Origin of the sequence: Tahibacter harae (genome assembly GCF_024437735.1) — a bacterium.
Classification (GTDB): Bacteria; Pseudomonadota; Gammaproteobacteria; order Xanthomonadales; family Rhodanobacteraceae; genus Tahibacter; species Tahibacter harae.
On sequence record NZ_JANFQO010000001.1, the window covers coordinates 115,344 to 169,977 of the forward strand.

At 68.6% G+C, this 54,634-nt stretch carries 54 protein-coding genes, 4 tRNA genes and 1 other RNA gene (2 of these 59 only partly in view); 12 read left to right on the top strand and 47 right to left on the bottom strand.

Translation table 11 applies throughout. The annotated features are described in order from the left end of the window. The 6 genes from lepA to NM961_RS00545 form a co-directional block, all read right to left on the bottom strand. On the bottom strand, positions 1-811 hold the 5' portion of the coding sequence (gene lepA / locus NM961_RS00520) for a translation elongation factor 4 (RefSeq protein WP_255910214.1). The gene continues 980 nt to the left of window position 1, outside the view; the window shows 811 of its 1,791 coding nt (coding positions 1-811); it begins with the start codon at positions 809-811; its stop codon lies beyond the left edge, outside the window. A 156-nt stretch (positions 812-967) separates the two neighbouring features. Beyond that, positions 968-2,401, bottom strand: coding sequence for a DegQ family serine endoprotease (locus NM961_RS00525; protein WP_255910215.1), 1,434 nt, complete (start codon positions 2,399-2,401; stop codon positions 968-970). A 230-nt stretch (positions 2,402-2,631) separates the two neighbouring features. Continuing rightward, positions 2,632-3,276, bottom strand: coding sequence for a sigma-E factor negative regulatory protein (locus tag NM961_RS00530; protein WP_255910216.1), 645 nt, complete (start codon positions 3,274-3,276; stop codon positions 2,632-2,634). A gap of 5 nt (positions 3,277-3,281) precedes the next feature. Further along, a complete protein-coding gene (rpoE, locus tag NM961_RS00535) occupies positions 3,282-3,869 on the bottom strand; it encodes an RNA polymerase sigma factor RpoE (RefSeq protein ID WP_255910657.1) in 588 nt (195 codons plus the stop codon). Positions 3,870-4,157: 288 nt separating this feature from the next. Beyond that, a complete protein-coding gene (locus NM961_RS00540) occupies positions 4,158-6,758 on the bottom strand; it encodes an EAL domain-containing protein (RefSeq protein WP_255910217.1) in 2,601 nt (866 codons plus the stop codon). Further along, positions 6,758-7,246, bottom strand: a complete 489-nt coding sequence (locus NM961_RS00545; protein WP_255910219.1) for a Ycf46 family AAA ATPase — start codon at positions 7,244-7,246, stop codon at positions 6,758-6,760. Before NM961_RS00545 ends, NM961_RS00540 begins: the two co-directional genes overlap by 1 nt. 135 nt (positions 7,247-7,381) lie before the next feature. On the opposite strand from NM961_RS00545, the gene NM961_RS00550 reads away from it, so the two are divergent. Beyond that, complete coding sequence (locus NM961_RS00550) at positions 7,382-9,421, top strand: 3-hydroxyacyl-CoA dehydrogenase NAD-binding domain-containing protein (RefSeq protein WP_255910221.1); 2,040 nt, start codon at positions 7,382-7,384, stop codon at positions 9,419-9,421. 103 nt (positions 9,422-9,524) lie between these two features. On the opposite strand, the gene panE is transcribed toward NM961_RS00550, so the two are convergent. From panE to NM961_RS00620, 14 genes are all read right to left on the bottom strand, one after another. Continuing rightward, entirely contained in the window at positions 9,525-10,460 is a 936-nt protein-coding gene (panE, locus tag NM961_RS00555; protein ID WP_255910222.1) for a 2-dehydropantoate 2-reductase, read from the bottom strand. Further along, on the bottom strand, positions 10,460-10,810 hold the full coding sequence (locus tag NM961_RS00560) for a PilZ domain-containing protein (RefSeq protein ID WP_255910659.1): 351 nt from the start codon (positions 10,808-10,810) through the stop codon (positions 10,460-10,462). Before NM961_RS00560 ends, panE begins: the two co-directional genes overlap by 1 nt. Before the next feature lie 16 nt (positions 10,811-10,826). Continuing rightward, the gene (gene holB, locus NM961_RS00565; protein WP_255910224.1) at positions 10,827-11,795 is read right to left on the bottom strand and encodes a DNA polymerase III subunit delta'; all 969 of its coding nucleotides are present in this window, start codon (positions 11,793-11,795) and stop codon (positions 10,827-10,829) included. Next, positions 11,792-12,436: a dTMP kinase gene (gene tmk / locus NM961_RS00570; protein WP_255910225.1), complete on the bottom strand. Its 645-nt coding sequence runs from the start codon at positions 12,434-12,436 to the stop codon at positions 11,792-11,794. Before tmk ends, holB begins: the two co-directional genes overlap by 4 nt. Continuing rightward, a complete protein-coding gene (gene mltG / locus NM961_RS00575; protein ID WP_255910226.1) occupies positions 12,433-13,464 on the bottom strand; it encodes an endolytic transglycosylase MltG in 1,032 nt (343 codons plus the stop codon). Before mltG ends, tmk begins: the two co-directional genes overlap by 4 nt. Then, positions 13,454-14,284, bottom strand: a complete 831-nt coding sequence (pabC, locus tag NM961_RS00580; protein WP_255910227.1) for an aminodeoxychorismate lyase — start codon at positions 14,282-14,284, stop codon at positions 13,454-13,456. Before pabC ends, mltG begins: the two co-directional genes overlap by 11 nt. Next, on the bottom strand, positions 14,281-15,678 hold the full coding sequence (locus tag NM961_RS00585) for an aminodeoxychorismate synthase component I (protein ID WP_439334186.1): 1,398 nt from the start codon (positions 15,676-15,678) through the stop codon (positions 14,281-14,283). The genes pabC and NM961_RS00585 overlap by 4 nt, the downstream gene beginning before the upstream one ends. 67 nt (positions 15,679-15,745) lie before the next feature. Beyond that, positions 15,746-16,984 (bottom strand): beta-ketoacyl-ACP synthase II, encoded by a 1,239-nt coding sequence (gene fabF / locus NM961_RS00590; RefSeq protein ID WP_255910229.1) that lies wholly within the window; start codon positions 16,982-16,984, stop codon positions 15,746-15,748. Between the two features lie 188 nt (positions 16,985-17,172). After that, a complete protein-coding gene (acpP, locus tag NM961_RS00595) occupies positions 17,173-17,412 on the bottom strand; it encodes an acyl carrier protein (RefSeq protein WP_133820841.1) in 240 nt (79 codons plus the stop codon). Positions 17,413-17,690: 278 nt separating this feature from the next. Continuing rightward, complete coding sequence (gene fabG, locus NM961_RS00600; RefSeq protein ID WP_255910232.1) at positions 17,691-18,434, bottom strand: 3-oxoacyl-ACP reductase FabG; 744 nt, start codon at positions 18,432-18,434, stop codon at positions 17,691-17,693. A gap of 18 nt (positions 18,435-18,452) precedes the next feature. Beyond that, positions 18,453-19,415 (bottom strand): ACP S-malonyltransferase, encoded by a 963-nt coding sequence (fabD, locus tag NM961_RS00605; protein ID WP_255910234.1) that lies wholly within the window; start codon positions 19,413-19,415, stop codon positions 18,453-18,455. A 103-nt stretch (positions 19,416-19,518) separates the two neighbouring features. Continuing rightward, on the bottom strand, positions 19,519-20,574 hold the full coding sequence (locus NM961_RS00610; RefSeq protein ID WP_305118968.1) for a beta-ketoacyl-ACP synthase III: 1,056 nt from the start codon (positions 20,572-20,574) through the stop codon (positions 19,519-19,521). A gap of 185 nt (positions 20,575-20,759) precedes the next feature. Then, positions 20,760-20,954 (bottom strand): 50S ribosomal protein L32, encoded by a 195-nt coding sequence (rpmF, locus tag NM961_RS00615; protein WP_255910237.1) that lies wholly within the window; start codon positions 20,952-20,954, stop codon positions 20,760-20,762. An 84-nt stretch (positions 20,955-21,038) separates the two neighbouring features. Beyond that, positions 21,039-21,551: a YceD family protein gene (locus NM961_RS00620; RefSeq protein ID WP_255910239.1), complete on the bottom strand. Its 513-nt coding sequence runs from the start codon at positions 21,549-21,551 to the stop codon at positions 21,039-21,041. Positions 21,552-21,671: 120 nt separating this feature from the next. On the opposite strand from NM961_RS00620, the gene NM961_RS00625 reads away from it, so the two are divergent. Next, a complete protein-coding gene (locus NM961_RS00625; RefSeq protein ID WP_255910240.1) occupies positions 21,672-22,097 on the top strand; it encodes a hypothetical protein in 426 nt (141 codons plus the stop codon). Next, on the top strand, positions 22,094-22,699 hold the full coding sequence (locus tag NM961_RS00630; RefSeq protein ID WP_255910241.1) for a Maf family protein: 606 nt from the start codon (positions 22,094-22,096) through the stop codon (positions 22,697-22,699). Before NM961_RS00625 ends, NM961_RS00630 begins: the two co-directional genes overlap by 4 nt. Before the next feature lie 6 nt (positions 22,700-22,705). Here the strand turns inward: NM961_RS00630 and NM961_RS00635 are convergent, their stop codons facing one another. Further along, positions 22,706-24,211 carry an ArnT family glycosyltransferase gene (locus NM961_RS00635; protein ID WP_255910242.1) on the bottom strand — a complete coding sequence of 502 codons (1,506 nt, stop codon included), beginning with the start codon at positions 24,209-24,211 and terminating at the stop codon, positions 22,706-22,708. Between the two features lie 85 nt (positions 24,212-24,296). Here NM961_RS00635 and NM961_RS00640 point away from each other — a divergent pair, with 85 nt between their 5' ends. The 4 genes from NM961_RS00640 (at position 24,297) to NM961_RS00655 (ending at position 28,823) form a co-directional block, all read left to right on the top strand. Next, positions 24,297-25,256, top strand: coding sequence for an AAA family ATPase (locus NM961_RS00640; protein ID WP_255910243.1), 960 nt, complete (start codon positions 24,297-24,299; stop codon positions 25,254-25,256). Next, positions 25,253-26,224: a DUF58 domain-containing protein gene (locus tag NM961_RS00645; protein WP_255910244.1), complete on the top strand. Its 972-nt coding sequence runs from the start codon at positions 25,253-25,255 to the stop codon at positions 26,222-26,224. The genes NM961_RS00640 and NM961_RS00645 overlap by 4 nt, the downstream gene beginning before the upstream one ends. Next, positions 26,224-28,197, top strand: a complete 1,974-nt coding sequence (locus tag NM961_RS00650) for a transglutaminase TgpA family protein (protein ID WP_255910245.1) — start codon at positions 26,224-26,226, stop codon at positions 28,195-28,197. Before NM961_RS00645 ends, NM961_RS00650 begins: the two co-directional genes overlap by 1 nt. A gap of 83 nt (positions 28,198-28,280) precedes the next feature. Then, positions 28,281-28,823, top strand: a complete 543-nt coding sequence (locus tag NM961_RS00655; RefSeq protein ID WP_255910246.1) for a Slp family lipoprotein — start codon at positions 28,281-28,283, stop codon at positions 28,821-28,823. Between the two features lie 92 nt (positions 28,824-28,915). Here NM961_RS00655 and NM961_RS00660 read toward each other — a convergent pair whose 3' ends face one another. The 12 genes from NM961_RS00660 to NM961_RS00715 form a co-directional block, all read right to left on the bottom strand. Next, complete coding sequence (locus tag NM961_RS00660; RefSeq protein WP_255910247.1) at positions 28,916-29,260, bottom strand: histidine triad nucleotide-binding protein; 345 nt, start codon at positions 29,258-29,260, stop codon at positions 28,916-28,918. 10 nt (positions 29,261-29,270) lie between these two features. Continuing rightward, the gene (recR, locus tag NM961_RS00665; protein ID WP_255910249.1) at positions 29,271-29,873 is read right to left on the bottom strand and encodes a recombination mediator RecR; all 603 of its coding nucleotides are present in this window, start codon (positions 29,871-29,873) and stop codon (positions 29,271-29,273) included. A gap of 4 nt (positions 29,874-29,877) precedes the next feature. Further along, positions 29,878-30,201, bottom strand: coding sequence for a YbaB/EbfC family nucleoid-associated protein (locus NM961_RS00670; RefSeq protein WP_255910251.1), 324 nt, complete (start codon positions 30,199-30,201; stop codon positions 29,878-29,880). A 49-nt stretch (positions 30,202-30,250) separates the two neighbouring features. Beyond that, entirely contained in the window at positions 30,251-32,416 is a 2,166-nt protein-coding gene (dnaX, locus tag NM961_RS00675; RefSeq protein ID WP_255910253.1) for a DNA polymerase III subunit gamma/tau, read from the bottom strand. A gap of 278 nt (positions 32,417-32,694) precedes the next feature. Beyond that, positions 32,695-32,791: signal recognition particle sRNA small type (ffs, locus tag NM961_RS00680), an RNA gene on the bottom strand. A gap of 61 nt (positions 32,792-32,852) precedes the next feature. Continuing rightward, positions 32,853-32,945: transfer RNA gene (locus tag NM961_RS00685), tRNA-Ser, on the bottom strand. Between the two features lie 77 nt (positions 32,946-33,022). Further along, positions 33,023-33,457: a molybdenum cofactor biosynthesis protein MoaE gene (locus NM961_RS00690; protein ID WP_255910254.1), complete on the bottom strand. Its 435-nt coding sequence runs from the start codon at positions 33,455-33,457 to the stop codon at positions 33,023-33,025. Next, positions 33,454-33,693, bottom strand: coding sequence for a molybdopterin converting factor subunit 1 (gene moaD / locus NM961_RS00695; protein ID WP_255910255.1), 240 nt, complete (start codon positions 33,691-33,693; stop codon positions 33,454-33,456). Before moaD ends, NM961_RS00690 begins: the two co-directional genes overlap by 4 nt. After that, the gene (gene moaC / locus NM961_RS00700; RefSeq protein ID WP_439334181.1) at positions 33,690-34,196 is read right to left on the bottom strand and encodes a cyclic pyranopterin monophosphate synthase MoaC; all 507 of its coding nucleotides are present in this window, start codon (positions 34,194-34,196) and stop codon (positions 33,690-33,692) included. Before moaC ends, moaD begins: the two co-directional genes overlap by 4 nt. Then, positions 34,186-35,232 carry a GTP 3',8-cyclase MoaA gene (moaA, locus tag NM961_RS00705; protein WP_255910257.1) on the bottom strand — a complete coding sequence of 349 codons (1,047 nt, stop codon included), beginning with the start codon at positions 35,230-35,232 and terminating at the stop codon, positions 34,186-34,188. The genes moaC and moaA overlap by 11 nt, the downstream gene beginning before the upstream one ends. After that, entirely contained in the window at positions 35,229-36,005 is a 777-nt protein-coding gene (locus NM961_RS00710) for an MBL fold metallo-hydrolase (RefSeq protein WP_255910258.1), read from the bottom strand. The genes moaA and NM961_RS00710 overlap by 4 nt, the downstream gene beginning before the upstream one ends. Then, a complete protein-coding gene (locus NM961_RS00715) occupies positions 36,002-36,802 on the bottom strand; it encodes a 3-deoxy-D-manno-octulosonic acid kinase (protein ID WP_343231896.1) in 801 nt (266 codons plus the stop codon). The genes NM961_RS00710 and NM961_RS00715 overlap by 4 nt, the downstream gene beginning before the upstream one ends. Positions 36,803-36,831: 29 nt before the next feature. Between NM961_RS00715 and NM961_RS00720 the strand changes: the two genes are divergently transcribed. After that, complete coding sequence (locus NM961_RS00720) at positions 36,832-37,890, top strand: glycosyltransferase family 9 protein (RefSeq protein WP_255910259.1); 1,059 nt, start codon at positions 36,832-36,834, stop codon at positions 37,888-37,890. Positions 37,891-37,964: 74 nt separating this feature from the next. On the opposite strand, the gene NM961_RS00725 is transcribed toward NM961_RS00720, so the two are convergent. Both NM961_RS00725 and NM961_RS00730 read right to left on the bottom strand, forming a co-directional pair. Then, a complete protein-coding gene (locus NM961_RS00725; protein WP_255910260.1) occupies positions 37,965-38,360 on the bottom strand; it encodes a DUF6165 family protein in 396 nt (131 codons plus the stop codon). Positions 38,361-38,457: 97 nt separating this feature from the next. Next, positions 38,458-38,547 (bottom strand) — tRNA-Ser (locus NM961_RS00730). Between the two features lie 307 nt (positions 38,548-38,854). On the opposite strand from NM961_RS00730, the gene NM961_RS00735 reads away from it, so the two are divergent. Beyond that, complete coding sequence (locus tag NM961_RS00735; RefSeq protein ID WP_255910261.1) at positions 38,855-39,556, top strand: PP2C family protein-serine/threonine phosphatase; 702 nt, start codon at positions 38,855-38,857, stop codon at positions 39,554-39,556. Positions 39,557-39,764: 208 nt separating this feature from the next. Here NM961_RS00735 and NM961_RS00740 read toward each other — a convergent pair whose 3' ends face one another. The 4 genes from NM961_RS00740 to NM961_RS00755 all read right to left on the bottom strand — a co-directional run bounded on the left by NM961_RS00740 (position 39,765) and on the right by NM961_RS00755 (position 43,065). Next, positions 39,765-41,084: a cytochrome c family protein gene (locus NM961_RS00740; protein ID WP_255910263.1), complete on the bottom strand. Its 1,320-nt coding sequence runs from the start codon at positions 41,082-41,084 to the stop codon at positions 39,765-39,767. Between the two features lie 123 nt (positions 41,085-41,207). After that, positions 41,208-41,936: a DNA polymerase III subunit epsilon gene (gene dnaQ / locus NM961_RS00745; RefSeq protein WP_255910264.1), complete on the bottom strand. Its 729-nt coding sequence runs from the start codon at positions 41,934-41,936 to the stop codon at positions 41,208-41,210. Next, positions 41,936-42,388: a ribonuclease HI gene (rnhA, locus tag NM961_RS00750; protein WP_255910265.1), complete on the bottom strand. Its 453-nt coding sequence runs from the start codon at positions 42,386-42,388 to the stop codon at positions 41,936-41,938. Before rnhA ends, dnaQ begins: the two co-directional genes overlap by 1 nt. Next, positions 42,385-43,065 carry a methyltransferase domain-containing protein gene (locus NM961_RS00755; RefSeq protein WP_255910266.1) on the bottom strand — a complete coding sequence of 227 codons (681 nt, stop codon included), beginning with the start codon at positions 43,063-43,065 and terminating at the stop codon, positions 42,385-42,387. The genes rnhA and NM961_RS00755 overlap by 4 nt, the downstream gene beginning before the upstream one ends. 145 nt (positions 43,066-43,210) lie before the next feature. Here NM961_RS00755 and gloB point away from each other — a divergent pair, with 145 nt between their 5' ends. The 3 genes from gloB to NM961_RS00770 all read left to right on the top strand — a co-directional run bounded on the left by gloB (position 43,211) and on the right by NM961_RS00770 (position 46,293). Beyond that, positions 43,211-43,996, top strand: coding sequence for a hydroxyacylglutathione hydrolase (gene gloB, locus NM961_RS00760; RefSeq protein WP_343231897.1), 786 nt, complete (start codon positions 43,211-43,213; stop codon positions 43,994-43,996). Continuing rightward, positions 43,990-45,405 (top strand): transglycosylase SLT domain-containing protein, encoded by a 1,416-nt coding sequence (locus tag NM961_RS00765; protein ID WP_255910267.1) that lies wholly within the window; start codon positions 43,990-43,992, stop codon positions 45,403-45,405. The genes gloB and NM961_RS00765 overlap by 7 nt, the downstream gene beginning before the upstream one ends. Positions 45,406-45,510: 105 nt before the next feature. Continuing rightward, positions 45,511-46,293, top strand: coding sequence for an enoyl-ACP reductase FabI (locus tag NM961_RS00770; RefSeq protein WP_255910268.1), 783 nt, complete (start codon positions 45,511-45,513; stop codon positions 46,291-46,293). A 382-nt stretch (positions 46,294-46,675) separates the two neighbouring features. Here the strand turns inward: NM961_RS00770 and NM961_RS00775 are convergent, their stop codons facing one another. The 8 genes from NM961_RS00775 to tig all read right to left on the bottom strand — a co-directional run. Next, complete coding sequence (locus tag NM961_RS00775; protein WP_255910269.1) at positions 46,676-48,580, bottom strand: SurA N-terminal domain-containing protein; 1,905 nt, start codon at positions 48,578-48,580, stop codon at positions 46,676-46,678. 145 nt (positions 48,581-48,725) lie between these two features. After that, a tRNA-Asp gene (locus NM961_RS00780) sits at positions 48,726-48,802 on the bottom strand. Positions 48,803-48,809: 7 nt separating this feature from the next. Beyond that, positions 48,810-48,884 (bottom strand) — tRNA-Val (locus NM961_RS00785). Between the two features lie 14 nt (positions 48,885-48,898). After that, complete coding sequence (gene hbs, locus NM961_RS00790) at positions 48,899-49,171, bottom strand: non-specific DNA-binding protein Hbs (RefSeq protein WP_255910270.1); 273 nt, start codon at positions 49,169-49,171, stop codon at positions 48,899-48,901. Positions 49,172-49,500: 329 nt separating this feature from the next. Then, a complete protein-coding gene (gene lon, locus NM961_RS00795; RefSeq protein WP_255910271.1) occupies positions 49,501-51,999 on the bottom strand; it encodes an endopeptidase La in 2,499 nt (832 codons plus the stop codon). A 256-nt stretch (positions 52,000-52,255) separates the two neighbouring features. Continuing rightward, complete coding sequence (gene clpX / locus NM961_RS00800; RefSeq protein ID WP_255910272.1) at positions 52,256-53,533, bottom strand: ATP-dependent Clp protease ATP-binding subunit ClpX; 1,278 nt, start codon at positions 53,531-53,533, stop codon at positions 52,256-52,258. A 114-nt stretch (positions 53,534-53,647) separates the two neighbouring features. Then, complete coding sequence (clpP, locus tag NM961_RS00805; RefSeq protein WP_255910273.1) at positions 53,648-54,280, bottom strand: ATP-dependent Clp endopeptidase proteolytic subunit ClpP; 633 nt, start codon at positions 54,278-54,280, stop codon at positions 53,648-53,650. 128 nt (positions 54,281-54,408) lie between these two features. Next, positions 54,409-54,634: the end of a trigger factor gene (tig, locus tag NM961_RS00810; protein WP_255910274.1), read on the bottom strand. The gene runs 1,073 nt beyond the window's last position; only the last 226 of its 1,299 coding nucleotides appear in the window; its start codon lies beyond the right edge, outside the window; its stop codon occupies positions 54,409-54,411.

The following is a 54,634-nucleotide window of genomic DNA, read 5'->3' on the forward strand; positions in this document are numbered from 1 at the left end:
CGACCGGCGCGCCGTGCACGTCCTTGATCGAGGCGGTGATCCAGCCCACCTCGCCGGCAGACAGGCGTTCCTTGACCTTGCGCTTGGGCGTGAACACGCCGACCGAGTCGACTTCGTGCCAGCGCCCGGTGGACATGACCAGTATCTTGTCGCGCGGCTTGATCTCGCCCTGCATCACGCGCACCAGCGAGACCACGCCCAGGTAGTTGTCGAACCAGGAGTCGATGATCAGCGCCTGCAGCTTGTCGGTGTCGCGCGGCCTGGGCGGCGGGATGCGCGCGACGATGGCCTCAAGCACGGCCTCGATGTTCTGGCCGGTCTTGGCGCTGATCGGAATGGCATCGTCGGCGTGGATGCCGATGACGGCCTCGATCTCGTTCTTGGCGCGCTCGATGTCGGCGGTGGGCAAGTCGATCTTGTTGAGCACCGGAATCACTTCCAGGCCCTGCTCGACCGCGGTATAGCAGTTGGCCACGGACTGGGCCTCGACGCCCTGGGCGGCGTCCACCACCAGCAGCGCGCCTTCGCAGGCGGCGAGCGAGCGGCTCACCTCGTAGCTGAAGTCGACGTGGCCGGGGGTGTCGATGAAATTGAGCTGGTAGGTCTTGCCGTCGCGCGCCTTGTACGGCAGCGACACGGACTGGGCCTTGATGGTGATGCCGCGCTCGCGCTCGATCGGGTTGGAGTCCAGAACCTGGGCTTCCATTTCACGGGCTTCCAGCCCGCCGCAGAGCTGGATGATTCGGTCGGCCAGGGTGGATTTGCCGTGGTCGACATGGGCAATGATCGAGAAATTTCGGATATGGTCCATCGGGGTGCCGCAGAGCGAGGGCCGTCCGCCCCGGTGGGCGGCGGCAAAGCGGCCATTATCGCACGAAGCGGCCGGCCACGCAGGAACCTGGTCCCGTAAACGCCAGCGGCGGGGCCACTGGCCCCGCCGCTGCGGAAAAACCCGGTACTGGCCGCCTCAGCCGGTCTTCTTGGGCACGCTGACCGCGACAAACAGGCTGACATCCTGGCGCCGCACCAGCAGCATCACCGATTCGCCGGGCTGCACGTTCTTGACCGCACCGTTGAATTCGGCCGCATTCTTCACCTTCTGCTTGCCCACCATCAGCACGATGTCGCCCGGCTGCAGCGCGGCGCGGCGGGCCGGCAGGCCGTTGATGCGGGTGACCACCACGCCCTCGTCCTTGAGACCGAGCTGCTGGCGCTGCTCGGCGGTCAGGTCGTCGACCACCAGGCCCAGCGGGTTGCCGGCGGCCGCCTCGCCGCCGCCGGCCGCGGCCTGGGCGGCGGCATCGCGGGACAGTTCGCCGACGGTGACCGGCAGGTTCAGGGTCTTGCCGTCGCGGAATACGCTGAGATCGACCTTGCTGCCCGGCGCGCTGGCGCCAACCATGGGCGGCAGATCGGAGGAATGCACCACGTCGGTACCGCCGAAGGCGAGGATCACGTCGCCGACCTTGACCCCAGCCTTCTCCGCCGCGCTGCCCGCGGTGATCGCATTGACCAGGGCGCCGCCGGTGCGCGGCAGGCCCAGGCTCTGCGCCAGTTCGCGGTTCACGTCCTGGATCTGCACGCCGATCATGCCGCGCGAGACGAAACCCTTGTCCTTGATCTGCTTGACCGCGCTCATGGCCGTGTCGATGGGGATGGCGAAGGACACACCCATGAAGCCGCCGGTGTTGGACAGGATCTGCGAATTGATGCCGACCACCTCACCATTGAGATTGAACAGCGGGCCGCCGGAATTGCCGCGGTTGATCGCGACGTCGGTCTGGATGAAGGGAACGTACTGCTGGTCGCGGCCGCCGAAGGTGCGGCTGACGGCGCTGACGATGCCGGCGGTGACGGAGTGATCGAAGCCGAACGGCGAACCGATGGCCAGCACCCACTGTCCGGGCTTGAGCTTGCGCGAATCGCCGATGGTGACCGCCGGCAGGTCGCTGGCGGTGACCTTGAGCAGGGCGATGTCGTACTGGGCGTCGGTGCCGACGACCTTGGCATCCAGCTCGCGCCGGTCGGACAGGCGCACGGTCACGCTGTCGGCGCCGTCGACGACGTGGTTGTTGGTCAGGATGTAGCCGTCGTTGGAAATGATGAAGCCCGAACCCAGCGAGACGCCGCCGGGCCGCGCGCCACGCGGCGCGCCGGGGCCGCCCGGGCCAAAGAAGCGGCGGAAGATCTCGGGCACCTGCTCGTCGTCGGCCTCGTCATCGGCGGCGTTGCGGTCGCCGTCGCTGCCGTTCTGGCGCGCCTGCACATTGACCACGGCCGCGCCGTTCTTCTCCACCAGCGGAGTGAAATCCGGCAGGTCGTAGGCCTGGGCGGAAGCCGCCGCGAAAAACACCAGTCCGGCCAGCGACAGGGCCAGGGACTTCATTATGCTCCGTTGCATAAGGTTCGCCTTTGCTGATTTTCTTGGGGATTGCTGGGCGCCGCCGCAGGGTTCGGCGAGCCCGGTCGCCGCTTTGAGAACGCCGCAGCGGCAAAGTTCCTATCCTGAACGTGCTGTTGCAAGCAGTTCATGTTGCCGCGGCCGGCAGATCGGCCGGGGCGCAAATGCGGACGGCGTCGCGGTGGCCCGCGGCGCCGTCGCAAAAAGCCAGAAGTAAAGGATGGTACGGATTACTGCAGCCGCGGCTGCTGTGCCTTCTCCGCCGGCGGCGCCGGCTGTACCGGCACGATCAGCAGCACATACGGCGCATTGGGCCGCTCGGCCAGGTTGGCCGCCGGACGCCAGCCGTTGGACGGCTGCGAGCGCAGGTCGTAGGCCGGCGCGAACAGGGTTTCGCCGCCTATCGTGGCCGAGGCCGGCTGGGCCAGCAGCGGCGCGCGGGACTGCAGCACGCTGTCGTTGAAGGCCGGCGCCCGGGCGGGCGGGCTGACCGCGGCGGCACCGCCGCTGTTGGCGATCACGCCGCGATTGGCGGGAGCCAGGTTGTCCTGGCGCGGCGCCGAGGCCATCAGCGCGACCACCGCCACCGCCGCGGCAACCGCGCCGCCGGAGAGGTAGCGCAGCCAGCGGCTGCCGCCGGCGGCCTGGGCCGCGGCCGTCTCGGCTTCCAGCTGTTGCATCACCGCGGCGGCGAAGCCGGCGTCGGCCAGCAGCACGGGCTGGCGCTGCAGCACGTCGCGGGCGATGTGGTAGCGCGACCAGCTGGCCGCCAGCGCCTTTTCGGAGCCGACCGAGCGCAGTACGAAGCGGGCCGCATCGGAGCGGACTTCGCCGTCCATCAGCGCCGACAGCTGTTCCTTGGTTTCAGTGCTCATGACGTTCAAACCTCGCTGTCCGCCAGCAGCGGACGCAACTGCGTGTCTATGGCCTCGCGGGCGCGGAAGATGCGCGAACGCACCGTGCCTATGGGGCACTGCATCTGCTCGGCGATCTCCTCGTAGGAAAGGCCATCCACTTCGCGCAGGGTGATGGCGGTGCGGAGTTCGTCGGGCAACTGTTCGACCGTGGCGAACACGGTTCGTTCAATCTCCTGGCGCAGCAGCTCGCGCTCGGGCGTGGCGCTGTCCTTGAGGCGGACGCCCGCATCGAGCTGGACCGCGTCGTCCACGGCGATGTCGTCGGTGGGCGGACGGCGCCCCTGCGACACCAGGTAGTTCTTGGCGGTGTTGATGGCGATGCGGTAGACCCAGGTATAGAACGCGCTGTCGCCGCGGAACGCGCCGATGGCGCGGAACGCACGGATGAACGCTTCCTGCGCCACGTCCTGGCATTCGGACCAGTCCGATATGTAGCGCGAGATCACGCTCACCACTTTGTGCTGGTAGCGCCGCACGAGCAGATCGAAGGCGGCCTTGTCGCCCTTCTGCACCCGCTCCACCAGCATGTTGTCGGAAACTTCGTCGCCCATCCGGGCCGTACTCCCTGCACTCGCCTGCATCGCGTCCTGCGCAGGCCGCGGCGCTTCGCGCCGCGTGGCGGCCTCGCGCTCGCGTCCCCACATCAACAATCCGGACCCCATTTCCATCACTGCTTCCACGTAAGTCAACTCCGCGTCGGGCTGCACCGTGATCCCCGGCGCTCGCGCCAGGCGGTCTCAAGACCCGCACGGCCGTGCGGAAGTTCCGTACTGCGTAAAAATCGTTGCGTTTCAAGCCGCTGTGGCGGGCGCGGCCGGCCCGCCCGGGCCGCGCCGGCCTCAGCGCGAGGCGATCTCGCCGCCGCCGGCGCCGAACAGCTTCTCGCGCTCCACCAGCATGTTCTCGAAACTGACCGGCGCCAGCGGCCGGCAGAACAGGTAGCCCTGCAGTTCCTCGCAGCCGTGGTCGCGCAGGAAGTTGAAATGTTCCTCGATCTCCACGCCTTCGGCCACCACCCCCAGCTTGAGGCTGTGCGCCATGTTGATGGTGGCGCGCACGATGGCCTCGTCGTCCGGGTCCACGCCGATGTTGCGCACGAAGACCTGGTCTATCTTGATCTTGTCCGCCGGGAAGCGGCGGATGTAGTCCAGCGAGGACTGGCCGGTGCCGAAGTCGTCGATGGAGATGCGGCAGCCCAGGTCGCGCAGCGACTGCAGCGTCTCCATCAGGTTGGGAATCGACTTCACGCTGATGCTTTCGGTGACTTCCAGGTCGAGCAGGGTGGGATCTATGCCGGTCTCGTCGATGACGTTGCGCACGATCTCCACCAGGTTGGGCTGCTTGATCTGCAGCGCCGACAGATTGACGCTGACCCGCAGCGGCAGGTTGAAGCGGGTCTGCCAGCGCTTGGTGTCGGCGCAGGCCACGCGCAACACCCACTCGCCTATGGACACGATCAGGCCGGTTTCCTCGGCCAGCGGGATGAAGAAGCCCGGGCTGATCATGCCGAGTTCCGGATGCTCCCAGCGGATCAGCGCCTCCATGCCGACGATGTCCTCGCTGAGCGAATCCACCTGCGGCTGGTAGTAGACGCGCAGCTCGTTGTTGCGCTCGGCCACACGCAGCTTGGTTTCCAGGGCGATGCGCTGCTGGTGCGATTCTTCCGGCACCGCGACATAGGTCTGGTAGTTGTTGCGCCCCATGCCCTTGGCGCTGTACATGGCCACGTCGGCGTGCTTGAGCAGGCGCTCGGCCGTGGTCGCGTCGTCCGGGTAGAAGCTGATGCCGATGGAGGCGGTGATATGCAGCTCCGAGCCGTCCTCCAGGGTCAGCGGCACCTCCATCACGCGCACGATCTTCTCGGCGATGCGCATGACGTCGTCGCGCTGCACGATATGGCGCAGGATCAGGGTGAATTCGTCGCCGGCATAGCGCGCGACGGTATCGGAGGCACGCACGCTGGCGCGCAGGCGGCGCGAGACTGCGTCCAGCACCTGGTCGCCGACGCCGTGGCCCAGCGAGTCGTTGATGTTCTTGAAACGGTCCAGGTCGACGAACAGCACGGCGAACATCTCGCCGGTGCGGTGGGCTTCGTTGATCGTGGTTTCCAGGCGGTCGTTGAACAGCAGCCGGTTGGGCAGGCCGGTCAGCGCGTCCTGCAGCGCCTTGGCCTTGCCCTGGTCGCGCGAACGGCGCAGCTCCAGCTCCAGCGCCAGGCGGCCGGCGGCGACGCGCAGGGTGTCGACGATGGTGGTGGATTCGGGCAGCGCCTGGCGCCGGCCCAGCAGCAGCGCGCCGAGCACGGTGCGGCGCTCATCGCGCAGGGGCAGGCCGACGAAGGCCTCGAAGCGGGTGAAGCCGAGGAAGGAATCCTGCTCGACCCGCTTCCAGGCTTCGGCCAGGTAGACCACGCTGCCGCCGTCCAGCACCTGGCGCAGGGTCGGCTGCTTGAGCGGGTCGGGCGCGTCGCCGGGCATGCTGACGCGCTGGTACAAGGTGATGGGCTGCACCTCGGAAGGCTGGTCGTGGCGGGCCGACACCAGGGTGACGTAGTCCAGTTCCAGCCAGTCCACCAGCAGGCGCACGATCTGCTTGACGCCTTCGTCGCCGGCACCGACCTCGATCGCCTCGGCCAGCAGGCCCAGCGACTGCTGCAGCCGGCCCAGCTCGCCCAGGTCGCGCAGGATGGTGAAATGCACCAGCTTGCCGGTGCGCACGGCCAGGCGCGAGATCACTTCCACCGGATAGCTGCCGCCGTCGGCGCGCGGCTTCTGGCAACGGTAGCGCACGCTGCCTTCGCGGGTGAGGCGGGCGTTGAGTTCCACCCGCTGTTCGCGCGTGTGGCTCTTGCTGATGATGTCCAGCGGCTGGCCCACGACCTGGGCCGCCTGGAAGCCCGAACGCTGCACGAAGACCGGGTTCACCTCGATGATGCGCCCGGTCTTGGGATCGGAAATGACCAGCTCGTCCAGGCTGCCTTCAAAGGCGAACTGGTAGCGGTCGCCGGTGGCGCTGGGCCGCGCCGCGGCGTCGGCGCCGCGGCCCTGGTTCAGCGCCTGGCGTATGCGCGCCAGCGCCTCGCCGCCGTCCACCGGCGAGCGCAGCCAGTCGATCACGCCCGGCGGCATGCGCGACCAGTCCCAGTGGCGCTCGCCCGCCTCGTTGGGCAGCAGGCCGATGATGGGCACGCGCGCCAGGCGCTCGTCGCCCTTCATCTGGGTGCAGAAAGCCACCGCCTCGCGCGCCGGTCCGGCGAACTCCATCAGGACCACATCGATATCCGGATCCTGGTTGAGGAAGGCCAGCGCCTGCTGCAGGTCCTTGGCGGTATAGATTGCGTCGAAATTCTGTCCGTCGAGGATGTCGAACAGCACGCGCCGGTCGTCGCGGTTGGTGGCGACGATGAGGACCGAGCCCTGCCCCTTGTCATCGCGCGCCATCAGATCACCCAGCGTCCGTCGCGCAGCCGCGGCCGCTGCGGCGCCACCCGCGCGTAGCTGAGGTGTTCGGTCACTTCCTCCAGGCTGTCGGGCAGGGTCAGGCCCTCGCCGATGAACACCACCTTGCGCTCGTTGCCGCCCTTGGCGCGGCCGATCTGGCGCAGCAGGCCGATATTGGGCGGGCGCAGGTGGCCTTCGGCCTCGGTGAACAGGTAGATGCCGAAATGCATGCTCTGCAGGATGTAGCGCAGCGCATCGGCCATGCGCTTGGAACCGGGCACGCGCACCTCGCCTTCGCGCAGGGAGCTGATGCCCAGGTCGTCCTGCCATTGATAGATGGACTGGCCGCTGCGCAGGGCCAGCTGGCGGAAATGCACGAGCAGCTCGGCCTTGTCGTCGGTCTCCACGACGATGAGGTTCTGCTTCGACGCAATCACGCGGTCGAACAGGCGGGAACTCAGATTGCTGTCGCTGCTGTCCACGTTCACGCGCCGCTATCGCCCCTTGCCTGCCGCCGCCGGACCCCGCGCCCCGGACCGGACATTATCCCTACACTCGCGGATTGACCAGAGGCGCGGGCTGCCCGGATCATAGCCCGCCTCCTACTCCACGCCGGCTGCGCCATGTTTGAAGGACTCCGTTTTTCCCATTGGAAGACCGAACGCGGCAACGACGGCATCGTCGTGCTGAGCTTTGACCGAGCCGGCGCCAGCGTCAATACGTTCTCCCGCGCGGTGCTGGACGAGCTGGGCGAGATCATCGAACGCCTGGCGATAGAGCCGCCCAAGGGCGTGATCGTGCGATCAGCCAAGAGCGCCGGCTTCATCGCCGGGGCCGACATCCGCGAGTTCGAGCAGTACGAGAAGACCGGCTCGGTGCTGGAATCGATACAGAACGGCCAGCGCATCTTCGAGCGCTTCGCCCGCCTGCCCTGCCGCACCGTCGCCGCCATTCACGGCCACTGCATGGGCGGCGGCACCGAACTGGCCCTGGCCTGCCGCTACCGCGTCGCCAGCCGCGACCCGTCCACCCGCATCGGCCTGCCCGAGGTCAAGCTGGGCATCTTCCCGGGCTGGGGCGGCAGCGCGCGCCTGCCCTACCTGATCGGCGCGCCGGCGGCGCTGGAATTCATGGTCAGCGGACGCAACGCCTCGGCCGAGAACGCCCGCGCTATGGGCCTGGTCGACGCGCTGGCCTCGCCCGAGCTGCTGGTGGAAAAGGCGCGCGAACTGATCCTGCACCCGGCTCCGCGTCCGCTGAAGCAGCGCGCCCTGGCCTGGGCGACCAACCTCTGGCCGGTGCGCCAGGTGCTGGCGCGGATGGTACGCAAGCGGGCCGCGGCCAAGGCCAATCCCGCGCACTACCCCGCGCCGTTCGCGCTGATCGAGACCTGGCGCCGCGGCGGCGGTCTCGGCAGCCGCCTGAACAATGAAGCCCGCGCCGTGGCCAAGCTGGCGCAGACCTCGACCGCGCGCAACCTGATCCGCGTGTTCCTGCTGCAGGAACAGCTCAAGAGCCTGGGCAGCGGCGAGCACGGCATCGACCACGTGCATGTGGTCGGCGCCGGCGTCATGGGCGGCGACATCGCCGCCTGGTGCGCCCTGCGCGGTTTCCAGGTGACCCTGCAGGACCGCGAGATGAAGTTCATACAGCCGGCGCTGGAACGCGCGCGCGAGCTGTACGCCAAGCGCCTGAAGACGCCCGAGCGCATCACCCCCGCACTGGACCGCCTGCGCGCCGATGTGGACGGCGCCGGCGTGGCCGCGGCCGATCTGGTCATCGAGGCCATCTACGAGAACCTCGAAGCCAAGCAGGCCCTGTACGCCAAGGTGGAGTCGCAGTTCCACGAAGGCGAGCTGCTGGCGACCAACACCTCCAGCATTCCGCTGGACCAGCTCAGCAGCGGCCTGCAGCGGCCGCAGCTTTTTCTCGGATTGCACTTTTTCAACCCGGTCGCATCGATGCCGCTGGTCGAGGTGGTCACCCACGATGCGCTGGACGCGGAAGCCACGCGCCGCGCCCTGGCCTTCTGCAAGGCCATCGACAAGCTGCCGGTGCCGGTGAAGAGTTCGCCGGGCTTCCTGGTCAACCGCATCCTCATGCCCTACCTGCTCGAAGCCATGACCCTGTACAGCGAAGGCGTACCCGGGCCGGTGCTGGACAAGGCGGCGAAGCGGTTCGGCATGCCCATGGGGCCGATCGAGCTGGCCGATACGGTCGGACTGGACGTATGCGCCTCGGTCGGCAAGATCCTCGCCGAATTCCTCGGCCTGGACCTGCCCAAGGGCATGGAATCGCTGCTGGAATCGGGCAAGCGCGGCAAGAAGGACGGCCAGGGCTTCTACATCTGGCAGGACGGCACGCCGGTCAAGCCCGAGGTGGATCCGAGCTACCAGGCGCCGGCCGACATCACCGAGCGCATGATCCTGCCCATGCTCAACGAATCGGTGGCCTGCCTGGCCGAAGGCGTGGTCGCCAATGCCGACCTGCTCGACGCCGGCGTGATCTTCGGCACCGGCTTTGCCCCGTTCCGCGGCGGTCCGATCGCGCATATCCGCAGCGAAGGGGCGGCCGCGGTCAAGGCGCGGCTGGAAACCCTGGCCAGCCGCTACGGCAAGCGCTTCGCCCCCAAGGACGGCTGGGACCGCGCCGACCTGGCCTGAGCCGGCGCAGCAATACGGCGGATGCCGTCGGTGCGCGGCGTCCGCGGCAGCAAGCCTGCTCACAGAGTTGAAGCCCCGGCGCGGTGAAAACCGCGCCCATTCCTCACCGCGCCGGCGTTCCGTCCGGCATGCGCCGCGCCAGCTCGTACACGCGCAGATGCGCCGCCGCCGCGCGCAGCAGCGGCATGTCCACCTCCAGCGCCGCGCCGCGCGCGATCAGGTCGCCGACGATGTGCTCGCATTCGGTGACGGCGCCGCGCTGCAGGTCGCGCAGCATCGATGCCTTCAGCGGCGAACCCGGCGTAGTCAGGATGGTGTCGGCCTCGGCGCGGGCCTCCTCGCCCACCGCATGGCCGGCGCGGCGCGCCACTTCGCACGCTTCGGCATAGCAGCGCCGCAGCAGGCCGGCGCCGTCGGGCGTGGCGACGATCTCGCCTATGGAGCCGCGCAGCAGGCAGGTCATGCCGGCCAGGGTGGAGAGGAAGGCGAATTTTTCCCACATCGCGTCGATGATGCGCTCGCTGTGGCGGATCTCGGCCGGCGCGGCCAGCAGCTGCGGCGCCAGTTCGTCCAGGCGCGCATCGGCACCGCGGGCACCGAAGGTGAGCCGGTGCAGGTTGCCCAGGTGCAGCACGCTGCCGTCGGGCTGCAGGGTCACCGAAATATGGCAAAGGCCGCCGAGCACGCGGGCGGCGCCGAAGGCCAGGTCCAGTACTTCCAGATGGCGCAGACCGTTGAGCAGCGGCAGCACGCGCGTGGTCGCGCCCACGGCCGGCGCGATCGCGGCCAGGGCCGTGTCCAGGTCGTAGGCCTTGCAGCTGAGCAGCACCAAATCGAACGCGGCGTTGGCCGGCACGCTGGTCAGCAGGGGAACCGGGGCGGCGAAATCGCCCTGGGCGCTGCGGATGCGCAGGCCGTCGCGGCGCAGCAGCTCGGCCCGCGCCGGGCGCACCAGGAAGGAAACCTCATGCCCGGCCTGGATCAGGCGGGCGCCGAAATACGCGCCGGTGGCTCCGGCGCCGAGCACGAGTACGCGCATCACATCGTATGCGTGGGCCGGTCCGAACCCAGGATGCCGGCGAGGATGGATTCGATCTTGGTGCGCGCGGTCTCACCGTCGGCGGATTCGTTGAACTGCACGCCGATGCCGGCGGTGCGGTTGCCCTGGGCGCCGGCCGGGGTGATCCAGACCACCTTGCCGGCGACCGGCAGGCGGTCCTTTTCTTCCATCAGGGTCAGCAGGATGAAGACTTCGTCGCCGAGGGCGTAGCGCTTGGCCGTGGGCACGAACAGCCCGCCGTTCTTCACGAACGGCATGTAGGCGTTGTACAGCGCGCCCCTGTCCTTGATCGCCAGCGACAGAATGCCTTGCCGGGGCATGCCGCCCATTGCCGGGGTTGCCATATCACGCTCTCCTCGCGACCGGCGCAAGGGCGCGCCAGGCCAGCAACAGTTCCAGTAACAGCAATTCGCTACGCACCGGGGTACGCAATTGTTCGCGCACCCGGCCGGCTTCGCGGAACCACAGCGCAAGCTTGTTGAAATCGCCGATGGCGGTCAAGGCAAGCGGTCCGCGCTGGCCGCGGGCCTGGGCCGCTGCCTCGGCCTCGGCCAGTTGCGCGGCGAACCAGGTGCGGCGCTCGCCCTCGGCCTTGGCCCAGCGGTTGGCCACTTCCGCTGGCGCCGCCTTGCGCTGCCACAAATTGAGCAGGTCGCTGGCTACTTCGGTGCGCAGGGCAAGACCGCCGCCGCGGGCCAGTTCCAGCGCCAGGCCGGGATTGCCGGCGGCGGCCTCCAGCGCTTGCGCCGCGCCGTCCACACCCTGGCGCTTGAGCCAGGCGATGGCCTCGGCCGCGTTCGGCAGCAGGAAATCCAGGCGCTGGCAGCGCGACCGTATCGTCGCCGGCAGGCGCGCGGACTGGTCGCTGATCAGGATCATGACCGTGCCGGCGCCGGGTTCTTCCAGGGTCTTGAGCAGAGCGTTGGCCGCGGCCGTGTTCATCAGGTCGGCCGGATCGATCAGGGCCACCTGGTGGCCGCCAAACTGCGCCGTCATGGACAGACGCTGCGACAGCACGCGGATCTGCTCGACCACGATCTCGCTGCGCAGGGTCTTGCCGTCGTCGCGCAGCTCAAGGTTGACCTCGACCCGGTCCGGGTGGCTGCCGGCGGCGACCAGCACGCAGCCGCGGCACTGGCCGCAGGCGGCTTCGCCGGGGCGCTCGCACAGCAGCAGCGCGGCCAGGGCCTTGCCGAACTCGCGCTTGCCCAGGCCGGCCGGGCCGGACAGCAGCAGCGCATGCGGCATCACGCCGCGGCGCCGGCGCTCCAGCACATTGTTCCAGAGGGATCGGTTCCAGTCCGCAGCGGTCATGGCGCGCGCACTCCTGCAGCGGCGAGAAATTCGTCCAGCACCGCGCCGACCTGAACCAGCACCTCGGGCAGCGGCCGGCTGGCGTCGATCAGGCGGAAACGCTGCGGCTCGGCCGCGGCGCGGGCACGGTAGGCGGCGCGCACGCGCTCGAAGAATTCGGCCTGTTCCTGTTCGATGCGGTCAGCCGCACCGCCGCGGGCGGCGGCACGGGCCAGGCCCTGGGCCACGGGCAGGTCCAGCAGCAGCGTGAGATCCGGACGCAGGCCGCCGGTGGCCCAGCCTTCCAGTCCGGCGATGCGCTCGGCCGGCTGGCCGCGGCCGCCGCCCTGGTAGGCGTAGCTGGCGTCGGTATAGCGGTCGCTGAGCACCCAGCGCCCGGCGGCGAGCGCCGGCTGTATCACCTCGCGCACATGCTGGGCGCGCGCGGCGAACATCAGCAGCAGCTCGGCCTCGGCGCAGAGGCCGCGATAGGCCGGATCGAGCAGGATTGCGCGCACCGCCTCGCCCACCGCGGTACCGCCGGGCTCGCGCGTATGCAGCACATCGACGCCGGCCGCGGCCAGCTGTTCGCGCAGCTGCTCCAGCACGGTGCTCTTGCCCGCGCCCTCGCCTCCTTCCAGGCTGATGAAACGCGCGCTCACTGGCCGCCCTTGAGCTGGTAGCGCGCGACAGCGCGGTTGTGTGCGTCGAGACTGGCGCTGAACTCGTGCGAGCCGTCGCCGCGGGCGACGAAATACAGCGCCGCGCCAGGCGCGGGCTGGGTCGCGGCCTTCAGCGCGGCCAGGCCGGGCAGCGCGATCGGCGTCGGCGGCAGGCCGGTGCGGGTATAGGTGTTGTACGGCGTGTCGGTTTCCAGATCGCGCCGGCGCAGATTGCCGTCAAAGCCGCTGCCCAGGCCGTAGATCACGGTGGGATCGGTCTGCAGCTTCATGCCCAGACGCAGGCGGCGCGCGAACACGCCGGCTATGGCCGGGCGCTCGTCGGCCTTGCCGGTCTCGCGCTCGACGATGGAGGCCAGGATCAGGGCCTGGTAGGGCGAATCCAGCGGCAGGTCCGGCGCGCGCGCGGCCCAGACCTGTTCCAGCGCCTTGGTCATGGCGGCATGGGCGCGGCGCAGCAGGTCCAGATCGCTGTTGCCCCGGGTCCAGGTATAGGTTTCCGGCAGGAAGCGGCCTTCCGCATGATCGGCGCCGGCGCCGAGTTCGCGCATGATTTCGGCATCCGACAGCGTCGCCAGCGTCTGGCGCAGGCCGGACTCCCTGGCCAGCTCCGCGCGCAGCTGGCGAAAAGTCCATCCTTCCACAATGGTGAAGCGATGCTGGATCACGTCGCCGGCGGCCATGCGCTGCAGCAGCTGGCGCGGCGTGCTGCCGGCCGGCACGGCGTATTCGCCCGCGTGCAGGCGGCTGGCCACGCCCAGGCGCTGGGCCAGCGCGCGCCAGTACAGGTCAGGCGCGTCGGACAGGCCGGCCTGGCGGATCTGGCGCCGGATCGCGGCAAACGACGAGCCGGGCGGCACGTCGAGCACGCTTTCCTGGCTTGCACGCAACGGCGCGTCGACGAAGCGGCTCCAGTCCTGCCACAGGAAATAACCGCCGGCACCCAGGGCCAGCAGCAACAGCAGGAACAGGGTGCCAAGTACGCTGCGGCCGGCGGCATCAGCCTTCATGCGCGTCCCCGAAACCCAGCGCGCGCCATTCGCGCTGCAGCCCGCGTGCGGCGGCGCCCGGCGCAAACACGCTGTCGTCGACCTGGCGCAGGGGCACTATGCCGCGCAAACTCGATGTCAGAAAAATTTCCTCGGCCTGCATCACTTCTTCCCATGACAGCCGCCGCACCACGACGTCGCGCCGTGCCAGCACTTCGGCCCGCGCCACGCCGGCCACGCCGCATTCGTCCAGCGCCGGCGTGACCAGCAACCCGCCGACCACTGCGAACAGATTGGCCGCGGTCGCACTGACCACGTATCCGGCGCGGTCGCGCAGCAGGCCTTCGGCGATCTGTGCATCGTCCCACTCCGCCCGCGCCAGCACCTGTTCCAGGCGGTTGGCGTGTTTGATCCCCGCCAGCGCCGGCTGCGCGGCCAGGCGCAAAGCGCAGCAGCGTACCCGGATTCCCCGCGCATACCAATCCGCCGGCAATACCGGTGCCGGTGCGGCGGAGACCACCCAGTTCGGCTGCGCCGCACGCGGCGGCGCATAGCCGCGCTCGCCGACGCCGCGGCTGACGCTCAGCCGCACCGCGGCGCGCGGCAGCTCCGCCCCGGCGGTGCGTGCCGCCGCGAGCAGTTGCGCTTCATCCGGCAGCGCAAAGCCCAGGCGCGCCGCGCCCAGGCGCAGCCGCGCCATATGCCGCGGCCACAGCGGCGCGTCTGCACCGACAAACAGAATGGTTTCAAACAGGCCGTCGCCGTACAGCGCGCCGCGGTCCAGCGCCGGCAGGCTGTCGCCGGGCTGGCCGTTGACCAGCAGGCGCGGCGGCGTGCTCACGCATCCAGCCCCAGCGCGCGCAGCAGGCCGCGCGCCTTGGCGCGGGTTTCCTGCAGTTCGCGCGGCGCGTCGGAATCCACCACGATGCCGGCGCCGGCGCGCCAGCGCAGCTGCGTGCCGCACTGGCTGATGGTGCGGATCAGGATGTTGAGGTCCATGTCACCGTCGCGGTTGAGATAGCCGAAGGCGCCGGTATAGGCGCCGCGGCCGCAGCCTTCCAGCTCGGCGATGATCTGCATGCAGCGCACCTTGGGACAGCCGGTGATGGTGCCGCCCGGGAACACCGCGCGTATCACCTCGCCCGGGCTGACCCCGGCACGCAGACGCGCGCTGACATTGGAGACGATGTGATGGACGTGGGTATACGTTTCCACCGTCATCAGTTCATCGACCACGACCGAGCCGGCCTCGGCGACGCGGCCCAGGTCGTTGCGTTCCAGGTCAATCAGCATGACGTGCTCGGCGCGCTCCTTGGGGTTGCCCACCAGTTCGCGGATGCGCGCCGCATCGTCATCGCCGGCGAAGCGCGGCCGCGTGCCGGCGATGGGCCGGGTCTGCACGCGGCCGTCCTGCACCTGCACCAGACGTTCCGGCGAGGAAGAGATCACGCCCCAGCCGCGCCCCTGGAACAGGCCGGCGAACGGCGCCGGATTGGCCTGGCGCAGATTCGCATAGACCTGCGCTGGCGCAACGCCCGGCGCCAGTCCGGCGCGCCATTCGCGCGAGAGATTGACCTGGAAGATGTCGCCGGCACGCAGGTAGTCGTGGATGCGCGCGACGCCATCGAGGAAGCGCTGCGGGTCGTCTTCTTCCAGCGAGGTAAGGGCCAGCGGCTGCGGCGGCGGCGCGGCGGCGCGCTGCAGATCCGCAGCCATGGTGTCGAGCAGCGCCGTATGGGTGGACTCGGCCAGCAGCACGGTGCGTCCGGCCGCATGATCGACCAGCACCGCGGCCGGACAGCGCAACGCCAGTGCACGCGGCAGGCCGGCGTCCGGCGCCGGCGGCAGGCGCAGCACCGGCTCCACCGTCGCGGCCAGTTCATAGCCCAGGAACAGCACCCAGCCGCCGCGGAACGGCAGGTTCTGCGCCGCGGCGGGCGGCTGTTCGGCGCGCCAGCGCGCATCCAGCGCGGCGAGGAAATCAGTGCCGCAGTCCGCACCGTTTTCGTCGCGCACGCGACCGTCCGCATCCAGTTGCAACGAGGCCTGCGGAAACGCCGCCAGCACGTCCCAGCAGGCGCGCGCGCCGCCAACGGCGACGCTCTGCAGCAGGCAGGGATAGCGCTGCGGATCCAGCGCCGCCAGGCCGAGCAGGTCGTGGCGCTGCGCCAGTTCGCGCAGCGCCAGGCCCGGCGCCGCGGCGTCCCGTTCTAGCGTATCGCCCGCTGCCGGCATGGCCGTCTTGCCATCGGAGGTATCCATGCACGCGAGGCCGGGCGCACAGGCGCCCCGGCCCTGCGCATCAGACGCGGCGGAACACCAGGGTGCCGTTGGTGCCGCCAAAGCCGAAGGAATTGGACAGCACCACGTCCAGCGCGACCTGGCGCGCGGTATGCGGCACGTAGTCCAGATCGCAGCCTTCGCCGGGTTCGTCCAGGTTGATGGTCGGCGGCACCACGCCGTCACGCAGGGCCAGTACCGAGAAGATCGCTTCCACGCCGCCGGCGGCGCCGAGCAGGTGGCCGGTCATGGACTTGGTCGAGGACACCAGCACCTTGCCGGCGTGGGCGCCGAGCACGGCCTTCATTCCCTGGGTTTCGGCCAGGTCGCCGGCCGGGGTCGAGGTGCCGTGGGCGTTGATGTAATCGACATCGGTGGCGTTGAGACCCGCGTCCTTGAGCGCATTGGCTATGCAGCGCGCCGCGCCCTCGCCGTTCTCGCTGGGCGAAGTCATGTGGTAGGCATCGCCGCTCATGCCGAAACCGACCAGCTCCGCGTAGATGCGCGCGCCGCGGGCCTTGGCATGTTCGTACTCTTCCAGGATCAGCACGCCGGCGCCGTCGGACAGCACGAAGCCGTCTCGGTCCTTGTCCCAGGGACGGCTGGCCTTGGCTGGCTCGTCATTGCGCGTGGACAGTGCCCGCGCCGAGCAGAAGCCGCCGATGGCCGTACCGGTGGTGGAGTATTCCGCGCCGCCGGCGATCATCACGTCGGCATCGCCGTAGGCGATCATGCGCGCGGCCACGCCGATGTTGTGCGCGGCCGTGGTGCAGGCAGTGACTACCGAGATGTTGGGGCCCTTCACGCCGGTCATGATCGAGACATTGCCCGAGATCATGTTGATGATGGTCGAGGGCACGAAGAACGGGGAAATCTTGCGCGGACCGCCGTCGGCCAGGGCCTGGCTGGTGCGCTCTATGGTGGTGATGCCGCCGATGCCGGCACCGACGCTGACGCCGACGCGCTCGGCATTGGCCTCGGTGATCTCCAGGCCGGAGTCCTTCAGCGCTTCCAGCGAGGCGGCGACGCCGTAGTGGATGAACGCGTCCATCTTCTTCACGTCCTTGGGCGCGATCCAGCGCGAAGGATCGAAGCCGCGCACTTCGCCGGCGATGCGCGTGGAGAATGCGCTGGCGTCGAAATGCGTGATCGGGCCTATGCCGCTGACACCGTTGACGATGTTGTTCCAGGCCGTGGTGAGATCGTTGCCTACCGGGCTGAGGATGCCCATGCCGGTGATGACGACGCGACGCTTGCTCATGCGAATACTTCCAGACTGATTGGCCGGCTGGCCCGGCGTCCAGGCGCCCGGCCGGCCGCGTCAGTGCCGCGGCCTGCGCACGGCGGCCCAGGATTTTGACTGCGTGGTGGCGCCGCCCGCGGGCGCGCCGCTCCCAAAACGCGAACTGCGCCATGCGGCGCAGCTCGGATGCAGATTGGGGCCTGGGATCAGGCCTTGACGTGGGCCTTGATGTAGTCGACGGCCTGCTGCACGGTGGTGATCTTTTCTGCTTCCTCGTCGGGGATTTCGCACTCGAATTCTTCTTCGAGCGCCATGACCAGTTCCACAGTGTCGAGCGAGTCGGCGCCGAGATCGTCCACGAAGGAAGCGTTCTGGGTGACTTCGTCTTCCTTCACGCCGAGTTGTTCGACGACGATCTTCTTGACGCGTTCTTCGATGCTGCTCATTGTGCAAATTCCTCCCGAAGGGAATAGTTCAAAACCGAATACATGCTTGCTGACGTCCGCAGCGCCAGCCGGGCCACCCGCTCTGGGCGCGGTGACTGCACGGCCGGCTGGGGCCGTGCAGGCTTGATACCGTGGCAATGCAAAGCTGGCGGATTGTAGAGGAATCGGAAGGCACCAACCAGATACGGGCGTTTGATCGCTCTGGAGCTGTCAAACCAGACCCGCAACGCGGGCGGAACCGCCTTAAACCGTTGATTCTGCTGGCACCACCGCCGTCCTCACGGCATGTACATGCCACCGTTGACGTGCAGGGTTTCGCCGGTGATCCAGGCCGCGCCGGGCGAAGCCAGGAAGGCGACGGCCTCGGCAATGTCGGCCGGCTGGCCCAGACGGCCCAGGGCAATCTGGTCGAGCATGGCCTTTTTCTGCTCCTCCGGCAGCGCGGCGGTCATATCCGTCTGCACGAAACCCGGCGCAACCACGTTGACCGTGATGCCGCGCGAGCCGATCTCGCGCGCCAGCGACTTGGAGAAGGCGATGATGCCGGCCTTGGCCGCGGCGTAGTTGGCCTGGCCCGGATTGCCGGTCAGGCCGATGACCGAGGCGATGGAGATGATGCGGCCCTTGCGCGCCTTCATCATGCCGCGCATCACCGCCTTGGAGGTGCGGAATACCGAGCTGAGGTTGGTGTCGAGGATGGCCTGCCAGTCCTCGTCCTTCATGCGCAGCAGCAACTGGTCGCGGGTGATGCCGGCGTTGTTGACCAGGATGGAGACGCCGCCGAATTCCTTGCCCAGCGCCTCGACCAGGGCCTCGACGGCGGCGCCGTCGGTCACGTCCAGCACGCGGCCGTGGCCGCCCTGGGCGGCGAGCGCGGCAGCTATCGCTTCCGCGCCGGCGGCGCTGGTCGCCGTGCCGATGACAGTGGCGCCGGCCTGGGCCAGACGCTGGGCGATGGCCGCGCCTATGCCGCGGCTGGCACCGGTGACGAGGGCGACTTCACCTTGCAGATTTCCACTCATGTTTTTTTCCCAGGTTGCTCAGGCCGGATCGGTGTCGGCCAGGGCCGCTTCCAGCTCGGCCGGAACGGCGATGGCGCGCGTGGCGATGTTCTTGTCGATGCGCTTGATCAGGCCCGCGAGCACCTTGCCCGGGCCACATTCGTAGATGCGCGCGGCGCCGCCGGCGGCCAGCGCCTGCACGCAGCCGGTCCAGCGTACCGGCTGGTACAGCTGGCGCTGCAGCGCGTCGCGGATCGCCGGCAGCGAGTCGTGCGCGCGGGCGTCGGCGTTATGGATCACCGGAATCGTCGGCGGGTTCCAGGCGATGGCATCCATGCGTCCGGCCAGACGCACGGCCGCGTCGCGCATCAGGTCGCAGTGGGAAGGCACGCTGACGGCAAGCTTGACCGCCCGCTTCACGCCCAGCTCGGCCAGACGCGCCAGAGCGCGGTCTACCGCCGCCGCATGGCCGGCGATGACCAGCTGGCCAGGCGAGTTGTAATTGGCCGGAGCGACCACGTCGCCGGCGGCGACCTCGGCGCAGACCTGGGCGATCTGCTCGTCCTCGCCGCCGATGATCGCGGCCATGGCGCCGACACCGGCCGGCACCGCGGCCTGCATCAGCCGGCCGCGCTCGGCGACCAGGGCGGCCGCGTCATGCAGCGACAGCACACCGGCGGCGACCAGGGCGGAATATTCGCCCAGGCTGTGGCCGGCCAGCTGCGCCGGCAGCCGGCCGCCACGCTCGCGCCACACGCGCCAGACGGCGATGGAGGCCGCCAGCAGCGCAGGCTGGGTGTTCTCGGTACGGTTGAGTTCTTCTTCGGGCCCCGCCTGGGACAGGGCCCAGAGGTCCACGCCCGCGCCGGCCGAGGCCTCGTCGAACGTCTGCCGCACCAGCGGCGAGAGCGCGGCCAGCTCGGCCAGCATGCCGACGGATTGCGAGCCCTGGCCGGGGAAGACGAAGGCGAGGGACGCGGAAATCGCGGCGGAGTCGTTCATGGCAATCATTCTGGAATGACGGGAAAGATAGTCCGGTGCCGCGCGCGCGCCTGCCTACGCCAGAACAGGGGCGCCGGCCGCAACGCGCGCAGGCGCCCGTGGTTCAGTAGCGCACCAGGGCCGAGCCCCAGGTGAAGCCGCCGCCGAAGGCTTCCATCAGCAGCAGCTGGCCGCGCTGCACGCGGCCGGAACGCACCGCATAGTCCAGCGCCAGCGGCACCGAGCCCGACGACGTGTTGCCGTGGCGGTCGACCGTGACGATAACCCGGTCCATCGGCATTTCCAGGCGCTTGGCCGTGGCCTGGATGATGCGCAGGTTGGCCTGGTGCGGGATCAGCCAGTCGATGGCGGACTTGTCCAGGCCATTCGTGGCCAGGGTTTCCTCGACCACGGCGTCCAGGGTCTTGACCGCGACCTTGAACACCTCGTTGCCGGTCATCAGCACGCGCACGCCGGCGTTGTGTTCCTCCGGCTTGAAGCCGGCGGACACCCCGACCGGATTCCACAGCAGTTCCTTGTAGGCGCCGTCGGCATGCAGGTGGGTGGAAATCACGCCCGGCTCGCTGTCGGCGGTCAGCACCACCGCGCCGGCACCATCGCCGAACAGCACGCAGGTGGAACGGTCGCTCCAGTCCAGCATGCGGGTAAGGGTTTCCGCGCCGACCACCAGGGCCTTCTTCACCGCGCCCGAACGCACGAACTTGTCGGCGACGCTGAGCGCATAGAGAAAGCCCGAGCAGGCCGCGTTGACATCGAACGCGGCGCAGCCGTTGGCGCCGAGCCGGTGCTGCAGCAGGCAGGCGGTGGACGGGAAGATGAGGTCGGGAGTGGTGGTGCCCACGACGATGAGTTCGATCTCGCGCACATCGACGCCGGCGGCCTCAAGCGCGGCGCGGGCGGCGCGCTCGGCCAGATCGGATGTGGTCTGGCCTTCCGCGGCGACATGGCGCTGGCGGATGCCGGTGCGGCTGTGGATCCATTCGTCGCTGGTATCGACGATTTTTTCCAGGTCCGCGTTGGTCAGGACTTTCTCCGGCAGATAGCTGCCGGTGCCTGCGATACGTGAGTGGATCAGAGCGGCTTCCCCCTGCGTCAGGCGACGGCAACGGCGCGGCCTGCGCCCGGCGGCGGATGGCCTGGCACTCCGGCTCAGCCGCATCCCCGCTTCGCACAAACACCGATAGTAGCAACTAGCGGCGGCGGCGGAAGTGGCGGATCGGACGATGACGCGGCGCGCCGGCTCCGGACCGGCGCAGGCGGCCGGGGCCTCCTGCAAACGAATTCCGGCGCCTGCGCGCCGGAATGCGGTGAACCTGTGTCGTGGCCGGCTGGCGGCCGCGGGGCTCAGTCTTCGGTGTGGACCGGGGTCTTGCTCGGGATCACCTGGCGGCCGCGGTAGTAGCCGTCCTTGGTGATGTGGTGACGCACGTGGACCTCGCCGGTGGTCGGGTCGGTGGCCAGCTGCTTGGCCGTCAGCGCATCGTGGGAACGGCGCATGCCGCGGGTCGACGGGGTCTTGCGGGATTTCTGAACTGCCATGGCACTCTCCAGGAAACGCTTGCGGACGCTGGCGCGTACGCGGTGACTAGCTTGAATGGGGACGGCTCGCGCCGCGGCTACTGCTCAACCTTTCTTCAGACCGCCCAGCGCGGCGAACGGGCTGACCCGCACGGGCTGTTCGGCCTGTTCCGGATCGGTCGACCAGGTGTGGTCCGACTCCTCCAGGCCCGGTTTCACCGGAATCAAGGGCAAAGCCAGCAGCAGCTCGTCCTCGATCACATCCGCAGGCCTGATTTCGGCGGATTCGAGCAAAAGCGGCTCGTAACCCGGCGACAGGCCGGCTTCATCCTCTTCCCGCGTTATCAGGCCCAGGCGGGCATCGACAGCGACGGGCAAAACAAACGGTTCCAGCGTACGCTGGCAGGTCAACGTCAATTCGGTCTGCAGGTGCAGCGCCATGAAGGCGATGCCCAGGTCGTCGCGACCGAATTCGATATCGTACGCGACCTTGCCATCCGGCGCAGCCAGCGCACTGCACAGGCGCTGCAGCTGGGCTACAGGCAGGCTGTCGTTGAAGGATCGCCGCGCCGAAACCATGCGCCAAGCGTCCACTATCTCGGGGAAAGGCGCAGACATGGGCGCGCGATAGTAGTTACGCGGGCGTTCCAAGTCAACCGAAACTTGCGCCGGCTCCGCTACTTAAGCCGGCCGCGGCTTGATTTACGCCCGCCCGGCCTTGCGGCAGACTCGCGCCCGATGAGCTACCTGATCGCCTTCATACTAGTGGTATTGTCGGGCCTGGTCTTCCTGCTGCTGCGCGAACGGCGCTGGCGCCGCCGCGAACAGGCCATCCGCGACCTGCTGGACCGCGCCGACGCCCTGGAAAGCCACCTGCACAGCTGCCGCGAGCGCATGCAGACCCTGCGCGGCATGCTGGTCGACCTGCCCGAGGAAATGACCGGCGACGCCGACGAGGCACTGGCCGCCGACCACAAGGTCCAGGCCGCCCTGCGCGACCTGCTGCAGCACCGCCTGTGGATTCAGCAGAAAGCCGCCGAGGCCGGCCAGGACGAACTGGACACCGCCGTAGCCGCCCTGCGCCAGTCGCAGTCCTCGATGCAGCAGCAATTGCACCGGCTGGACGAGATCACCGCGGCCCTGCGCGAGGCCCAGGCCCGATGAGCACGACGCCACTGGCCGGCATCGACCTGGTGCTGGGATCGACCTCGCGCTACCGCGCCGAACTGCTAGCGCGGCTGACCCCGCGCTTCCGCCAGCAGGCGCCCGGCGTGGACGAGACCCGTGTTCCAGGCGAAGCCCCTGCCACCCTGGCCGCACGCCTGGCGCGGGCCAAGGCCCGGGCCGTGGCGGCGCGCAATCCGGGCAGCGTCGTGATCGGCTCGGACCAAGTCGCCGCGCTGGACGACCAAGTGCTGGGCAAGCCTGGCGAAGCGGCCCGCGCCGAGGCTCAGCTCGCCGCCTGCAGCGGCCGCCGGGTGGTCTTCCACACGGCGCTGTGCCTGGCCGATGCGCGCGGCGCCGAAGTGCGGCTGCACGAGGCTGCCGATACCACCGAAGTTCTGTTCCGCCGGCTCGATGCGGGGGAAATCCGCCGCTATGTCGAGCGCGAGCAGCCGCTGGACTGCGCCGGCAGCTTCAAGTCCGAAGGGCTGGGCATCACTTTGTTCGAGCGCATAGACAATGCCGATCCCAGCGCCCTGGTCGGCCTGCCGCTGATCGCGCTGTGCCGGCTGCTGCGCGCGGCTGGCATCGTCCCACTCTGAACCGGCTCAGGGCGCCGGCACGCAGTCGGGCTGTTCGCCGATAGCCGGCACCCGGCCCAGGTACCACGCGAACTTCTTGCGGCCGCCGAACAGCTCCAGCCGGTCCAGCGGCTGCAGGGCGTGCAGGCGCCGGCACAGGCCCTGCTGCCATTGCAGGCGCTCGCGTTCGCTGCCAGTGGTTTCCTCCACGATCAACAGCACCTGGGCGCCGCCCTGTGCCGCGCGCAGGCCGGCTTCGTCGCGCCGCCACAGCGCCAGCTGCGGCGCACGGCCGTGCTTGATGTTGCGCGGATGGTCCAGCGAGTACACCGGCAAAGCCGCGTCGAACTGGAAATCCAGCTCGGCGCCGAGCAGGAAATTGTCCGCCAGCAGCAGGCGCGCCGCCTCCGGCTGCTGCGCCAGCAGTTCCCGCGTACGCGCGGCGACCTCGTTCCAGCCGACGAAGTTGTAGGGAAAGGCCTTGTAGCGCGCGAGCAGCAGGGCCTGATCCGGCCGCGCCGCCATACCCAAGTAAACAAGTGCACAAGTCAGCCCCGCACCAGCCAATACCCATGCGGCGCAGAGCCAGGCGCGGCGCAGCCGGCCCGCGCTCGCCAGCAAGCCCAGCGCCAGCAGTGCCGGCGCATAGGCCGGCAGCGGCCAGTGCAGGCGGAAGCGCAGGTCATCGCCGAACAGGCCGAACAGGAAATAGCCCAGCACCACGCTGCCGCCGGCCCAGGCCAGTACCGCGTACGCGGCCTCTGCGTGGCGGCGCAGGCATTGCCACAGCGCGTACAGCATCAGCCCGTACAGCAGCGGCGTGCACACCAGCAGTTGCTCCAGCGGCTGCAGCAAGCCGTCGGCGTGGAACTGCCAGGGATGGCGCTCGACCAGCTGGAAGCTCAGTCCACTCCAGTCATGTGCGCGGTTGAACAGCAGCAGCGGCAGCAGGCCGCAGAAACCCAGCGCCAGCGCGCCCCATAACCCAGGCCGCGACCACAGCGCGCGGCCCTGGCGGCTGCACAGCAGGAAGCCCAGTCCGCCCGGCAGCAGCATGGCCGCGCGGTAATGCGACAGCCAGGCCAGCAGCAGGCCCAGGCCCAGCCACAGCCAGCCGTTGCGCCGCTGCGCCGTGGCCAGCAGCAGGCCGTGCAGCATCAGCAGGGCGGCGAAGGTCAGCGGGACATCCGGCAGCGCCATCACGCCCAGGCTTCCGGCCAGCGGCAGCAGCTGCCAGCCTATGCCGGCGATCAACCCGGCGCGGCGGTCGCCGAAATGCCGGCCCAGCCCGGCCACCAGCAGCGGCAGCGCGCTGCCCAGCAGCAGGAACAGGCTGCGCATGCCCAGCGGCGAATGGCCGAACAGGGTTTCGCCCAGACGGATCAGCAAGGCCGTCGCCGGCGGCACATCCGTGTACGACCAGGCCAGGGCGCGGCTTTCCTGCCAGTAGAAGGCTTCGTCGCCGAACGGTGCCAGCGTCGCGGCGAGTTGAAGCTTGATCGCGAACAGCAGCACCCCAATTGCCCAGAACACGTGCGCCAGGTATCGCGCAGTCGCGCCGCTGCTGGCTACACTCGTTTCACGCCGCACTGCGCATCCTCAACTCCGGTGATCCCTGATGACTTCGACCATGCCCGACACGCCTGTCGCACTGCCTGCGGAACTGCGCACCAATCTCGATCGCGCGGTGGCGCAGGTGAACAGCGTGGTGCTGGGCAAGGCGAGCCAGGTCAACCTCGCCTTCGTCAGCCTGCTCGCCGGCGGCCACCTGCTGATCGAGGATCTGCCCGGCGTGGGCAAGACCACGCTGGCCCATGCCCTGGCCGCGACGCTGGACCTGAGCTTCCAACGCATCCAGTTCACCAGCGACCTGCTGCCCTCGGACATTATCGGCGTCAGCATCTTCGAGCGCGACCACAATCGCTTTGAATTCCATCCCGGCCCGCTGTTCGCGCAGCTGGTGCTGGCCGACGAGATCAACCGCGCCACGCCCAAGACCCAGAGCGCGCTGCTGGAAGCCATGGCCGAACAGCAGGTCACGGTCGACGGCCGCAGCCACGCGCTGCCGGCGCCATTCTTCGTGGTGGCAACGCAGAACCCGCTGGATCTGGCCGGCACCTATCCCCTGCCCGATTCGCAGCTCGACCGCTTCCTGCTGCGCATCAGCCTGGACTATCCCAGCCGCGAGGCCGAGCGCGAGCTGCTCACGTCCGCCAACCGCCAGCAGATCATCGCCAAGCTCGCGCCGTGCATGAGCGCGGCGGAGATCCAGACCCTGCGCGAGCATGTCGGCGCGGTGGTCACCAGTCCCGCGCTGATCGACTACGTGCAGGGGCTGATCAGCATTACGCGCGCGCATGCGGAAATCCGCATCGGCCTGTCGCCGCGCGCCGGCCTGGCGCTGCTGATGGCGGCGCGCTCGCACGCCCTGGTCGCCGGCCGCGGCTACTGCCTGCCGGAAGACGTGCAGGCCGTGTTCGTGCCGGTGGCGGCGCATCGCCTCACGCTTTCCGGCGCCGGCACCCGCGACCGTCTGCAGCTGGCGCGCGCGCTGCTCAACGAAGTGCCGGTGCGTTGAACGCCGGCGCCGCCCTGCGCCGCCGCTGGCAGGAAGTGCTGGCCCTGGCCGAGCGCCGCCTGCCCGCGCTGACCCGGCTGCGCCGCGCCGAACCGCTGCCGATACGGCTGGACCGGCGCCGCATCTACGTGCTGCCGACGCTGTTCGGACTGGTGTTCGGCTCCATGCTGGTGGTGATGGCGCTGGGCGCGCTGAACTACAACAACAATCCGGCCCTGCTGCTGACCTGCCTGATGACGGCGACGGCCTTCCTCAGCGTGCTGATCGGCTTCCGCAACCTCGACGGCCTGAGCCTGCGCGCGGTACAGGCCGAACCCTGCTACGCCGGCGACCTGCTCGACGTGGCGCTGGTATTCGATCCCGCCGGCCGCCGCCGCGAGACGCTGTGCATCAACATGGGCGCGGCCGCCAGCGTGATCCGCGGCGATGCCGACAGCCTGCCGCGCGCGCAATTGCAGGTGCCGACGCAGCGCCGCGGCTACATGACCCTGCCGCGCATCAAGGTCTTCACCACCTGGCCCTACGGCCTGTTCCGCTGCTGGAGCTGGCTCAATCCGCAGCAGCAGGTACTGGTGTTCCCGCGTCCGGAGGCCGCCGTCAGTGCGCTGCCGCCGCAGCCGCAGGCGGCCGACACCGGCAGCGTGCGCATGCGCGGCGACGAGTTCGGCGCGCTGCGCGAATACCGCGTCAGCGATCCGCTGCGCCTGATCGCCTGGAAGGCCAGCGCGCGCCACGACCGCCTGCTGGTGCGCGATCCGGAACTGCCGCAGAACCCGGAGCGCATCCTGGATTTCGACAGCCTGCCGCAGCTGGACCTGGAAGCCCGCATCGCGCGCCTGGCGCGCTGGGTGCTGCTGGCCGAGGAACAGCGCGTGCGCTACACCCTGCGCCTGCCGCGGCAGCAGCTGGGGCCGGACCTGGGCAGCGCCCACGCCTACCGCTGCCTGCGCGAGCTGGCCCTGCTCTGATGCGCCTGGACCGCCGCCAGTTCGATCTGCTGACCCTCACCATCGTGCTGGTGCTGAGCACGCATGTGGGCCATCTGCCGCTATGGGCCAACCTCGCCGCGGGGCTGCTGGTCGGCGGCCGCTGGCTGCAGCGCAGCTACCGGCCCGGCCTGGGCGCCATGCCGGTCTGGCTGCGCCTGCCGCTGACTCTGGGCCTGCCGGTGGCGGTGATCGCCCAGTTCGGTACGGTGCTGGGGCTGGAGCCGGGCAGCGTGCTGGCCATCGGCATGCTGGTGCTGAAATTGGGAGAAAGCGAAAAAGTGCGCGATGCGCGCGCCGCGCTGACCTTCGCCGGCTTTATCCTGATGGCCGCGCTGCTGTTCGACCAGGGCCTGCTCGGCGCGCTGCACGTGGCGGTCGCGGTGGGACTGGTCTTCCTCTGCCTGCGCGAACTGGAAATCCCGCCCGGCGAACGACGCGGCCCGCTGTTCGGCCGCGAGCTGCTCGGCGGCGCGCGCGCCATCGCCCTCAGCGTGGCCGCGGCGGTGCCGCTGACCCTGCTCGTATTCCTGTTCCTGCCGCGCCTGGCCCAGCCGCTGTGGGGCGCGCCGGACAACCTCGACGCCCGCACCGGCGTCAGCGAAGTCATGACGCCGGGCCAGTTCCAGTCGCTGATGATCGACGACAGCCCGGCCTTCCGCGTGCAGTTCGCCACGGGCCAGCCGCCGCCGCCGCAACAGCGCTACTGGCGCGGCCTGGTGCTGAACCGTTTCGACGGCCTGAACTGGACCCGCACCGATTCCTCGTCCCACCGGCCGGTGGAAAGCAACCTGCAGCTGCTGTCGGCGCCGCTCGACTACGAAGTGACCATGGAACCGACCCAGCAGCGCTGGCTGTTCCCGCTGGACGTGCCCACTGCGGCGCCGGAGCGCTTCCTGCGCAATGTCGACCTGACCCTGACCGGCTTCCGGCCCATAGGCGCGGTGCAGCGCTTCAGCATGAGCTCGGCGCTGGAGTTCCGCCTGGCCGGCCTGAACCCGACGCAGCGGCAGAATGCGCTGGCCCTGCCCTACGGCTACAACCCGCGCGCGCAGGCGCTGGGCGCGCAATGGCGCGAGCAGTACGGCGACAACGCCGAACGCATCGCCGCGGCAGCAATGAAGCTGTTCCGCGACGAGTTCAGCTACACCCTGACGCCGCCGCCGCTCGGGCGCAACGGCATGGACGACTTTATCTTCGAGACCAAGGCCGGCTACTGCGAATACTTCGCCTCCGCCTTCGCGGTGCTGCTGCGCAGCGCCGGCGTGCCTACCCGCGTCGTCGTCGGCTACCAGGGCGGTTTCTGGAACCCGACCGGGGAATACCTGCTGGTGCGCCAGTCCGACGCGCATGCCTGGAACGAGGTCTGGCTGGGCGAACGCGGCTGGGTACGCATGGATCCCACCGCAGCGGTGCGGCCTGAGCGCGTCTCCCTGGGCAGCCGCGCCGCCAGCGGTGCGGAGACCAGCTGGTACCGCTCGGAATGGCTGATGACCCTGCGCGACCGCTGGGATCTGGTCAACCAGCTGTGGAACGAGGTCGTGGTGCAGTTCGACACCTTGCGCCAGCAGGGCCTGCTGCGCCAGTTCGGCGTGGCCCAGGCAGACTGGAATCAGCTGGCGCTGGCCTTCGCCATCGGCACCTCGCTGCTGCTGGCGTTCGCGTTGTGGTGGGCGCTGCGCGCCGGCCGCGACCGCCAGGACCTCATCGACCGCGCCTACGCCGCACTGTGCCGGCGCCTGCAGCGCGCCGGGGTCGAGCGCGCCGCACACGAAGGGCCGGCCGCCTATCTGCAGCGCCTGCGTGCGGCCCTGCCGCAGTCCGCGGCGGAGCTGGAGCCCCTGTTCGCCGACTACATCCGGCTGCGCTACGCCCGGCGCGATGCCGATGCGGCGGAAAGCCGGCGCTTCGCCCAGGCCGCGCGGCGCTTCCGCCCGCGCCGCAACTCCGGCTGAACCGGCGCGCTAAGATGGCTGGCGAAGTGCAACGCCGCCCCCAGTTGCAACGTCGCACACCTGTGCGTCTACAGGAGCCCGCCATGCGATTCCCGCTCGTTCTGCCCGCCCTCGCGCTGACCGCCCTGGCCGGCTGCGCCACCGTCCCCAAACCCCTGCAGGGCGACTACGCCGCCACCCTGCCCAGCCAGGAAGGCGCGGCGGCGCAGAAGGTGCGCTGGGGCGGCGAAATCATCCGCGTGGACACCGAGGCCCAGCGCACCTGTTTTGAAGTGCTGGCACGGCCGCTGGACAGCAGTTCGCGGCCGGGCCGGCGCGACGAATCGGGCGGCCGTTTCCTGGCCTGCCGCGCCGGCTTCTACGATCCGGCCGTGTTCGAACCGGGCCGCGAGATCACCGTGACCGGCCGCATAGACGGCAGCGAACTGCGCAAGGTCGGCGAGTACGACTACCGCTATCCGCGCGTCGCCGCCGATGTGATCTATCTGTGGCGCGAACCCGCTGCCTACGACCGCTACGCCGATCCCTGGTATCCGTACGGGCCGTTCGGCTGGGATCCGTTCTGGTCGCGGCCATTTGGTCCGCCGGTGTACATCATCCATTCGCATCGCGGGCACCGGCACTGAACAGCGCCGTCGCACGGCAGCGGGCCAACGCCCCCGACCTGCCCGTTTCAATCTGAAAAGGCCGCCGCAGCGATCGCGGCGGCCTGGATGCCTCAGGCGAAACCGCCGCGCAGCGCCTGACCGGCGAGCAGGTGCAGATGCAGCTGGAACACGGTCTGGCCGCCGTGGCTGTTGCAGTTGATCACGCAGCGGTAGCCGTCGTCGGCAAAGCCTTCGCGGCGCGCGTAGGCGGCGGCGGCGAGAAACAGCTTGCCGACCAGCTCGGCCTGGGCCGGGGCCACGTCGTTGAGCGTGGCGATCGGCGTCTTGGGCACGAACAGCACATGTACCGGCGCCTGCGGGCTGATGTCCTTGAACGCGATCAGCTCGTTGTCCTCGTAGACGATATCGGCCGGAATCTCGCGCCGGATGATCTTGCCGAAGATGGTGTCGCTCATTGCCGCTCCTTCAGGTGAGGGTCTGACGGCTGCCGAAGGCATGTGCCAGGGTGCCGCGATCGATGAATTCCAGTTCGCCGCCCAGCGGTACGCCGTGGGCCAGGCGGGTTGCGCGCACGCCGGCCTCGCGCGCGAGCTGCGACAGCAGATGGGCGGTGGCCTCGCCTTCGACCGTGGGATTGGTCGCCACAATCAGCTCCTTCACCTCGCCCTCGCGCAGGCGTTCGGCCAACAGATCCAGGCCCAGCTCGCGCGGGCCCAGCCCGTCCAGCGGGCTCAGCCGGCCCAGCAATACGAAGTAATGACCGCGGAAACCGGTCGCGACTTCGACCGCGGCCTGATCCACCGGGCTTTCAACCACGCACAGCAGGCTGGCATCGCGCCCGCTGTTGGCGCACAGGCTGCAGATCTCGGTCTCGCTGAAGCCGCGGCAGCGCCGGCAGTTGCCAATGCGCTCCACCGCCGCGCCCAGCCGCTCGGCCAGACGGCGTGCACCGGCGCGATCGCGCTCCAGTACGTGGAAGGCCATGCGCTGGGCGCTCTTGGCGCCCACGCCCGGCAGGCAGCGCAGGGCCTCGATCAACTCGGCCAGCAGGGCCGAACCGGTGCTCATGGCTTCAGAACGGCAGCGAGAAGCCCGGCGGCAGGTTCATGCCGCCGGCGACGCCGGCCATGCGCGCCTGGGTTTCCGCGGCGAGCTTGTTGGCAGCGTCGTTGAAGGCGGCGGCGACCAGATCCTCGGCCATTTCCGGATCGTCCTGCAGCAGCTTGCGGTCGATGTTGACGCGGCGCACTTCGTGGCGGCCGTTCATGCTCACGCTGACCAGGCCGCCGCCGGCACTGCCGGTGACTTCGAGCTTGGCGATCTCTTCCTGCGCCTTCTTCAGGTTCTCCTGCATGCGCTGCGCTTGCTGCATGATGTTGCCTAGGGGTCCACGCATGACTGGCTCCAGATAAAAAATTACAGAATTCTCAATTGCGCCGAACCGCTCAGACCGGCGGCGCGGATTCCGGCAGGCGCACCGAATTGGGCACCAGGCGCGCGCCCAGCTCGCGCATCGCGGCCTGGACGAAAGGGTCCTGCTCCATGTCCTGCTCGGCCTGCAGCTGGCGTGCATTGCGCTGGCGCGCGTTCTGCTCCGCCGGCGTCTCCATGCCGCCGCGGGCCAGCTCGAACACACAGCGCAGCGGCCTGCCGGTCGCGGCGGCCAGTTTCTCCTGCAGCATGGCGACCATCGGTGCTGAATTCAGGTGATCGTGTTCGGCTTTCAAGGCCAGGCGCAGGGTATTTCCCTCCACCGCGACCAGCACCGCATGCTGGGCCAGCTGGCCGACCGGGCCGCGCAGGCCGGCGCGCTCGATCAGCAGCGGCCAGTCGCGCGGTTCGATCTCGACCAGGCCACTGGCGGCCGGTACGCCGGACGCGGCGGCTTCGCCGCGTGATGCCATGGACTCGCCGCGCGCGGCAACGTCGCTACGCCATGTGGCGGCCTCGTCGTAAGCGGCAAATTCGTTGCGCGACACGCCGGACGCGACGGCTGCACTGCGCGGCGCGATGGACTCGCCGGGTGCGGCGGACGTTTGGCCGGAAGAACCGATGCCGGCCGCGCGCGGCACGTGGATCTCGCCAGCCAGTTCAGCCGCGTCGCTGCGCTGGAGCTGCGCTTCAGCACGCGGCGGGCTGACCGCCTGCGACAGCACATCGATTACGGGCGGCGTGAACGGCGCAACCGGCTCGCGCGGCAGCGGCGGGGGCGGCGTGGTTTGCATTGCGGCCACGGTATCCGGCAGCGCTGCAGCAACCTGGGCCTGCCGCAGCGGCGGCAGATCCGATACCGGAGCGGCCGGCGCAGCCGTGGGCGGACTGGCCGGCATCGCCGTACCGGCCTGTGCTACGGGCTGCGACGGCACCGTAGCCGTGACGGCATAGCTACCGGCAGGCTCCTGCGCCCGCGCCGCGGGAATCGCTGCGATAGCTGCGGCCGCCGCGGCGGCGCCGCTGCGCGGTCCGGGATTCGCCCCGCCGCCGCTGCTGCCGCCACCGCTGCCACCGGTATTGCCGCCGCCCTCGCCCGCCGGCCCGAAGGCGAGCAGGCGCAGCAGCGCCATCTCGAAGCCGGCACGCGGCGTCGGCGCCAGGGCCAGGTCGCGCCGGCCGCTAATGCAGAGCTGGTAGTACAGCTGCACCTCGTCGGGCGCCAGGGACTGGGCGAACTGGGCCACGTCCTGGGCGTCGGCGCTGTCAGCCGGGAGGTAATCCGGCACCAGCTGGCGCAGCTGTATGCGGTGCAGCAGGCCGGCCAGATCGTCCAGCACCAGGCCGAAATCCGGCGCGAACTCGGCCAGCTTGGCCACTTCGGCGAACAGCGCATTGCCGTCGTTGGCGCAGACCGCGGTCAGCAGGCGGCCGACCTGGGCGCGCTCGATCGTGCCCAGCATCGCGCGCACATCGTCCGTGCGCACGCTGCCGCCGCCGTAGGCGATGGCCTGGTCCAGCAGGGAAAGCCCGTCGCGCAGCGAACCGTCGGCGCCCTTGGCCAGGGCCTGGATCGCCTCGGCGTCGAAGCCGACCTGTTCCGCATCAAGGATATGCCGCATCTGCGCGCCGATCTGTTCCGGCAGCAGACGCTTGAGATTGAACTTGAGGCAGCGCGACAGCACCGTCACCGGCAGCTTCTGCGGGTCGGTGGTGGCGAGCAGGAATTTCACGTGCGCCGGCGGCTCTTCCAGCGTCTTCAACAGCGCGTTGAAGGCGTTCTTGGACAGCATGTGCACTTCGTCGATCAGGAACACTTTCTGCCGCCCGCGCGCCGGCGTGTACTGCGCGCTTTCGATCATCTCGCGCACATCGTCCACGCCGGTGTGGCTGGCGGCATCGATTTCCAGCAGATCGACGAAGCGGCCGGCGTCGATGTCCAGGCAGGCGCGGCATTCGCCGCAGGGCTGCGAGGACTGGCCGCGTTCGCAATTGAGCGATTTGGCGAAGATGCGCGCGATGGTGGTCTTGCCCACGCCGCGCGTACCGGTGAACAGGAAGGCGTGATGCAGACGCCCGCCGTCCAGCGCATTGGAAAGCGCGCGCACCACGTGTTCCTGGCCCACCAGCTCGCTGAACCGCCGGGGACGCCACTTGCGCGCGAGGACTTGATACGACATGCCGTTTCCTTCGAGCCAAGCGCCGATTGTGCCATGCGCCGGCAGGGAACGCGGAACGCCCGAATCCCCTGCAGGCACAAAGCGCAGGCCCAGCCAGCGCCATCGCGCAGCTGCCATCGGTTCATCAGGTCGATTCCAGGAAACCCCGGATTAATGGCACTGCGCCTTGGCTTCCGGAGCCCCCTTGAGTCAAGGGGCGCTTGGCGGAATCAGGGGATGAGCAGCAGGGCGCGGGAGCGAAAACGCTTTCGCTCGCAAAGGTCTGACCGGAGCGGCAACTCCGCCAGCCACATCCCGGCACCCGAATCACTCACTACCGTTGCTCCCTTCCGGGCCTGGCGGGGTTTGCAAGCTATCGTCGCGAGAGGACCGACGGAGTCGCCATAAAGCGGAGGCGAGGCGCAATGCGCGGCTCGCGGAACTTCTGACGAAAAACTGGCGGAGAGAGAGGGATTCGAACCCTCGATACGGGGATAAGCCGTATACACACTTTCCAGGCGTGCTCCTTCAACCACTCGGACATCTCTCCAACCCGCGCCGGTTGACCCATCCATGAGGCCGCACGCGGGGCGCGGAGAATACTAGGAAGCCCCCGCGCAGACAAGCTCATTCGGCAACGGGCGATCCGTCCGGGTGTAGCCAGCCGGAAAAACCGTCGGCATAGAACTCGTTCTTCCAGATCGGCACGCGCGCCTTGATTTCGTCGATGACGTGGCGGCAGGCGGCGAAGGCCGCGTCGCGATGGGCCGCGCTGACGCCGACCCAGACTGCGAGATCACCGATCGCCAGGTCGCCGACCCGGTGCACGCACAGCGCCTGCTCGATTGCGAAACGCGCGGCAGTCTCGGCCAGGATGCGCTCGCCTTCGGCCAGGGCCAGCGCCGGATAAGCCTGGTAGGCCAGACGCTGCACCGCCTTGCCCTGGTTGTGATTGCGCACCCAGCCCTCGAAGCTGACGCAGGCGCCGGCGCTGGCGCTGGCCAGCTCGCGCCCCAGTGCGGCGCCGTCGATGGGGATTTCCGCCAGCCGGAACGCGCTCATCCGCCGGACACCGGCGGCAGGAAGGCGATCTCGTCGCCGTCGGCCAGGACGCGGTCCCAGGCGGCGAACTCGCCGTTGACGGCCACGCGCAGCTTCTCCGGCGCCAGTTCCAGGCGATGCCGCGCGGCGATCTGTGCATACAGCGCGCGCGGATCCGCGGCATCGGACTCGACGGCTTCGGCGGCGCAGCCGGCGCGGTCGCGCAGGCTGGCGAAATACAGCAGGCGGTAGTTCATTCCTCTCCTTCGGCGGCGCCGACATTGCGCCGGCCGCCGGACTTGGCCAGCAGGCTCACCTCGGCGATCACGATTTCGTGGCTCAGCGCCTTGCACATGTCGTAGACGGTGAGCGCGGCGACGCTGGCGCCGGTCAGCGCTTCCATCTCCACGCCGGTCTTGTGGGTGATGCCGACCTCGCAGCGTATGGCCAGCTCGGTCGCCGAGACGAACTCGATGGCGAAATCGCAGCGCTCCAGCGCCAGCGGGTGGCAGAACGGGATCAGCTCATGCGTGCGCTTGGCCGCAAGCGTGCCGGCAACGATGGCGGTATCGATGATGGCGCCCTTCTTGCCGCGCAGGCCGGTGCGCTGCAATTCAGCCGCGACCTCGGCCGGAAAACGCACCAGCGCGCGCGCCGTCGCGCTGCGCCGGGTCGCCGCCTTGTCGGCGACATCGACCATGCGCGGGCGGCCGGACTCGTCGAGGTGGCTGAGTCGGGTATCCAAGCGATCAACCTCCAATGGCGAACATTTCCACACGTTCTTCGGCGCCGGCGGCGCGCAGCTCGGCGCGGCGCTCGCTGTAGCGGTCCTCGCGCCGGCGCCAGTGGCCGGCGATGGCTGCGGCGATGGCGGCATCGTCCAGTCCTTCGCGCAGCAGCGCGCGCAGGTCGTGGCCTTCGGCGGCGAAGAGGCAGGTATACAATTTCCCATCGGCCGACAGCCGCGCGCGGGTGCAGTCGCCACAGAACGGCGCGCTGACCGAGCTGATGAAGCCGACCTCGCCGCCGCCGTCGACGAAGCGGTAGCGTTCGGCCACGTCGTGCCGCTGTGCGCGCTCCACCGCCTCCAGCGGCCAGCGCGCATGAATGCGTGCGGCCAGCTCGGCGCTGGGTACGACGCGGTCGCGCTGCCAGCCGTTGAGCGTGCCCACGTCCATGTATTCGATGAAGCGCAGCACATGCGGCGTGCCGCGGAAATGCTCGACCAGATCGAGCACGCCGGCGTCGTTGATGCCGCGCTGGACGACGCAGTTGAGCTTGAGCGCGCCAAAGCCGGCGGCTTCGGCAGCGGCGATGGCCGCAAGCACCTCGCCGACTTCGCCGCGGTTGCCGGACAGATGGCGGAACACTGCCGGATCCAGGCTGTCCAGGCTCAGCGTGATGCGGCTCAGCCCTGCCTCGCGCAGGGCCGCGGCGAAGCGCGGCAGCAGCACGCCGTTGCTGGTCATGGCGATGTCGCGGATGCCGTCGATGTTCTTCAGCCAGCCCACCAGCAGCGGCAGCTCGCGCCGCAGCAGCGGTTCGCCGCCGGTCAGGCGGATCTTGTTCACGCCCAGGCCGGCGAAGATGCGCGCCAGGCGCTGGATTTCCTCGAACGAAAGCCGCGCCTGGCGATCGAGGAACTGATGGTGCTCGGGATACTGGTCTTCGGGCAGGCAGTACGGGCAGCGGAAATTGCAGCGGTCGACCACGGAAATGCGCAGGTCGGTCAGGCCGCGGCCCCAGCGGTCCGCCGGTGCCGGCGCGATCAGGCGCAGCGGAATGGGCGTATTCACTGCACCGCCCGCAAGCCGCCGTCGGCAGCGCGCGCCGGCTGCCCCGGCGACAGCACGAAGCGCTCGCCCGGCCGCGCGATGCGATAGCCGCGCGATGCCAGCGCGGCACCGTCGGCGGCGCTGCCGTAGTGGTACAGCACCAGGCGCGCGCGCAGTTCGGCAGCGTATTCGCGCTCGATGTCCTCGATGCCGGTATGCGAGGGATTGCCGACCAGGCCGCAATCATGCGCGACCAGTTCGCCGGCGCAGGCGTAGCGGCTGAGCATCTCCGGGATGGGCCGGGTATCGCCGGTCCAGACGAAACTGCCGCGCAGGGCCAGGGCGAAGGCCGTGTCCGGTGCATGGTGGCGCACCGGGAATACGTCGAACCATTGCTGATCCAGCCAGAAACCGCGCGATACCGGCAGCAGCTGGAAGGCATCCCAGAAATTCGCCCCGCCTTCGGCCAGCACATTGGGATAGTCGGCGATGCGCGCCTGCAGCAGCGGCACCAGCGCGGCATGGGCGAACACGCGCACGCGGCCGCGCGCGTCCGGGTCGAAATAGATCTTGGTGAACAGGCGCTCGAAGCCGCCGACGTGGTCCAGATGGGTATGTGTGACGTAGATCGCCTGCGGCACGCTGCCGTAGCGCTCCAGATAGCGGCTCAGCGTCTCCGGGCCGCAGTCGATCAGCAGCAGCGGCCGGCCGTCGCGCTCCAGCACCGCGCCGGAGGAACCCAGCTCCACCGCCTGGGACGAACCGACGCCGAGAAACTGCAAGGCCAGAGTCATGTCGTTTTCCTGCCGCCGGCGCCCGGCGCTGCCAGCTGGGTAGTTGCGGCCGCGTAGGCCTGCTGCAAGGGCTGCCACAGACGCTGCTCGAATTCCGCCTCGCCGGACGGCGCCGCGCCCAGCTTGAGCAGGGAGCGGCGCAGCCGGGCCAGATTCTGCGCCGCCCAGGCGCCGGCCGCACGCCGGCGGCCGCGGTCGAAGTCGATCAGGTGCACGCCGGCCGCGTTCAGCAGCACGTTATGCGCATTCAGGTCCGCATGCCAGACGCCGGCGGCATGGAAACGCGCGATGGTGGCGCCGACGGCGGCCAGGCCGGCGGCATCCAGCGTGCCGCGGGCCAGGCGCTGGGCCAGGGTCTCGGCGCCGGGAATGCGGCGCATGAGCAGATCGGCGCGGTAGAACGGACCCTGGCGCAGGTAGCGCGCGGCCAGCGGCTGCGGCGCCGGCAGGCCCTGCGTTTGCAGCCATTGCAACAGACGGAATTCGGCAAAGGGCCGGGTGCGCTCGGCACCGTTCCAGAGATAGCGGTCGCCGAGCAGGCGGGCCAGCGCACCGCCGCGGCGGTAGTGGCGCAGCACGGCCTCGCCGGCCGGCGTCTGCACCAGCCAGGCCGCACCGCGGCCGCCGCGCGGCGCCTGTGCGCCGCTGCGCGCGCGCCAGTAGTCCGGATCGAACCAGTCCGCCCCGACTTGTGCCGCGATCGACCCGTCGCACAGAATCGCGCCGGCGCCAGCCGTCTTGAGTGCCGCTTCGTTCATCGCCTGCGTCGCGGCCACCGCCGCGCTCGTCCTTACCATCGTTATCACCCGGCATTCTAGCAACCCGCATGTCCAGCCCGGCAGCAACGCCTATTGAAACCTTGTGCCTGCTGCGTACTTCGGCGCTGGGCGACGTCAGCCATGTGGTACCGCTGGTGCGCACCCTGCAGCAGCACTGGCCGCAGACCGCGCTGATCTGGATCGTCGGCAAGCTGGAGCACAAGCTGGTCGGCGACATTCCCGGCGTCGAATTCATCATTTTCGACAAGGGCAAGGGCTGGCAGGGCTATGCCGCGGTGCGCCGCGCCCTGGGCGGGCGCCGCTTCGACGCGCTGCTGCATATGCAGGTGGCGCTGCGGTCCAACCTGCTCAGCGGCCTGATCCGCGCGCGCCGGCGCATCGGCTACGACCGCGCCCGTTCGCGCGACGGCCACGGCCTGTTCATCAACCAGCGCATTCCCGCGCGCAGCGGCGAGCACGTGCTGGACGCGCTGGGCAGTTTCGTCGAGCCGCTGGGCCTGAAGCAGACCGAAGTGCGCTGGGACCTGCCCGTGCCCGAGGCGGCGCGGGAATTCGCCGAGCAGCACCTGCCCGGCACCGTGCCGACCCTGCTGGTCAGCCCCTGCTCCAGCCACCGCCTGCGCAACTGGCAGCCGCAGCGCTATGCCGCAGCGATGGACCATGCCGCCGCGCGCGGCTGGCGCGTGGTGCTGTGCGGCGGCCCCAGCGCCTACGAACGGGAATTCGGCGATGCCATCCTCGGCCATGTGCGCGAGCGTCCGCTGGACCTGATCGGCAAGGACACCTTGAAACAGCTGCTCGCGCTGCTGGCCAGGGCGGATCTGGTGCTCACGCCGGATTCCGGCCCCATGCACCTGGCCAATGCCATGGGCACGGCGGTGCTGGGCCTGCATGCCGCCAGCAATCCGCACCGCTCCGGCCCCTACAGCGAGCGGCGCTGGTGCGTGGACCGCTACGACGCCGCCGCACGCCGCTTCCGCGGCAAGCCCGCCAGCGAACTGCGCTGGGGCACGAAGATCGAGCACGAGGGCGTGATGGACTTGATTGCCGTCGACGACGTGCTGGAACGCTTCGAGGCTTTTGCTTCGCTACGCGGAGATGCGTGATTCGGGATTGAAGATTGGTCCAAACCGGAACCGGTCGGCCGCGCTCCACTGTCACGAATCCCCAATCCCGAATCTCAGCTCTTGTAGTTCTGGTAGGACTTTTCCTCGATCAGCTGCGAGCCCAGCATGAGGTTGATTTCGCGCTTGATCGCAGCGCGGTCGTCGTTCTGGAAATACACGGCGCGGGCCAGTTCGATGAACTCCGCGTCGAAGGCCTGGGACTTTTCCTTGAGGCGGATGCGGTCCTCGATATCCCACAGCGCCTGGTTGACCTGCTTGAGCCGGCGGCGCTGGGCGGCGATGTCCACGGCGGCGGCGGGGTCGGCCTGCCAGACCTGGTTGAGCAGGTCCAGCTCCTTGCGCACATTGGCCAGCTTGGCCGGATCGGTGATCTGTTCGGACTTGATCTCCAGAATGGTGATCTTGTCGATCAGTTCGCCATGGGAAATCGGCGTGGTGATCAGCGACATGGGGGAATTCCGTGAGGGCAAAGGGCGAGCGTAGCCGAAACCCGGCGGCGCGGCGCAGAAACGCAGACGCCCCACGAGGGGGCGTCTGCGGCGTTGCTGGCGGAGAGGGTGGGATTCGAACCCACGGTATGCTTACACATACGCCTGATTTCGAGTCAGGTACATTCGACCACTCTGCCACCTCTCCTGAACTGTCGGTCGCGGGGACCGGCCCTGCCGGTGGCACGGCGAGGGGCGCGAATAGTACGAGCTAAGCGCAACAGATACAAGCTGCCCGTCATCGGCCGCGCTGCCGCCGCCGCAGTGACCCGGTCGCGCACCGAATTCCGTATTCCTGTCTCAGGAGTTGGACGCAAGTCCGCATCCCGCTTGCCTACCCACTGTTTCCGGCGGCATGCTATGCCCAGTTCGTTTTTCGCATGCGCCGCCGTTATACAAGAGCCGGCGCGCTGCGTCTGGCGATGGCCACCGCTACACGAGACCAGGCTTCGCGCATGATCGAATTCGGACACAGCTCCCACGTCGGCCTGCGCCGCGAGCACAACGAAGACACCTACTACGCCGATCCCGAACTGGGCCTGTGGCTGGTGGCCGACGGCATGGGCGGGCACGAGCATGGCGAAGTCGCCAGCGCCATCGCCCGCGACACGCTGATCGACGAAGTGCGCAAAGGCACGGCCATAGGCCGCGCCATCCAGCTGGCCGACGAAGAGATCATCCGCCACTCCAGCAAGCGCGCCGAAGCCCTGCCCATGGGCACGACGGTGGCGGCGGTCAGCGTCAATGGCGACAGCTTCGACATGGCCTGGGTCGGCGACAGCCGCGTCTATGTCTGGAACGGTGCACTCAAGCAACTTTCGCAGGATCACTCCTACGTGCAGGAGCTGATCGAACAGGGCGCGATCACCGCCGAACAGGCGCGCACCCATCCGCACCGCAACGTGGTCACCCAGGCCCTGGGCGTGACCGATCCGCAGAGCCTGCGCGTGGAAACCATCACCGGCACCCTGCAGCCAGGCATGCAGATCCTGCTGTGCAGCGACGGCCTGACCGAAGAAGTGGAAGATGCGCAGATCGAGAGCATCCTGGCGCGGGCGGATCTTTCCGCGCAGGAATGCGTGGATCACCTGATCCTCGCCGCGCTGGACGGCGGCGGTTCGGACAATGTCACCGTGGTGCTGATCCGCCGGCGCTGACCCGGCACGCCGATACCGCACCTGCGCGGAGTTCCGGGGCCGCGCTGACCCAACGCCTGTCATTTTCCTTGCGCGTCAAGTTGCGCATGCGGCAGCCGGACCCGATCGGACTGTGGCCACCGCGTGCGCGCTGCCGCGAGGCCGACGCCAAAGTCCACCGCCAGGGATGTGCTTGCGCACGGCCGCTGCCGGCCGCGCGCAAGCGCCTTCACGGTGCGCCAGTCTTCAACGCCTTCAGCGCGGTCTGGAAACTGCCCATGGAATAGCCGTTCTCGTTCTTGAGCACGGCATAGACGCCGTCCAGTCTGGCCTTGAGCGCGTCCGCGCGGGCCTTGTCGATGGCGCCGGAATTCTCGAACGCGACGATCACCGACTGAGCTGCCATGGCCGCCTGCTCGGCCGCGTCGTAATCGCGGTATTCGCCGCGCGCGGCATCGGCCTCGATATCGGCCAGGATGGCATTGAGGCTGCCGCCATCGAAACGATGCTGCGCCACCCGCGGCAACAGCTCGGCCAGGCTGGCGCGCAGGCGCCGGGCCGCAGCCAGGGTGGCTTCGCGCGATTCGGTAGTGGCCTTGTGCAGGGCGCGGGTCTCGTTGAGCAGGCGCGCCTGGGCCGGCTTGTCCACCGCCGCCAGCACGTGGCGGAACATCACCAGATTGGCGTCATACAGACGCACCACGCCCGGCCCCAGGCCGGTGCCCTGGCGCGGCCCCCAGCTCTTGTCCGACATGCGCTTGTGGCAGGCGAAGCAGTTGAACAGCACCAGCTCAGGGAAGATGCCCTGCCAGCCCGCGTGCGGATCGGCCAGCTGGTCGAGCAGGTTGGCCGCGGCCACGCCCTGCCCCACGGCCCAGTCGCGCACGCCGCTGAATTCGCCCTTGCGCTGGATCCAGTCCGCGTCGATGGCATAGTGCGGCCGGCCCAGCCAGGTGAAGGTGTCCAGTTCAAAGGTCAGGCGCGGGTGGCCGGCGCCCATGATGCGGTGGGTGATCATGCGGTCCTTGGTGCCCATATGGCAGGACAGGCACAGTTCCGCGCGCCGTACCGGATCATCCGTCGCGTACATGCCCTTGGCCAGGTTGTCGGCATGGGCGACGCTCTTGTCCGCATGGGCGTTGAGCCATTGTTCGGCGCCGCCGTGGCAGGCCTCGCAGCCGACGCCATCGCTGAGCTGGAAGCGTTCGCCGCGCTGGGCCGCCGGCACGTTGTCGGCATGGCAGTCCAGGCAGATCTTCGCCTCGGTCGCACTGCCCAGGCCGAGCTTGCGCGCGATCTCGCGCGAGGCCGGCTGTTCCAGCAGGGCGTAGGCCTTGGCGTGAGGGTCGGTTTCCTGCCACACCGCGAATTCGTTCTGCATCACGTGCGAATCGCGGAACACCTGCGAGGCGCCGTGGCAGACGCTGTTGGAACAGCTGGCCACGCCCAGGTGTCTGTGCGCGGCGATCGCCTCCACCGCGCCGGCGGCGAAAGCGCCGGCCGGCAGCAGAACGACGCACACGGCAAGCATCCACGTACGCATTCTCATCGCCGAACTCCCCATTCAGGCGGGCGCCCTGGCAGCAGCGGGGCGCGCGGGCCGATTATGCCACGCGGCGGCCGGCTCGGCCGCCTGATCGGGGAACACGCAAAACGGCGCGCCGCCGTGACATCAGGCGGCGGCGACGGCCTCGATGCGGCGCCAGACGCAGCCGCCCTTGCTGGCCTTGTCGATGGCGGCCAGGCGCGCCTCGTGCGCGGCCAGCTCGGCCGCATCGGCAAAACGCACGCGCAGCGGCGGGCGCTCGCCCAGGGACAGCTGTGCGGCGGCGGCCCGGTCGGTCGAGGTATCGGCCTCGGGGGCGAAAAAATCCAGCGCGCCCTGGCCGGCGGTCAGGGCCAGGTAGACGTCGGCGAGGATCTCCGCGTCCAGCAGGGCGCCGTGCAGCTCGCGGTGGCTGTTGTCGATGTCCAGGCGCTTGCACAGCGCATCCAGGCTGTTGCGCTGGCCGGGATAGGTCTCGCGCGCCAGAGCCAGGGTATCCAGCACCGTGCAGTAGTCGCTGATGCGGCCGTAGGACGGCCCCAGCCGCGCCAGCTCGGCGTCGAGGAAGCCCAGGTCGAAGGCCGCGTTGTGGATGATGAGTTCCGCCCCTTTGATGTAAGCGAGGAACTCGTCGGCCACGTCGGCGAAGCGCGGCTTGTCGGCCAGGAACTCGATGCTGATGCCGTGCACGGCCTGGGCGCCGGCGTCGATATCGCGTTCGGGATTGAGGTAGTGGTGGAAATGGCTGCCGCTGACCCGCCGCGCCAGCAGTTCCACACAGCCCAGTTCGATCAGGCGGTGGCCGCGGGCGGCTTCCAGGCCGGTGGTTTCGGTATCGAGCACGATCTGGCGCATCAGGCGTCCTGGGTCTGGCGTTCGGCGGCCAGGCGGGCAGCCCGGTCCACACGTTCGTTGTCGGGATGGCCGGCATGGCCGCGGGTCCAGAACCATTCCACCTGATGGCGCGCGACCGCCTTGGCCAGACGCTCCCACAGATCCTGGTTCTTGACCGGCTTCTTGTCCGCAGTGCGCCAGCCGTTGGCCTGCCAGCGCGGCAGCCACTGCTGCATGCCCTGCTTGACGTACTGCGAATCGGTGGTGATGTGCACGCGGCAGGGCCGGGTGAGCTGCTCCAGCGCGGCGATAGCGCCCATCAGCTCCATGCGGTTGTTGGTGGTATCGCGTTCGCTGCCGGAAATTACTTTTTCAACATTTCCATAACGCAACAACGCAGCCCAGCCGCCGGGACCGGGATTGCCCAGGCAGGCGCCGTCGCTGAATACCTCGACCACCGCCGCCGCACTCATGCGGAAGCCCGCTGCGCGCCGGAAGCCAGGCGCGTGCGCACGCCGCGTGGACGCAGTGCGATGGTCTGCGCGCGCAGACGCGCGGCCTGGCCGCGCTTGCGTGCCAGCAGCAGCCAGCTCGGCCGCAACAGCGGCGGCAGCGGCAGGCCGGCGGCGAGACGCGCCGGCCCCACGCGCCGCTGCGCATAGGTATCGACGCCGGCAACCGCCAGGGCGCGGCGCCAGCCGGCGGCGGAGACGCAGTTCAGCGCGGCAGCATTGCGGCCCTGCCACAGCAGCCAGGGCCGCCAGGCGCCGTAGGGGGCGAAACCGCAGATCATGGCCACGCCGCCGGGCTCCAGCACGCGCACGACTTCCTCGCGCAAGCCGGCGAGATCGTCGATCAGCTCGAACGCATGCTGCAGCACCACCAGGCGGAAGCTTTCGTCGGCGAAAGGCAGCTCCGCCGGGGCGCATTCCACATCGCCGCCGAGGTGTCCGGCATCCCGCACCTGCAACCCCACGCGCCTGCCGAGCATCGGTGTACTCAGATGAGCCGCCAATCCCGCCCCGCAGCCGATGAACAGCCCCTGGCGTCCGAACACGCCGGCGCATTCGGGCGCGAGCGCGGCGAACTCGTGGCTCAGCAACGCGCGCAGGGGCGCGGTCTGGAACAGGGTATGAGGCTGCGGGAGCATAGTTCGGGCACAGGCGGGGAGAGGGATTTTGCCTAAGTCGCCGCAGCTTGTCCTGCGCGGCGCGCCGGCCGCGTTAAACCGGCTTAACGAGGTTTGCGGGACGCGCGGCTATAGTCGCGCGTCCCAAACCGCCTCAGCCGATTTCGTGATCCGCATACTGGCCCTGCCCGCCTTCGACGACAACTACCTCTGGCTGGTCCACGACCACGCCGGCAACGCGGTGGCGGTCGACCCGGGCGACGCGGCGCCGGTGCTGGCCGCGCTGCAGGCGCACGGACTGGCGCTGCGCGCCATCCTGCTGACGCATCATCATCCCGACCATATCGGCGGCGTGGCCGCGCTGTGCGAACGCTACGCCGTGGACGTGTACGCGCCGGACGACGAACGCATCCCGCACGCCACCCGCCGCGTGGCCGGCGGCGACCATATCGACCTGGCCACGCCCTCGCTGCGGCTGCAGGTGCTGGCCCTGCCGGGCCATACCCGCACCCATGTCGGCTACCACGGCGGCGGCCTGGTGTTCTGCGGCGATACCTTGTTCAGCGTCGGCTGCGGCCGTCTGTTCGAAGGCACGCCGGCGCAGATGCTGGCCTCGCTGGACACCCTGGCCGCGCTGCCGCCGGAGACGGCGGTGTACTGCGCGCATGAGTACACCTGGTCCAACTGCGCCTACGCGGCGACGGTGGAACCGGCCAACCCGGCGCTGCAGGAACGCATACGCCAGGTGCGTGCGCTGCGCGCCAGCGGCCAGCCCAGCCTGCCCACCAGCATAGGCCTGGAGCGCGCCACCAATCCCTTCCTGCGCGTGGACATGCCCGAGGTCATCGACTGGGGCCTGCACAGCCACGGTATCGCGCCCGGCGCGCGCGTGGAGCGCTTCGCCGCCCTGCGCCGCGGCAAGGACCAGTTCCGCCTGCCCGCGCTATGGTGAAGCCCATCCTGCGTCCACTGGCCGGCCTGTTGCCGGCGTTGTTGCTGGCCGCCTGTGCCAGCACGCCGCGGCCTGCGCCGGAAAACAGCGCGATCACCAGCGTGGGCACATTGCCGCCGCTGGATTTGCGCGTGGGGCCGCCGCAGAAGCTCGACGTACCGCTGGCGCCGGTGCCTGACCTAAACCTGGGCGGGGCCAGCAAGGCCGCGCCCGATGACGATGTCGCCTCGCTGTGGAAGCGCCTGCGCACGCGCTTTGCCATGCCCGGCTGCGAATACAGCCCGGCCGTGCAGCGCTGGGCGCGCACCTATACCCAGGGACCGGACCGCTTCGCCGCCTCGCTCAAGCGCGCCCTGCCCTTCCTGATGCTGGTGCTGGACGAACTGGAGCAACAGAACCTGCCGGGCGAGTTCGCCCTGCTGCCGTATCTGGAAAGCCATTACGAGCCGGTCGCCGGCCGCAGCGGCGCACCGGCCGGCATCTGGCAGTTCATGCCCGACACCGCACGCAGCGTGGGCCTGCAGCTTTCGCCGCATTACGACGGCCGTCTGGATGCCTGGGCGTCCAGTACCGCCGCGGTCGGCATGCTCAAGCGCTACCAGGACGAGTTCGGCGACTGGCGCCTGGTCGACATGGCGTTCAACGCCGGCGAATACCGGGTCAAGAAACTGCTGCAGGAAAACCGCAGCACCATGAGCCGGGAGGAAATCGCCCAGCTCAAGCTGTCGCCGGTGACGCACGAGCACCTGGCCAAGCTGCTCGCGCTGGGCTGCGTGATCAACGACCCCGCGCGCTTCGGCGTGACCCTGCCGGAACCTTCGGCCGACGATCATCTGGTGCGCGTCGCGCTGACCGCGCCCATCGACATCCGCGTCGCCGCGCGCCTGGCCGAAGTGCCCGAGGACACCCTGCGCCGCTACAACGCCGGCCACCGCCAGGCCCGCATCTCCGCGTCCTCGCCCATGCACCTGCTGCTGCCCAAGCCGGCGCTGTCGCGCTTCCAGCAGCGCTACACGCAACTGGCTCCGGCGGCCTGGAGCACCTGGGACGCAGTCAAGCTGCGCGAGCCGCGCGGCGTGGAGGAACTGGCCGGCGCGGCAGCCGTGCCCATAGATCTGGTCGGCGCCGCCAACGGCACGCATCCGGCCAAGGAATTTGCCGCCGGCACGACGGTGTTCCTGCCCTCGGCCCTGGGCAAGAACGTGGGCACGCCGCCGCCGGTGCCGCTGTCGCCGGAAGCGCAGCGCCGCGGCGAGGCCAGCACCATCACGGTCAAGAGCGGCGACAATTTGTGGACACTGGCCAAGGCGCACAAAGTCAGCGTCGCCAATCTGCGCCGCTGGAACGGACTGAGCGAGAAATCTCAGCTTAAGCCCGGCCAGAAGCTCTTCATCCAGGCCGTGGACTGAAGGTGCGCCGCACGCCGCGCAGCCAAACGGGCGTTCGGGCAGGGATCCAGCCAAACCGCTACACTCCGGCGTTGCACTGCAGATTTCATCAAGTCGGGAGGTTTCATGGGTTTCTTGCACGGCAAGCGGGCGCTGATCGTCGGCATCGCCAGCCAACGCTCCATCGCCTGGGGCATCGCCAATGCGATGCATCGCGAAGGGGCCCAACTGGCCTTCACCTACCAGAACGAGCGCCTGCGCGACCGCGTCGACGAGGCCGCCAGCGCCTTCGGCAGCAACATAGTCCTGCCCTGCGACGTGTCCAGCGACGCCGAGATCGACACCTTGTTCAGCGAACTGGGCAAGCACTGGGACGGCTTCGACATCCTCGTCCATTCGGTCGGCTTCGCCCCGCGCGAAGCGCTGCAGGGCGGCTTCCTCGACGGCCTCACGCGCGAGAACTTCGGCATCGCCCATGACGTTTCCAGCTATAGCCTGGCTGCGCTGGCCAAGGCGGCGCGTCCGCTGATGCAGGGCCGCGGCGGCTCGGTGCTGACCCTGAGCTATCTCGGCGCCGAGCGCGCGCTGTCCAACTACAACGTGATGGGCCTGGCCAAGGCCAGCCTCGAAGCCTGCGTGCGCTACCTCGCTTTCAATCTCGGCCCGGACGGCACGCGCGTGAACGCGATCTCGGCCGGTCCGATCAAGACCCTGGCCGCCGCCGGCATCTCCAACTTCCGCAAGATGCTCGACCACGTCGAGGAACACGCGCCGCTGCGCCGCAGCGTGACCATCGACGAAGTCGGCAATGTCGCCGCCTTCCTGTGCTCGGACCTGGCTTCCGGCGTGACCGGCGAGATCACCTACGTGGACTCGGGCTACAACATCCTCGGCATGACCGGCATCTGAGCGTCCGCCAGCGTATGTACTGCGAAAAAGCTGCCGCGAGGCAGCTTTTTTGTTGGGCGGCGTAGCGCGCGCTAGTGTCCGTCGATGACGAAGCGGCGGCGGCGCAGCCACGCTTGCGGCGCGGAAGCGATCCATGCGCCGTTCCGGCTTCTTCCAAAGAAACGCAGCGGCATCGGCTTTCCCTGCATGCACCGGCGGCCTGCAGTCCGGCGTCCGCGCAGCGCGCTGTGCGCCTGACGCCAGCTTCCGCGGCCGCCGCGAATTCCGTGTGCACCGGATGCCGCGCAGTGCTGCAAGAGCTGGCGCGGGCGGCTCGGTTCCCGAAAGCGAAAAAGCCGCCCGTAGGCAGCTTTTTCTTCACGCGGGCGGAGCCTGGAACGCCTTACTGCAGGCGATCCTCGGCCACCTGGATCTTGGCCACCTTGCGCAGCGATTCGATGAATTCGCGCGTGCTGGCCATGGCTTCCAGGTTCTGCAGCTGGCTGCGCACGGCTTCGCGGCCGGCGTCGTCGACCTTGGCCACATCGCCGTCGGTGACCTTGTCCACGGCGAACAGGGCGTAGGCGTCTTCGATCAGCGAGACCTGGCCGTATTCGGGCTTGCCTTCGGCCGGACGCGGCAGCTTGAACGCGGCGGCGATGATGCGCGAATCGACATTGGCAGCGCCGCGGCCGGTGCCCTTGGCCTCGGCCACGCTGAGCTTGAGTTCGGTCGCGAGCTGTTCCAGCGTCTCGCCCTTGCGCAGGCGGGCCAGCAGCGCATCGGCCTGTTCACGCGCCTGCTTGGCCAGGGCCTGCTTGACCAGGCGGGTGCGGATTTCCTCGCGCACTTCCTCCAGCGGCCGCGGCTCGCTGCGCTTGTGCTCGGCCAGGCGCACGATGGCCTTGTGGTCCGGGCCCAGGTCGATCAGGTCGGAATTGTTGCTTTCGATCAGCACGCTCTCGGAGAAGGCGGCCTTGATCACATTCGGATTGGCAGCGATGCCGGGGCCGCCGCCGCGGCCGAACAGCGGCGTCTTCTGCACCGCGACGCCGGCCGCCTTGGCGGCAGGTTCCAGCGAACCCGAATCGTTGCTGGCGACGTCGACCACGTTGCCGGCGAGCTTGTTGAACTGGCTCTCACGCTCGGTTTCGAGGTAGGCCTTGGCCAGCTCCGGCTTCATTTCGTCGAAGGACTTTTCCTTGCGCTCGCGCACATCGCGCAGCTGGATCACGTGATAACCCTCGGCCGACAGCACCGGCTCGGAGATCTCGCCCTTCTTCAGCGCGAACAGGGCCGCATCGAAGGCCGCGTCGGTCACGCCGGGCTCCAGCCAGCCCAGGTCGCCGCCCTGGCTCTTGGAGCCCAGGTCTTCGGAGGATTGCTTGGCCAGGGCCGCGAAATCCTTGCCCTCGCGCGCGCTCTTGGCGATTTCCTGGGCCTTGGCCAGGGCAGCCTTCTGCGCGTCGGCGTCGCCGCCCTTGGCCGAGATCAGGATATGCGAGGCCAGGCGCTGCTCCGGCGTGAGATAGCGCGCCTTTTCCTGTTCGTAGCGTTCGCGCAGCACGCTGTCGTCGGGCGTCTCGTCGATCTTGAGATCGGAAGCCTTGAGTTCGACGTACTCCAGCGCGACCTGCTCCGGCGTCATGTAGTCCGCGGTGTTGGACTTGTAGAAGGCCTCGACTTCCGCGTCCTCGATCTTGGGTTCGCCGGCAGGCTTGGGCAGGGTCAGGGTGCGCAGGTCGCGGGTCTGGTCGCGCAGGCGGATATGTGCGTCGATTTCCTTGGCCGTGACAATACCGATGGTGCCGATCAGGGTCGGCAGCTCATTGGCCGCCAGTTGCTGGCGCTGCTCTTCCTGGAACGCCACCGGCGTCTTGCGGATACCGGCGAGCAGGGCGATGTAGCTGGCTTCGTCAAACTTGCCGTCCACCTGGAACTGCGGAATGCTGCGGATCAGATCGCGCACGCGGTCATCGGGAACGACGATGCCGAGCTTCTCGTTGGCGGCCAGCAGCAGCTGCCTGTCGATCAGGGTGTCGAGCACCTGGCGCTTGATCTCCGGCCGTTCCAGCAGGGCCGGATCCAGCTGGCCGCCGGAACGCGCCATCATGTTCTGGCGGTAGTTCTGGAAGGCTTCGCGGAACTGGTCCGGCGAGATCTCGGTCTTGTCGACCTTGGCCACCCAGGTTTCGTTGCGTCCCTGGAAATACGACTCGATGCCGAAGAACGAGAACACGAAGATCAGCGCGCCGAGCACGATCTTGGCTATCAGTCCGGAGGTCTTGTCTCGCAGTGATTGCAGCATGGGAGGCTTGCCTGAACTTTTAGGTGGAGACCAGCCGCAGCGTGGTTGCGCCGCAACCTGCGCCAGTCTGGCGCGTTTCCGGTCGGACGGTGGGCTGCCCGGCCAGATAGAAAAAAGGGCGCCTGATGCGGCGCCCTTTGAAACGTGGCGGAGTGGACGGGACTCGAACCCGCGACCCTCGGCGTGACAGGCCGATATTCTAACCGACTGAACTACCACTCCACGGTATTGGTGGGTGCTGAGGGTTTCGAACCCCCGACCCTCTCCGTGTAAGGGAGACGCTCTACCGCTGAGCTAAGCACCCCTCGCGGGAGCCAATTAGTTTAGGGCATCCTTCAGGGCTTTGCCAGCCTTGAAGGCCGGATTCTTGGAGGCCTTGATCTTGATGGCTTCGTTGGTGCGCGGGTTGCGGCCGGTGCGGGCGGCGCGTTTGCGCACGGCGAAGGTTCCGAAGCCGACCAGCGAGACAGTGTCGCCTTTCTTCAGCGCCTTGGTGATCACTTCGATCATCGCATCGACGGCCTTGGCCGCGTCGACCTTGGTCATCTCGGCGGCGTCGGCGATCGCGCCCACGAATTCTGATTTGTTCATTTAACACGCCCTCTCGGAAACTGCGACCCGCTGCGCTTTTGTTCTGTGGCGAAACGCCGCCGTCCCTGGAATGCCGGGTAGTTGCAGGAAGTGCGTTTCGCGGACCCCGTGATCGCCCGGACCCTTGCGGCCTCCCGGATCACGCCGCGGCCTTTATACCAGCGGCCCAGTAGGCACGCAACAAAGGACGGAGCGGTGTTTTCCCGGCTTTTTTTGCGTTTTCCGCCGTGCTATCGACGACGTTGAACACACCGGGGAAGCGTCCGCCGGCACCATGAAAAACGGCGGCACGAGGCCGCCGTTTCCGTATCGCTGTGCAACAGCCGCGCTCAGTGCGGACGTACCGGCTGGGGTTCAGCCGCTTCCTCGCGCTTGCCGTCGGCAGCGGGCTCCGCCTGCGCCTTCTGTACCGGCGTCAGCGGCCGCTCCAACGCGATGTCGAGCACTTCGTCGATCCAGCGGACTGCATGGATGTCCAGGGTTTCCGTGACATTCTTCGGAATGTCGGCGAGGTCCTTCTTGTTTTCCTCCGGAATGATCACGGTGGTGATGCCGCCGCGGTGCGCTGCCAGCAGCTTCTCCTTGAGCCCGCCGATCGGCAGCACGCGGCCGCGCAGGGTGATCTCGCCGGTCATGGCCACTTCCGAGCGCACCGGCACCTTGGTCAGGGCCGACACCAGGGCCGTGCACATGGCGATGCCGGCACTGGGGCCATCCTTGGGCGTGGCGCCTTCGGGAACGTGGATGTGGATGTCGTTCTTCTGGTGGAACTCGGGATCTATGCCCAGACGGTCCGAGCGCGCGCGCACTACGCTGAGCGCGGCGTGGATGGATTCCTGCATCACATCGCCGAGCTGGCCGGTGTGGATGAGCTTGCCCTTGCCCGGCACGATGGTGCCTTCGATGCTGAGCAGGTCGCCGCCGACCTGGGTCCAGGCCAGGCCGGTGACCAGGCCGATCTCGTTCTGCAGCTCGGCGCGCCCGAAGGTGTACTTCTGCACACCGAGATACTGGTCGAGATTGGCCGCGGTTATCGCCACCGTGGCCGCCGCCGCGGGCTTGGCCTTGGCCGCCTTGCCCTTGGCGGGCTTGGCCGCCTTTTCCTTGGCCTCGCTCTCGCGCAGGGAAAGCTCCTTGACCACCTTGCGGCAGACCTTGGAGATCTCGCGTTCGAGATTGCGCACGCCGGATTCCCGCGTGTAGTAGCGGATGATGTCGCGCAGCGCATCCTCGTCGACGCTGATCTCCTCCGGCTTCAGGCCGTTGGCCTTGATCTGCTTGGGCAGCAGGTAGCGCCGGGCAATGTTGATCTTCTCTTCCTCGGTATAGCCGGGGATGCGGATGACCTCCATGCGGTCCAGCAGCGGCGCCGGGATGTTGAGCGAGTTCGCAGTCGCGATCCACATCACCTCGGACAGGTCGAAATCGACTTCGAGGTAGTGGTCGTTGAACGCGGTGTTCTGCTCCGGATCCAGCACTTCGAGCAGGGCCGAGGACGGATCGCCGCGGAAGTCCATCGACATCTTGTCGATCTCGTCGAGCACGAACAGCGGATTGCGCGTGCCGGCCTTGGACATGTTCTGCACGATGCGGCCCGGCATGGAGCCGATGTAGGTGCGGCGGTGGCCGCGGATCTCGGCCTCGTCGCGCACGCCGCCCAGCGACATGCGCACGAACTTGCGGTTCGTGGCCTTGGCGATGGACTGGCCCAGACTGGTCTTGCCCACGCCCGGCGGTCCGACCAGGCACAGGATGGGGCCTTTCATCTTGTTCACGCGCTGCTGCACGGCGAGGTATTCGAGGATGCGCTCCTTGACCTTCTCCAGGCCGAAGTGATCCTCGTCCAGCACATCCTGGGCGACCTTGAGATCCTTGCGCACCTTGCTGGACTTCTTCCACGGCACGCCGACCAGCCAGTCGATGTAGTTGCGCACGACGGTGGCCTCGGCCGACATCGGCGACATCTGCTTGAGCTTGTTCAGCTCGGCGCGGGCCTTGGTCTCCACCGGCTTGGGCATGCCGGCCTCGCCGATCTTGCGCGCGAGTTCGTCCAGTTCGTTCGGCGCCTCTTCGAGATCGCCGAGCTCCTTCTGGATCGCCTTCATCTGCTCGTTGAGGTAGTACTCGCGCTGGCTCTTCTCCATCTGCGACTTGACCCGGCCGCGGATGCGCTTCTCGATCTGCTGTACGTCGATTTCGCCGTCGACGAAGCCCATCAGCGCCTCGAAGCGGTCGCCCACGTCAACCATTTCCAGCAGGCGCTGCTTGTCGGCCAGGCGGATGGACAGGTGCGCGGCGATGGTGTCGGCCAGGCGGCTGGGATCGTCTATCCCCGCCAGGGTGGCGAGCAGTTCCTGCGGCACCTTGCGGTTGAGTTTTACAAATTGCTCAAAGGTGGACACCAGCGAGCGCGACACGACTTCGATCTCGCGCTCGGAGCGCGAATAGCCCGGCTCCAGCGGCTTGACGCTGCCGACCAGCACGCCGTCGCGGTCGCGGTAGCCGCGGATCTCCGCGCGTGCTGCGCCTTCGACCAGCACCTTGATGGTGCCGTCCGGCAATTTCAGCAGCTGCAGCAGCGAGGCCAGCGTGCCGACCGAATGCAGATCGGTCTCGCGCGGATCGTCCACGTCCGGGCTGCGCTGGGCGACCAGCAGGATCTGCTTGTCGCCTTCCATCGCCACGTCCAGCGCGCGGATCGATTTCTCGCGGCCGACGAACAGCGGAATCACCATGTGCGGATAAACCACCACGTCGCGCAGCGGCAGCACAGGCAGCTCGAGCAGGCGCGATTCGTTGGCGGCAGAGGACTTTTCGGACTTATCCATGAAGCTTTTCCTGGCGGCGGCCGCTGGGACCGAGCGGATTGGGATTAGCCTGAGTGCAGGCTACTGGAGCGTCAAGTGCGGACGGCGTGAACGAATGCAAGTCCGCATGCGCGTTTCCACATGCGAGTTGCGTGCCGAAGGGCTTGCGGCGCGGCGATTCGCACCGGACTCGACGCTGCGGGCGGGCGCGCGAAGGCGCGGCACCGGGCTGGCAAGGCGGCGCGGGCGGCGGAACCGCCCGCGCCGGGATGCGGGATTACTCGGCGACGGCGCGCGACTGCAGGTTGCCGCGGTAGATCAGGTAGGGCTCGGCCTGGCCGTTGATGACGGCCTCGTCCACGACGACCTTGCTGACGTGCTCCAGCGAGGGCAGCTCGTACATGGTGTCCAGCAGCACCTGTTCCAGGATGGTGCGCAGGCCGCGCGCGCCGGTCTTGCGCTTGAGCGCCTTGCGCGCGACCGCGGTCAGGGCCTCGGGGCGGAATTCCAGCTCGGCGCCTTCCATCTCGAACAGCTTCTTGAACTGCTTGACGATGGCGTTCTTGGGCTCGGTAAGGATCTTGACCAGGGCAACCTCGTCCAGTTCCTCCAGCGTGGCGAACACCGGCAGGCGGCCGACGAACTCAGGAATGAGGCCGAACTTGACCAGGTCTTCCGGCTCGACGTCGGCGAGTACCTTGCCGACAGAATTCGTCTGTTTCTTGCTGCGGACGTCGGCCGAGAAGCCGATGCCGGTGGATTCGCCGCGCTGCTGGATGATCTTTTCCAGCCCGGCGAAGGCGCCGCCGCAGATGAACAGGATGTTCTTGGTGTCGACCTGGAGGAACTCCTGCTGCGGATGCTTGCGCCCGCCCTGGGGCGGCACCGAGGCGATGGTGCCCTCGATCAGCTTCAGCAGAGCCTGCTGCACGCCTTCGCCGGAGACATCGCGGGTGATCGACGGGTTCTCGCTCTTGCGCGAGATCTTGTCGATTTCGTCGATGTAGACGATGCCGGTCTGCGCCTTCTCCACGTCGTAGTCGCATTTCTGCAACAGCTTCTGGATGATGTTTTCCACGTCCTCGCCGACATAGCCTGCTTCGGTCAGCGTGGTCGCATCGGCGATGGTGAACGGCACGTTCAGCAGGCGCGCCAGGGTCTCGGCCAGCAGGGTCTTGCCCGAGCCGGTGGGACCGACCAGCAGGATGTTGGACTTGGCCAGTTCGACCTCGTCGCTCTTCTGGCGGGTTTCCAGGCGCTTGTAATGGTTGTAGACGGCGACCGCGAGCGTCTTCTTGGCGCGGGTCTGGCCGATCACGTACTGGTCCAGCACGTCCATGATCTCGCGCGGCTTGGGCAGGTGGCTGCGCGCGCTGGCGGCCTTTTCCTCAAGCTCCTCGCGGATGATGTCGTTGCAAAGCTCGACGCACTCGTCGCAAATGAACACCGACGGACCGGCAATCAGCTTGCGGACCTCGTGCTGACTCTTGCCGCAGAACGAACAGTAGAGAATCTTCCCGCTGTCGCTCGAACGGCCCTGCCGATCGTCAGTCATGCTCTGCCTCAGAAACCGGGGTAAACGTATTCGTCACGAAGAATAGAACCCGCTGCGCCCGCGGCGCAAGCGCGGGTGCAGGACGGGGGTGTCGCAGGGACAGGTCAACGGGGATCAGGACTTGACGCTGTCCACCGGGCGTTTTTCCAGCACGGCGTCGATCAGGCCGTACTTCTGGGCGTCCGGGGCGCTCATGAAATTGTCACGATCCGTGTCCTTGGCGATGACGTCGATCGGCTGGCCGGTGTGCTTGGCCATGATCTCGTTCAGGCGCTGGCGGATGGTGAGGATCTCGCGGGCGTGGATGTCGATGTCCGAAGCCTGGCCGCTGAAGCCGCCCAGGGGCTGGTGGATCATCACGCGGGAATTCGGCAGCGCGTAGCGCTTGCCCTTGGTGCCCGCGGTCAGCAGCAGCGCGCCCATGCTGGCCGCCTGGCCGATGACCATGGTGCTGACGTCCGGCTTGAGGAACTGCATGGTGTCGTAGATCGCCATGCCGGCCGTGACCGAGCCGCCCGGGCTGTTGATGTACAGGTTGATGTCCTTGTCCGGGTTTTCCGACTCCAGGAACAGCAGCTGCGCCACCACGACATTGGCCATGTAGTCGTCGATGGGCCCGACGAGGAAGATCACGCGCTCTTTCAGCAGGCGCGAGTAAATGTCATAAGCCCGTTCGCCGCGCGAGGTCTGCTCGACCACCATCGGGACGAGGTTCAGGCTGCGGATCGGTTCAAAACCCTTGGACATGTTTCACTCCGGAGCAAATCGGCCCGGGCCAGGGGCGAATGATGCGGCCTGCCGGACCGGCCACGGGGCCGGTCCTGTCTGCAGATGGAGAACAGGGGCGGGCTCCTCGGAACCCGCCCCTGCGGCGATCAGGCCGTAGGACGCATCACCTCGTTGAAGCTCAGCTTCTGCTCGGTGACCTTGGCCTTGTCGGCGATCCACTCGGCCACCTGATCCTCGATGACCCGGCTCTGCAGCGCGTTCATCAGTTGGGGATCGCGGTTGTACAGTTCAACCACCTGCTGCGGCTCTTCGTAGGTCGAGGCGATGGTGGTCAGGGTTTCGGCGACGCGGCGGGAATCCAGGCGGATGTCG

What these genes read in the sequence shown, in the direction of transcription:
- NM961_RS00670 (WP_255910251.1), bottom strand. Translation starts at nt 30,201, where the DNA reads ATGCGTGGACCCCTAGGCAACATCATGCAGCAAGCGCAGCGCATGCAG.
- acpP (WP_133820841.1), bottom strand. Translation starts at nt 17,412, where the DNA reads ATGAGCAGCATCGAAGAACGCGTCAAGAAGATCGTCGTCGAACAACTC.
- hbs (WP_255910270.1), bottom strand. Translation starts at nt 49,171, where the DNA reads ATGAACAAATCAGAATTCGTGGGCGCGATCGCCGACGCCGCCGAGATG.
- rnhA (WP_255910265.1), bottom strand. Translation starts at nt 42,388, where the DNA reads ATGAGTGCGGCGGCGGTGGTCGAGGTATTCAGCGACGGCGCCTGCCTG.
- rpoE (WP_255910657.1), bottom strand. Translation starts at nt 3,869, where the DNA reads ATGGGCGACGAAGTTTCCGACAACATGCTGGTGGAGCGGGTGCAGAAG.
- NM961_RS00525 (WP_255910215.1), bottom strand. Translation starts at nt 2,401, where the DNA reads ATGCAACGGAGCATAATGAAGTCCCTGGCCCTGTCGCTGGCCGGACTG.
- NM961_RS00585 (WP_439334186.1), bottom strand. Translation starts at nt 15,678, where the DNA reads ATGCCGGCAGCGGGCGATACGCTAGAACGGGACGCCGCGGCGCCGGGC.
- NM961_RS00625 (WP_255910240.1), top strand. Translation starts at nt 21,672, where the DNA reads ATGAGCTACCTGATCGCCTTCATACTAGTGGTATTGTCGGGCCTGGTC.
- NM961_RS00770 (WP_255910268.1), top strand. Translation starts at nt 45,511, where the DNA reads ATGGGTTTCTTGCACGGCAAGCGGGCGCTGATCGTCGGCATCGCCAGC.
- NM961_RS00660 (WP_255910247.1), bottom strand. Translation starts at nt 29,260, where the DNA reads ATGAGCGACACCATCTTCGGCAAGATCATCCGGCGCGAGATTCCGGCC.
- recR (WP_255910249.1), bottom strand. Translation starts at nt 29,873, where the DNA reads ATGAGCACCGGTTCGGCCCTGCTGGCCGAGTTGATCGAGGCCCTGCGC.
- NM961_RS00550 (WP_255910221.1), top strand. Translation starts at nt 7,382, where the DNA reads ATGTTTGAAGGACTCCGTTTTTCCCATTGGAAGACCGAACGCGGCAAC.
- NM961_RS00530 (WP_255910216.1), bottom strand. Translation starts at nt 3,276, where the DNA reads ATGAGCACTGAAACCAAGGAACAGCTGTCGGCGCTGATGGACGGCGAA.
- NM961_RS00775 (WP_255910269.1), bottom strand. Translation starts at nt 48,580, where the DNA reads ATGCTGCAATCACTGCGAGACAAGACCTCCGGACTGATAGCCAAGATC.
- panE (WP_255910222.1), bottom strand. Translation starts at nt 10,460, where the DNA reads ATGCGCGTACTCGTGCTCGGCGCCGGAGCCACCGGCGCGTATTTCGGC.
- NM961_RS00740 (WP_255910263.1), bottom strand. Translation starts at nt 41,084, where the DNA reads ATGAGAATGCGTACGTGGATGCTTGCCGTGTGCGTCGTTCTGCTGCCG.
- NM961_RS00650 (WP_255910245.1), top strand. Translation starts at nt 26,224, where the DNA reads ATGCGCCTGGACCGCCGCCAGTTCGATCTGCTGACCCTCACCATCGTG.
- mltG (WP_255910226.1), bottom strand. Translation starts at nt 13,464, where the DNA reads ATGAAGGCTGATGCCGCCGGCCGCAGCGTACTTGGCACCCTGTTCCTG.
- holB (WP_255910224.1), bottom strand. Translation starts at nt 11,795, where the DNA reads ATGACCGCTGCGGACTGGAACCGATCCCTCTGGAACAATGTGCTGGAG.
- NM961_RS00610 (WP_305118968.1), bottom strand. Translation starts at nt 20,574, where the DNA reads ATGCGGCTGAGCCGGAGTGCCAGGCCATCCGCCGCCGGGCGCAGGCCG.
- NM961_RS00620 (WP_255910239.1), bottom strand. Translation starts at nt 21,551, where the DNA reads ATGTCTGCGCCTTTCCCCGAGATAGTGGACGCTTGGCGCATGGTTTCG.
- dnaQ (WP_255910264.1), bottom strand. Translation starts at nt 41,936, where the DNA reads ATGCGCCAGATCGTGCTCGATACCGAAACCACCGGCCTGGAAGCCGCC.
- NM961_RS00655 (WP_255910246.1), top strand. Translation starts at nt 28,281, where the DNA reads ATGCGATTCCCGCTCGTTCTGCCCGCCCTCGCGCTGACCGCCCTGGCC.
- NM961_RS00765 (WP_255910267.1), top strand. Translation starts at nt 43,990, where the DNA reads ATGGTGAAGCCCATCCTGCGTCCACTGGCCGGCCTGTTGCCGGCGTTG.
- fabG (WP_255910232.1), bottom strand. Translation starts at nt 18,434, where the DNA reads ATGAGTGGAAATCTGCAAGGTGAAGTCGCCCTCGTCACCGGTGCCAGC.
- fabD (WP_255910234.1), bottom strand. Translation starts at nt 19,415, where the DNA reads ATGAACGACTCCGCCGCGATTTCCGCGTCCCTCGCCTTCGTCTTCCCC.
- NM961_RS00725 (WP_255910260.1), bottom strand. Translation starts at nt 38,360, where the DNA reads ATGTCGCTGATCACCACGCCGATTTCCCATGGCGAACTGATCGACAAG.
- NM961_RS00720 (WP_255910259.1), top strand. Translation starts at nt 36,832, where the DNA reads ATGTCCAGCCCGGCAGCAACGCCTATTGAAACCTTGTGCCTGCTGCGT.
- NM961_RS00715 (WP_343231896.1), bottom strand. Translation starts at nt 36,802, where the DNA reads ATGGTAAGGACGAGCGCGGCGGTGGCCGCGACGCAGGCGATGAACGAA.
- rpmF (WP_255910237.1), bottom strand. Translation starts at nt 20,954, where the DNA reads ATGGCAGTTCAGAAATCCCGCAAGACCCCGTCGACCCGCGGCATGCGC.
- NM961_RS00630 (WP_255910241.1), top strand. Translation starts at nt 22,094, where the DNA reads ATGAGCACGACGCCACTGGCCGGCATCGACCTGGTGCTGGGATCGACC.
- NM961_RS00755 (WP_255910266.1), bottom strand. Translation starts at nt 43,065, where the DNA reads ATGCTCCCGCAGCCTCATACCCTGTTCCAGACCGCGCCCCTGCGCGCG.
- NM961_RS00640 (WP_255910243.1), top strand. Translation starts at nt 24,297, where the DNA reads ATGACTTCGACCATGCCCGACACGCCTGTCGCACTGCCTGCGGAACTG.
- fabF (WP_255910229.1), bottom strand. Translation starts at nt 16,984, where the DNA reads ATGAGCAAGCGTCGCGTCGTCATCACCGGCATGGGCATCCTCAGCCCG.
- NM961_RS00710 (WP_255910258.1), bottom strand. Translation starts at nt 36,005, where the DNA reads ATGACTCTGGCCTTGCAGTTTCTCGGCGTCGGTTCGTCCCAGGCGGTG.
- lon (WP_255910271.1), bottom strand. Translation starts at nt 51,999, where the DNA reads ATGGATAAGTCCGAAAAGTCCTCTGCCGCCAACGAATCGCGCCTGCTC.
- NM961_RS00540 (WP_255910217.1), bottom strand. Translation starts at nt 6,758, where the DNA reads ATGGCGCGCGATGACAAGGGGCAGGGCTCGGTCCTCATCGTCGCCACC.
- dnaX (WP_255910253.1), bottom strand. Translation starts at nt 32,416, where the DNA reads ATGTCGTATCAAGTCCTCGCGCGCAAGTGGCGTCCCCGGCGGTTCAGC.
- NM961_RS00560 (WP_255910659.1), bottom strand. Translation starts at nt 10,810, where the DNA reads ATGGGCGGCATGCCCCGGCAAGGCATTCTGTCGCTGGCGATCAAGGAC.
- NM961_RS00690 (WP_255910254.1), bottom strand. Translation starts at nt 33,457, where the DNA reads ATGAGCGCGTTCCGGCTGGCGGAAATCCCCATCGACGGCGCCGCACTG.
- moaD (WP_255910255.1), bottom strand. Translation starts at nt 33,693, where the DNA reads ATGAACTACCGCCTGCTGTATTTCGCCAGCCTGCGCGACCGCGCCGGC.
- NM961_RS00735 (WP_255910261.1), top strand. Translation starts at nt 38,855, where the DNA reads ATGATCGAATTCGGACACAGCTCCCACGTCGGCCTGCGCCGCGAGCAC.
- clpX (WP_255910272.1), bottom strand. Translation starts at nt 53,533, where the DNA reads ATGACTGACGATCGGCAGGGCCGTTCGAGCGACAGCGGGAAGATTCTC.
- clpP (WP_255910273.1), bottom strand. Translation starts at nt 54,280, where the DNA reads ATGTCCAAGGGTTTTGAACCGATCCGCAGCCTGAACCTCGTCCCGATG.